The following is a 55,379-nucleotide window of genomic DNA, read 5'->3' on the forward strand; positions in this document are numbered from 1 at the left end:
GACGGCGACCTGCTCGCTGTGCAGGCCACCAAGGATGCCAAGAACGGCCAGATCGTCGTCGCGCGGCTTGGCGATGACGTCACCGTGAAGCGCTTTCGGCGTAACAAGCACCTCATCGAACTTCACGCAGAAAACCCGGATTACCCCACCATCGTGGTCGAGCCGGGAGAGCCATTTGAGATCGAAGGTCTTGCCGTCGGTCTCATCCGCAACACGATGCTGATGTAGGCCTTGCGGCCTGCAAAGGTCACCCAATTCCGGCTTGCCGCAGGTGGCGGGCGTATGACGAACGACAGTGAGTCGTCATCACCCTGCAGCGAGCCGTCCAATGTCAATCCTGCCTGTGTTCAACCCTCTTTAGTTTCAGGAGAGTCGCATGGGAATGATGATGATTTCATTGGATGGTCTGCTCGCGCCGCTGCATCACCTCGCGTCGTGGTTCGCGCCTCGCCAAATGGCGACGCTCACTTCGCCGACCCGGCAGCAGGGCTTGATCCAGGCCTCGCACACGCGCCCCGCATTCCTTCGCAAACCCCGTCCCGGCATTCCGGCCCAGTGCCGACGCGCGACGCGGCCCTTGCGCGTATTTCGTGTCAGCTCCGATTCGCAAGCCGCAGTGACCGGTGCGCGAATCGCGATCTCGGGAACCATGGACGATGTGTGCGCCGAACTTGATCGGCTGGCCGCGATTGAGGCCTCCGCGCGCTAAAGAGACGGTCCCGCTTCAGGCGTTGGCGCCAACCAGGTAATCGGCCTTGCCCAGTTCGACGCCGTTGTGACGCAGGATGGCATAGGCCATCACGACATGAAAGCTCGTATTGGCCATGGCCCAATGCTTGAGGTAGGCCTCGGCCTTCATCGTGCGCGTCTTGTCGCGGCCCACTGGAAACGTGATGTCCTTGTCTTCGGTGCCGTCGAGCTTGTCGGCAGGCACTGAAGCAAGCCATGCGACGGTCTTCTGGATGCGGTCCTTCAGTTCGTCAAAGCTGGCTTCGTTGTCTTCGAACTTCGGCGCTTCAACACCTGAAATCCGCGCGATCCCGTTCTTGGCCGCGTCGCACGCAATCTGGATCTGACGCGTAAACGGCAGCATGTCGGGCGAGAGTCGATAACCCAGGATGGCGGCCGGCTCGATCTTGCGCGCTTCCACGAATGCCTGGCCCTTGCCAACGATGTGCGCGAGATTGGAGAGCGTGGTGGTCAAGACCGGAATGCTGGCGGAGTACATCGAAATCGTCATTGAAAATCCTTGGGTTGATCCTGCGAAAGGACGAATGCTAGCGGCCGCCACCCTTTCATGCTGGCAAGGCCATTGATGACCAGGCCCGGCCAAACACGTCATGAGCCGAGGCACAATGCGAAGCAATGAACATTGTCATCCTCGACGACTACCAGGACGCGGTAAGAAAGCTTGCCTGCGCCTCACGACTTGAAGCCTATCCCGCCAAGGTCTTCACCAACACGGTAAAGGGTACCGGCCAGCTGTCCGTGCGGCTGCGAGATGCGGATGTGATCGTCCTCATCCGCGAACGAACCCATCTCACCCGCCTGCTGGTCGAGAAGCTGCCGCGCCTGAAACTCATTTCGCAAACGGGCCGTGTCGGCGCGCACATCGACGTGCAGGCCTGCACCGAGCGCGGCATCGCGGTGGCTGAAGGCGTGAGTTCACCCATCGCCCCTGCCGAGCTGACCTGGGCGCTCATCATGGCGTCGATGCGCCGCCTGCCTCAATACATCAGCACGCTCAAGCATGGCGGCTGGCAGCAATCCGGCATGAAGTCTGCGTCCATGCCTCCCAATTTTGGCGTCGGCCAGGTACTGCGCGGACGCACGCTGGGTATCTGGGGTTACGGCAAGATCGGCCAACTGGTGGCCGGCTACGGCAGGGCTTTCGGAATGGAAGTGCTGGTCTGGGGCAGTGAGGCAGCGCGCGAGCGCGCCGCAGCCGATGGACTGCATGCAGCGGGCAGCCGTGAAGAGCTTTTCGCAGTGAGCGACGTGCTCAGCCTCCACTTGCGACTTTCCGAAGAAACCACGAGCATCGTCACGCTGGAGGACCTGGGCCGGATGAAGCCGACGGCGCTCATCGTCAACACGTCGCGTGCCGAACTGATCGCGCCGGACGCGCTGATCGCGGCGCTCAATCGCGGTCGTCCGGGCATGGCTGCGATCGACGTATTCGAAAGCGAGCCCATCTTGCAGGGCCATGCGCTGCTGCGGCTCGAAAACTGCATCTGCACGCCGCACATCGGCTACGTCGAGCAGGACAACTACGAGCTTCTCTTTGGCGCGGCATTCGACAACATCGTCAATTTCATTCGCGGCACGCCGACCAATATCGTCAATCCCGGCGCCCTTCAGATGCGCCGCTAGATCCTGGCATCCCAGTGAACGACAAACTGCCACGCGTGCTGTGGCCGCTCCTCCTGGGAAACTTCGTCATCGGCACCGGGGTCATGGTGGTGCCGGGCACGCTCAACGAAATCAGCTCGTCGCTCGACGTATCGGTCGCAACGGCCGGGCAGCTGATTTCCGCCGGCGCCCTCCTGATGTGCGTGGGCGCCCCGCTCTTCGCGGCCATCGTGGCCGGATGGGACAGGCGCCGCCTGCTGGCGCTCTCGCTGGCCTGGTACGCGGTGCTGCACCTGGCCTGCGCGCTCGCCCCTGGCTTTGGCATGTTGCTGCCGCTGCGCACGATCACGATGATCGCACCGGCCATCTTCACGCCGCAGGCCGCCGCCTGCGTGGGGCTGCTCGTGCGGCCCGACCAACGCGGACGCGCGATCACCTTCATCTTCCTGGGCTGGTCGGTCGCCTCGGTGCTGGGCATGCCTTTCGGGGCCCTGATCGGGGGCACTTTCGGCTGGCGTGCGGCGTTTGGCGCGGTCGCGTTCCTGAGCGTTGTCAGCGCGCTCTGGGTTTGGCGCGCCATGCCCGAGGGCATCAAGCCGCCGGCATTGTCGGCAGCGCAATGGCGCCAGACCCTGCGCTCGCCGGCGCTCATGCTCTGCGTGCTGGTCACCTTGCTTTACTCGGCCGGGCAGTTCGTGCTGTTCTCGTATTTTTCGCCGTACTACCGGCAAACGATCGGCATCACGCCGGGTGAGCTCGCCCTGCTGCTTGGCTGGTTCGGACTGTTCGGTTTCATCGGCAACGTGGTCATGTCGCGGCACATCGATCGCATCGGCGCGTCGCGTGCGGTCATGACCGGAATCTGCCTGATGGCGATCAGCCTGCTGGTCTGGCCGCTGGGCGTCACGATCTGGCTGGCTGCCCTCGTATCGATTCCGTGGGCGCTGGGGTGCTTCTCATCCAATTCGGCGCAACAGGCGCGGCTGGTCGCGATGGCACCGGGCCTGGCCTCGGCGTCGATCGCGCTCAACACCTGCGCGATGTACGCCGGACAAGCCATTGGCGCGGCGGGCGGCGGCAGGATGATTGCAATGGGCGGCATGCAATCACTGCACTGGGCGGGTCTTGCAGGCCTTGTGCTGGCAATGGCAGTGAGCGCCTGGGCGACGCGTTTTTCTTTCGCCGCCCGTTAACGCGGCGGGTTCTTGATGCGGGGGGGGACTTCCCTGGCAGTCGCCGAGTCGAAGTCATCAAAGTCGATCAGGTTGCCCTGTTCGGTGCTGCCTGCGCTCTGCTCGGGGCGTGCGGCTGCATCTTCCAGATTCACATCAACGCGCCCACCTGCCAGCAGCGTCGCGAAGAGCTTGAAATCCTCTTCCGAAGGACCCTGCATAGCGGCTGCCACCGGACCGGTGTTCGTCAACGGGAACTCATCGGACAGCGATGAGGGCGCATCCAGGTTGATCTCGTCGAGCCCGGAATCGTCCACCACCGCTTTGGCCAGGTCATGCAGCATGAGCAAGTCGTGGAAGGCGGCCAATTCGAAGTGCTGGGCGGCGTCGGCTCCCGGCTGCAGGTAGATGTACTCTTCGATCACGTCGAGCACGCGGCGCGACGGCCACAGTGCACTGATGCGCCCGATTGCATCGGCATAGCTTTCAAGGCCTGCTGTTTCATTGCGATAGGCGTCGAACTCCGGGACGATCACATTCATGCGCCGCTGGATCTGCTCGCGCAAACCGTCGTATCCCTCCTTGCGTTGCAACCGATGGTGCAGATCGAGCAGCGCCATCCACGCCAGCGCACTGGTCTGGGGGCTCGCCTGTACATGGGCCATCAACACGTTCACGGCCCTGTCGTAGTCCCCCAGGGACACGAAGAATTCGGCCTGCTCCTGCAGATCGGATAACTCCTCGGACTTCATCGCACGCCAGGCGCCCGTCTGGCTCGGCTGGAAGTCCAGGTGACCGAACGACGAAAGCGCCTCGGGCGTCTTGTGCCCGGCCGGGGACGGTCTGTCCTGCGCGAGCTGGTCGAAGTTGCTCAAGTCCAGGTCGAGCGAGGCCTCCTGGGTTTCCTGCGGCACCACCCGCTGCGTCTCCTGCATCGCAGGGTCGCTGTCCTGGACCACCGGGTCGTCTTCCGGCATGTCCTTGACGTCCTTCCACCACAGCGGATCCTGCTCCCGCTGGGCCTGGCGCCTGCGCCAGAACAGCGCCGCCAACAGGCCGGCCAGCAGCGCCAGCGAAAGCGCCGAGAAGCCCCAGATGGTGCGGGTGCGATCAAGTTCCGCCTTCTGCAACTGCGCCTGCAATGCCGCGATTTCGGCTTTGCCCGACTGGACCTGCAGGCGAAGCGATTTGAGTTCCGTGTCCAGCGTCAAAAGCTTCTGGAACTCTGCCGGGGGCATGGTCATCGCGCGCAGCGCAGCCGATGCCTCGGCGCGTTGGGCCGGGGACACTTCGATGAGCCGCTCAATCGTCTGTGTGAGCTTGAGCGTGGGATCGACCTCGATGGTCAGGTCGATCGGATCGAGCTTGAGACGACTGGCCGCATCGGTTCCGGCTGCCGCACGCTGCTGCCTCATGACAACCGACTGTCGCCGGGCGTTCGGTGGTTTTGCTGCCGGCGAGCCAGCAGGCGCAGCCACCGCAACCTGCCCCGCCTGCGCTGCACGCAAGGGTGACGGCGCGGTATCCGTGCGGCGCACCACGGACGGCTGCGGTGCGGCTTCGCGAGCGGTGCCCCGGCTTCGACGCGATGCTGGCGACGCTGTTTGCTGGGCGCCTGCCTGGGCCTGTCCAGACTGGCCTTGCTGGCCCTGCTGGAACTGGAAAAGGCCCGGGGCGCTTGCGGATGCAAGGGGAACGGGCACGCCCGGCAGGCGGATCGCCTGCTGCTGCTGGTCGGCAGGCAAGTCGGCCAGCAGCACGAAGCGTCTGGTGGTGGGCATGGTGCAACCGACATGCGCCAGGATGGTCACGACCGGTTCTTCGACGGGCCTGAACGTGCGAATCCGCAGGACAGCCTGTTGCGCCGAAAGCACTTCAAGGCGGCTCGTCACGCCGGAGGTCTGCGAGTCGCCCTGCGTCACCTCGGCGCGCGCACACAACGACGCCGTATCGGCGCCTGGATCGAGGACGACGCGAACGGACACGTCAAGCGGCCGCCCGATCAGCGGGACGCCCTCAACAGGTCCGAGGCTCGTCGCAAGGCCGGCCGGTGCGGCAACCAGAAGCACCGCATGCAGCAGCAAGCCCCGCTTGGGGGAGCGGCTTGTCATTGTGTCTAATTGTTGCACAGCCATTGGGCGTAAAAGTGGTTAGCACGCTACAACGATAATCCGAAAATGACTGTTACTTTTTCCAAGGTTGGCGTCGTGGGCGCCGGTGCGATGGGCCGGGGCATCGCCCAGATTGCAGCCCAGGCGGGCAGCGAGGTCCTCCTGTTTGACACGCAGCCCGCCGCCGTCGCAAAGGCTCTAGCCGAGGTCTTCGGCCAGTGGGATCGCCTGCATGAAAAGGGCCGCATCGACGCTGACGCCGCGCAACGCAACAAGGCCCTGCTCAAGCCTGCGGACAACCTGGCGGCGCTCGCAGACTGCGACCTGGTCATCGAAGCCATCGTCGAACGGCTGGACGTCAAGCAAGCACTCCTGGCTGAAATCGAAGGCATCGTGGCGCCTTCTGCGGTGCTCGTGACCAACACATCCTCGCTTTCAGTCACCGCCATCGCAGCCGCATTGAAGCGCCCGCAGCAGTTCGCCGGCTTCCACTTCTTCAACCCTGTGCCCCTCATGAAGGTGGTCGAGGTCATCGCAGGACTCAAGACAGCAAAGGCAGCGTGCCAGCAACTCGCAGCGTTCGCGCGCGACATGGGCCACACCCCCGTGCAGGCACAGGACACACCGGGCTTCATCGTCAACCACGCGGGCCGCGCCTACGGCACCGAAGCGCTGCGCATCGTCAGCGAAGGCATCAGCGATTTCGCCACCATCGACCGCATCCTGCGCGACCAGGTCGGCTTCAAGCTGGGCCCGTTCGAGCTGATGGACCTCACGGCGCTGGATGTGTCGCATCCAGTGATGGAGTCGATCTACCGCCAGTACTACGACGAGCCCCGCTATCGCCCCAGCGTCATCACGGCCCAGCGCCTGGCCGCAGGCGTGGTCGGGCGCAAGGTCGGCGAAGGCTTCTATTCATACATCGACGGCAAGGCGCAGGTTGCCCCCGAGCCGCCCACGCCGCAGGTCGCAGAGATGCCGCCCGTCTGGGTTTCGACGCGTGCTGCCAGGCGCTCGGAGCTGTACCAGCTGCTCAAGGACCTGGGTGCAAAGATCGAGACCGGGCAGTCGCCGTCCCCGCAAGCCCTGTCGATCGTCGCCCCGCTGGGCTTTGACATCACGACCGTGGCTGTCGTCGAGCGGCTCGACCCGTCCCGCACCGTCGGCATCGACATGCTCATCGACGACGCAGCGACCAAACGCCGCGTGCTGGCGACCAACCCGGCCACGCGTGCCGACATGCGCGACGCCGCACACGCCCTGTTCGCCCGCGACGGCAAGGCCGTGAGCGTGATTCGCGATTCAGGCGGCTTCGTCACGCAACGCGTGGTCGCATGCATCGTCAACATCGCCTCCGACATCTGCCAGCAGCAGATCTGCAGCCCGAAAGACCTGGAGACCGCCGTCACACTCGGCCTCGGTTATCCGATCGGGCCGCTGGCCATGGGTGACCGCTGGGGGCCGACCAACATCCTGGAAGTGCTGTTCAACATGCAGACGGTCTACGGCGATCCGCGTTATCGGCCCAGCCCGTGGCTCAGGCGCCGCGGCGCAATCGGTCTCTCGCTCTTGCATGAGGAAAACCAATGACAGCCGAACTCAAAAGCACCAGCCAGGGCGCGACGATGGTGCTCACGATCTGCAATCCCGAGCATCGCAATGCGTTGGGACCCGAGATGTACGCGGCGGGCGTCGAGGCGCTGAGCGTCGCCGAATCCAGCGCCGAGGTGCGCAGCGTGGTGATCGTCGGGCAAGGCACAACGTTTTCTGCCGGTGGCAATCTTCAACGCCTGCAGGCCAACCGCCAGCAGCCGCCCGAAGTGCAGGCGCAAAGCATCGAACAGCTGCACAGCTGGATCGAAGCGATCCGCACATTTCCCAAGCCGGTGATCGCAGCGGTTGAAGGGGCTGCTGCGGGTGCCGGATTTTCGCTGGCGCTGGCCTGCGACATGATCGTGGCCGCCGACGATGCGATCTTTGCCATGGCCTATAGCAGCGTGGGCCTGTCACCCGACGCTGGCGGCACCTGGAGCCTTGCGCACGCCATGCCGCGGCAACTCGCCAGCGAGCTGCTGATGAACGGCGAGCGCATCGGTGCGCAGCGCCTGTTCGAGCTGGGCATCGTCAATCGGGTTGTGTCGGCCGGGCAGGCGATGACCCAGGCACTGGCTATCGCCGAGAAACTCAATGATCGCGCGCCTAACGCGATTGCCAGCATCAAGGAACTGCTCAATGATGCGCCAGGCGCGATGCTCAGCCGGCACCTGGCAAGCGAACGCGACCACTTCGTGCGTAACCTGCACCACGCGAACGCGGGCATCGGGATCGAAGCATTCCTGACCCGGTCCAAGCCGCGCTACGAATAGCGCCCGGCTAGAAACGAGTACGGGCGGCGAGTCGCCTAGGGGATCATCCCCCGTTGTTTCACCACGTCCCGCACGCGACAATGCACGGCACCAGCAGTCGCTGACAAGACAGGCCATGGACGACCCCATTCTTACCATCGAAGAACGTGAAGCGATCAACTCGGGTCGCTGGTTCTCATCCCTTTCACCTTCACTCAGGCACGACATCCTGCGATGCGCTTACGTCAAACGCTACAAGGACGGCGAACTCATCTGCGCGCGCGGCGATGCGGCGGACGAGTGGAGCGCTGTGTCCAAAGGCGCGGTACGGGTGAGCTCCACCTCGATCTCGGGCAAGCAGGTCACGCTCACCTACGTGGAGCCGGGTGTGTGGTTTGGCGATGTGGCGATTTTCGACGGCGACCGGCGCACGCACGATGCCTATGCGCACGGCGACACCAGCATGCTCACTGTGTCGCGCGGCGACCTGCGGCGCATCCTGACCGAACACACCGAGCTGTACGAGGCGCTGCTTCGGCTGCACGCACGCCGCATTCGGCAGCTGTTCGGCCTGGTGGAAGACTTGAACACCCTGCCCTTGCGCGCGCGGCTGGCCAAGCAGCTCACGCACCTGGCCCGCAGCTACGGTGTGCCGTCGCTCTCAGACGCGCGCGAAGTGCGTATCGGCTTGCAGCTGGCCCAGGAAGAACTGGCGCAGTTGCTGGGCGCATCACGCCAGCGCGTGAACCAGGAACTCAAGGCGATGGAGCGCGAGGACGTGATCCGCATCGAACCGGGCGGGCTGGTTGTGCGCAATCGCGAAGCGCTCATGAAAATCATCGACGCTGAACTTTGACAAGAACAATTCGATGACCAACTACGACCACTTTATCGGCACGCGCGCTGTCTCCGACAAGCACGCCTTCGACACCGGCGCACTCACCGCCTGGCTCGAAAAAAACCTGGACGGTTTCAGCGGCCCGCTCACCGTCGAAATGTTCAAGGGCGGCCAGTCCAACCCGACCTACAAGCTCGTCACACCCGGCAAGAGCTATGTGATGCGCGCCAAGCCCGGCCCGGTAGCCAAACTGCTCCCCTCGGCCCACGCAGTCGAGCGCGAGTTCGCCGTGATGAGCGGCCTGGGCGGCACCGATGTGCCCGTGCCCCACATGTACTGCCTGTGCGAAGACGAATCCGTCATCGGCCGCGCGTTCTACATCATGGAGTTCATGCAGGGCCGCGTGCTGTGGGACCAGGCCCTGCCCGACATGACACCCGCGCAGCGCGCCGAAATCTACGACGAGATGAACCGCGTGATCGCGGCGCTGCACACGGTTGACTTCGCATCGCGTGGCCTCGCGGGCTACGGCAAGCCCGGCAACTACTTCGACCGCCAGATCGGCCGATGGAGCAAGCAGTACAAGGCATCGGCCGATGGTGCGGGTCCGATGAGCCAGCCGATTGCCGAGATGGAGCAGCTGGTGGAGTGGCTGCCGAAAAACCTACCGGCCGCTGCGCGCGACGAAGCCAGGGTGTCCATCGTGCACGGCGACTTTCGCCTGGACAACCTGATGTTCCACGCCACTGAGCCGCGCATCATCGCGGTGCTCGACTGGGAGCTGTCCACGCTGGGGCATCCGATGGCCGACTTCAGTTATCACTGCATGGCCTGGCACATTCCGCACAGCGCATCGCGCGGCATCGGCGGGCTCGACCTTCAGGCACTGGGCATTCCCTCCGAAGAGCAATACATCCAGCGCTATTGCGAACGCACGGGCCTGGCCACGCCGCAAGAGCTCAAGGGCGACTGGAATTTCTATCTCGCCTACAACATGTTCCGCATCGCCGCGATCCTGCAAGGCATTGCCAAGCGGGTCGAGACCGGCACGGCGTCCAGCGCGCAGGCCGCAGCGTCGGGCGCAGGCGCCAGGCCGATGGCCCAACTCGCCTGGCAGTTCGCGCAAAAAGCCTGAACTGCCGCACCGCATAACGCCACAAGCACTTACCCAAGGAAGACACACATGGACTTCGAGTACTCACCCAAGACCCGTGAACTGCAGGCCAAGCTGCTCAAGTTCATGGACGACCACATCTATCCGAACGAGAAGGCGTACCACGAGGAGCTCGAAGCCAACACCAAGGCAGGCAAGCGCTGGTCGGCCCTGAACACCATCGAGAACCTCAAACCCAAGGCACGCGCTGCGGGCCTGTGGAACCTGTTCCTGCCGGTCGATAGCGCATCGGCATCGGGCTACGAGGGCGCGGGCCTGACCAACCAGGAATACGCACCGCTGGCCGAAATCATGGGCCGGGTGCAGTGGTCCAGCGAGGTCTTCAACTGCTCGGCTCCCGACACGGGCAACATGGAAACGATCGCGCGTTACGGCTCGGAGGCGATCAAGGCGCGTTGGCTCAAGCCCTTGCTCGAAGGCCAGATCCGCTCGGCCTTTGCCATGACCGAGCCCGACGTCGCTTCGTCGGACGCAACCAACATCGCCACCCGCATCGAGCGCGATGGCGGCGACTACGTCATCAACGGACGCAAGTGGTGGATCTCCGGTGCGGCCGATCCGCGCTGCGCCGTCTTCATCACGATGGGCAAGACCGACCCGGAAGCGCCCCGCCATTCGCAGCAAAGCATGATCATCGTGCCGGCCGATGCCAAAGGCATCCGCATCGTGCGACCGCTCACCGTGTTCGGCTACGACGACGCGCCACACGGCCACGTCGAGATGTTTTTCGAGAACGTGCGAGTGCCCGCGGACAACATCCTGCTGGGCGAAGGACGTGGCTTCGAGATTGCACAAGGCCGCCTGGGCCCCGGACGCATCCACCACTGCATGCGCCTGATCGGCCTGGCCGAGCGCGCACTCGAATTGATGTGCCGCCGTGCCCTCTCGCGTGTGGCATTTGGCAAGACCGTGGCGCAGCAGACGGTGACGCAAGAGCGCATCGCCGAAGCCCGCTGCAAGATCGACATGGCTCGCCTGCTCACCTTGCGCGCGGCCTGGCTGATGGACATCGCCGGCAACAAGGTTGCCAAGAACGACATCGCGATGATCAAGGTGGTGGCGCCTAACATGGCGCTGCAGGTGATCGACTGGGCCATGCAGGTTCATGGCGGCGGCGGCGTGAGCGGCGATTTCCCGCTGGCGTCTGCCTGGGCAGGCGCACGCACGCTGCGGTTTGCGGACGGCCCGGATGAGGTGCACCGCAATGCGATTGCCAAGTGGGAACTGGGCAAGTACGGCGCTTACGGCAAGGATGCCGAAGTGCCGATCACACGCGGAAGCTGAACTCCAGCAAAGTGGCTGTCATTGCGGACTAGCTCCGCAAGCCACCGCAAATCGGCAGCGGTGCCTGATCCATCGCTGCATGGATGCCGGATCCAGTCCGGCATGACATCCGCAGGCCTGCTGTCATTGCGGACTTGATCCGCAATCCATGACTTCTGCCGCCGCTTGCGCATCGCGGTAGCCGACGGATCAGGTGCGGCATGACATCCGCGTCAGCCCCTGGGCTCCGGTCCCAGGTTGACCAGGGCCGAATCACAGCACGTCTGGAAGATCAGTGAAGCATGCCGCAGGGTCGGCATGCCCGCCGGTGAATATTCCATGCGCAGATAGGCCTTGCCGCGCAGGATGAGGATCATGAACGGAACCTCGACCGAGGGCGCCGGTTCGGGCCAGTCCGTCATCATCATTGCAAGCTGCGGCTCTATCCAGGCCATCGCATTTTCGCGGCGGTCGGTCAGCACGCTGTACCGTTCCCAGAACTCCTGAGACGGCCCTTCCCAGCCGACCTCCTCGAACATGGCAAGCCAGCGCATCTCTTCGGGCAGGCTCGGATCGATCTGCGTCTGCAGCGGATCGGTGAACATGGAATACGCCTTCTTTTCCAGCGCCTCCTTCAGCGGCTTGTTCATGACGAGCACTGCCACCTCATCACGCACGGCCAGCTCGGCACGGGCGCGGAGTTCTTCCCCCAGGATGTAGTTGCGTGTGGGACGCCCGATCTGCATGCGCCAGGGCTTGCCGTTGATATTTCCCTGGAGCGCGACTTCGTGCCCGCTGCCGTCGATGGAAAAACCAAAGCCCTGGGTCGCGGCCCATTCAGACATGGGGCCATACGAGTGCTGGGAGGCTGGGCCCTCTGCCGGCGACGCTTGTTTCGCGCCTCTGGAAAGAGCCTTTTTGATGCGATCAAACATGCGCTGGACGTTTCCCCTAGAGTCGCATTATTCATGAACCCATGCCGGAGCAACAAATGATCGAGGTATTTTCGTGGGCAACGCCCAACGGGCACAAGGTCCACATCATGCTGGAGGAATGCGGCCTGCCCTACCAGGTGACGGCGGTGAACATCGGCACCGGCGACCAGTTCAAGCCCGAGTTCCTCAAGATCAGCCCGAACAACAAGATCCCGGCAATCATTGACCCGCAAGGCCCCGACGGCAAACCGATCCACCTGTTCGAGTCGGGCGCCATCCTCATCTACCTGGCGGCCAAAACCGGGCGCTTCATGCCTGCAACCGATCGCGAAAAATACGACGTGCTGCAGTGGCTGATGTTCCAGATGGGCGGCGTCGGCCCGATGCTGGGCCAGGCGCACCACTTTCGCCTGTACGCACCCGAGAAGGTGGAGTACGCAGTCAATCGCTACTCCAACGAGGCCAAGCGGCTCTATGGCGTCATCGAGCGACGCCTCCAGGAAAGCAAATGGCTGGGCGGAAAAGAATATTCCATCGCCGATATCGCCACGTTCCCGTGGATTCGCAGCTGGGAAAAGCAGGGACTGGCGCTTTCCGACTACCCCGCTGTGGAGCAATGGGTTCGCAAGATCGAAGAGCGACCCGCGGTGCAACGCGGCGTCAAGGTGCTGGCGGACCTTCGCAAGCCCATCACGGACGACAAGGCGCGGGAAATACTGTTCGGCAAGACCCAGTACGAGAGGCGCTAATACTCCGCGCCCCCTGCCCCAACCTCAGTTGCTTCCAGCCTCGCTGGTCGGGCCCTTGACGGTCTGGAAGCCGAAAACATCGCGAAGCGGCTTCGTCTCGGGCAGCACATACACAACGCCGTAAGTCCCCTTGAACATCGGGCTCACGACCTCGTCGTAGAAAGGCACAGGCACGTTGATGCATCCGTAGGTGATGCGCTTGTCCGCGACAGATGCAGATGCAAGCCGCTCTGCACGCCGCTCTTTGGGTGTGCCCTTCACGACGCGGTGCAGGGACAGGGCCGATTCGTAGTCCACCCACAGCACCTCGATGCCATGAATGTCCTTTGCGAGCGACGCCATGAAGCGGCCCGCAGGGGTTGTGCGTTCTTCCGGCTTGATGGCGGAGAGCTTTTTCTGTCCGATGCCGGGAACGGTGTGGTCGCCAATCGCGACGCCCAAAAGCGCGGTGGTCGTTCCCCGAAGCTTGCCATCGGGCTGGAATACAAAGACGCGCGCCTGAAGTTTGTCGATCACCATGAAAGGCAGGTTCTTGTGGTCGCCCGACTGGAGCACCCAGTCGGCCACTTCACGGGCCTGGCTCGACGGCGTCGTGGGTCCGAAATCGGCCCTGCGCGGTGGTTCAACAAGGCCCTGCTGAAGGCTGATGGCAGGTTCTACGGGAACCGGAACCTTGAATGCCGCTGGCTGGTCGGCCGCGATGGCCGCAAATCCCCCGAGACACAAAGTCAGGATGACTGCGCATCCTCGAATCCGTCCGGCAAAACCCATCATGTCCTTGAACCCCAAATGAAACATCCGAAACATTCGCCGTTGCTGGAAGGCCCGGGAACGGCTGACCTGCGCCGAGTCTAAACCGCGATCGGCTCGCGTGGGTGCGTGTTACACGCACCCAAAGAAAAAGCACGGCGAAGATGCGATCTTCGCCGTGCTTTGCGTTTCTAGCGCTTAGTTACGCCCTTGCTTCGGCGGCGGCTCTGGCGGCGGAGGCGGGGGAGGAGGAGGCGGCGGCGGTGGTGGCGGTGGCGGCACAACGCGCGGAGGCGGTGGTGGCGGCGGTGGCGGTGCTACGTAGACCGGAGCGGGCTGGACGACCGGAACCACGCGCGGCACGGAGCCGAAGTAGTACACCAGGCCGACCGAAGCCATGTCGATGTGCGACTTGTTGCGCACAGCATCGTTGAAGCGATAGCGCTCCAGTTCTGCACGAACCGACAGGCGATCGGTGAACGCGTATTGCGCACCAATGCCGAACTTCGCGCGGACATGCATGTCACCATGATTGCCGGTGACTGCAGGGCCGCCCGTACGGAAGAACTCCGTGCGTTCGTCCATGTACGCAGCGCCGACCTTGCCGAAGACCGAGAAACGCTCGCCGAATGGGATGATGCCCACCAGGTCGAGGTTCAGGCCCTTCGGGTTGACCGAGCCACCGAACGTGCCGATGGGGCTCGTGGTGTAGTCGTAGTTGAACTTGCCGAGGTTGAAATATCCACCTTCCAGGGCAAAGTTGCGGCTCATGCGGTAGCCGCCGTAGACCTTGTAGCCGTTGCTGCTGTCGCTGTCGCGATAGGTCAGTACGCCATAGCCGGGGCCGGCGAACGGGGTGATGTTGTTGGCGCGCTCGAAGTCGCCGCTGGTCGAGCCGATACTGGCACCGGCATACCAGCCGTTAGGCTCGGCAGCAAGCGCGGAAGTACAAGCCATTACGGCAGCAGTCACAAGACTTAACTTGTGAATGGCCGGCAAATGCCTTCGTAGGTTCATGATGGTTCCTGTAAGTTGTTCACGTTCCTGTGAGGAACTGGCGCTAGCATCGTGCAGCGCAGCACCCCACCCTGTAGGACAAGACCGTCTGATCCGTTAACGTGGCCGCAGGGCAACTCAACAGTCATCCAGCTGTTTCCAATTGTGAGGAACCCCGCACGCGCACTGCGTTAGCACCATAATCGCCGCCCTTTTTTTCATGGGCCGCAAGAACCGCTGAGAGCGCCTGGGTGGTTGGCGAAAAAATGCGCAAAGGGGGGTGCAAACGCAAAGAGGCGTGCAAAGACAGGTGGGAAATGAGGTACGGGAGCGGCGCCGATTGGCCTGCCCGGAGGGAATCGAACCCCCGACAACTTGCTTAGAAGGCAAGTGCTCTATCCAACTGAGCTACGGGCAGTCAGGATGGAAAAAAGCCGTTGGGTTAGCAACGGCTTTAACAACGGCTGAAATGGTCGGGGCGACAGGATTCGAACTTGCGACTTCTGCGTCCCAAACGCAGCGCTCTACCAGACTGAGCTACACCCCGAAGTCACGGATTGTACCTGCCCCAGCAGTCGATTCTGCGAGGCAGGTGCAATTAGAGCTTCACGTATTCATATTCGACCGGCTGCGCATTGATGCCGCGGTCAGGCGGAGCGATCCAGCCGGCCATCTTTCCGGGGTCGGTCACGCGGTGCATCAGGCTCTTGACGAAGGCGATGTCTGCGTCAGACGGCAGCCAATCGGCCTTCTTCGCATCGAACTCGGCCTGCGTGATCGGCTGGCCCAGCGGATCGGTCGGGATGTTGGACCAAACGCCCACCTGGCGGCGAAAACGCGTCGAGGGCAGCTTCAATTCGAATGCGATGCCCGCACGCTTGATGGCCATGTTCCAGCGCGTCACGCCGACATTGCAGTCCTTCACATACTCCAGGCGCGTGATCTCGTTCATGCCGTTGCGGGTAGAGACGGACTGGTTCATCAGCCCGCCCTTGCCATCGGGCACCTGTATGGTCATCTCGGTATCGGACTCCACGTGGTCCGCGAACTTGGCCTCATCGGGACGGCCCTTGATGCCGTTGCTGAAATAGTTGGCCGCATTCGATGACGACTCCGACCCGAACAGGTCCAGCGAACTGGTGAACCAGAAATTCATGAAGCGCTGGATCGTCGGCAAATCAATCACGCCGGCCTTGCGCAGCGTGGCGACGTCGTCGGTATCAAGCTCCTTCATCACCTCCAGCGTGCGCTTGATGACGCGGCCCACACCCGTCTCGCCGACAAACATGTGATGCGCTTCTTCGGTCAGCATGAAGCGAGTCGTGCGCGCGAGCGGATCGAACGCGCTCTCGGCAAAACTCTTGAGCTGGAACTTGCCATCACGGTCTGTGAAATACGTGAACATGAAAAACGACAGCCAGTTGTCCATCGGCTCGTTGAACGTCCCCAGGATGCGTGGCTTGTCCGGATCGCCGCTGTGGCGCTCGAGGAGTTCTTCGGCCTCTTCGCGGCCGTCGCGGCCGAAGTGCGCGTGCAACAGGTAAACCATCGCCCACAGGTGCCGGCCTTCTTCCACGTTCACCTGGAACAGATTGCGCAGGTCGTACAGCGATGGCGCCGTGTGGCCGAGCAGGCGTTGCTGCTCAACCGATGCGGGCTCGGTATCGCCTTGCGTCACGATGAGACGACGAAACGTCGAGCGGTACTCGCCGGGCACGTCCTGCCACACGTCCTGCCCCATGAAGTCGCCGAAGCCGATCTTGCGGCCCTCTTCCTTGTCGGCCAGGAAGATGCCCCAGCGGTACTCGGGCATCGGTGTGTAGCCGTAGCTGGCCCAGCCTTGCGCATCAACGCCGACAGCAGTGCGCAGGAATACTTCCTTGGCCTTGAAGTCGCTGGGGCCCATCTCGTCCCACCAGTTCAGGAACGCGGGCTGCCAGTGTTCCAGCGCGCGCTGCAACTGGCGGTTTTCGCCGAGGTGGACATTGTTGGGAATGAGGGCCTGAAGATCGATATTGCTCATAGGGTTCTCTCGTAGTGATCACATGTTGCTGCCGGCTGTCATTGCGGGTTTGACTTCGTGCCGGATGTCATTGCGGACTTGATCCGCAATCCATGCCTTCAACCGCCGTCGAAATGCATGGATGCCGGATCGAGTCCGGCATGACAGCCTCAAAGGTCAGATCCGTTTCCAGTCGAATTTCGCTTTCTTTCCGGTACCGAAGAGCTTGAGTGCGCCCTCTTCGCCCACTGCGTTGGGCCGGATGAAAATCCAGTTTTGCCAGGCGGACAAACGTCCGAAAACACGCGTCTCCATCGTTTCCTTGCCGGGGAAACGCAGCGACGCTTCCATGCCCGTGAGCGCATCCGGCGACAGCGACGCGCGCTCCTCCAGCATGATGCGAATCTCGTCGTCCCAGTCGATGTCATCGGGGGTCAGCGTGACCAGGCCCAGGGCCAGTGCCTGGTCCGCACGCAGCGGGCTGTCCTGCAATGCCTGCAACTGGGCGATGGTCTGTTCGTCTTCGCAGAACCGGGTCTGCAAGCGTGTGAGCGCGTTGACTTCAGGGTACCTGCCGAAGTTGGCCGCGTTCAACTGCAGCGAAGGCGCAGCGTCCGGCGAATCGGGCAGGTCCAGCATGTAGATGCGGTCGCAGGCGAGCGCCAGTTCAAAGAACGTCCCGGCGAAGCACGAACCCGCGTCAACCAGGGCGATCAGCGAGCGGCTCGTCACGTCGAGCCTTGCCAGCGTGCGCCGCAGTGCACCGGTGGTCTCGCGTACGAGCCAGTGGTCCTTGTGCTGCTCCAGCACTGCATCGGCCTGCATCACATGATGCGCATCGCCGCGTGTCTTGATGACCCAGGTGCCGATCTCCAGTTCGTTGGTGCGCAGGTTCAGGATCAGGTCGTCGAGCTCGCGCGCCAACTGAAGCGGCCACCAGTTCGCGCCGGCTGCCTCGATGGCTTCAGGCTTGCTTTCAATCGCTGCCCTGGGCGCGCTCACGGTGATGGTCGCGATGCGCGTTGCTCGGTCGATCTCGGCGCTGACCGTTGCGTAGTAGTAGCCGCCGTCTTCAATTCGAGGTGCAAGCGGCGTGAGCTCAATGCCCTGGGTCCCGCTGCGGTTGGATTGCTTGCGAAGTGCTTCCACTTCGGCCGCGACCAGCTGCGCAAACTGCTGCGGCTTCGCGTGCCCGTCGATCAGTTTCCAGTCGCGGGCGCGGTCTGCGCGAACACCCTCGCTGGTCGTGCAAAAAATGTCAGCGAGATCGCGGCGCACCTTGCGCTTGTCCGTCACACGGGTCAGTCCGCCGGTGCCGGGCAACACGCCAAGCAGCGGCACCTCGGGCAGGCTCACCGTGCTGGCACGGTCGTCGATCATGACGATGCGGTCACAAGCCAGCGCCAGCTCATAACCACCGCCTGCACATGCGCCCGTCACAGCCGCAAGCGACTTCAGTCCGTCATTGCGCGACGAATCCTCCAGCCCGTTGCGCGTCTCATTCGTGAACTTGCAGAAGTTCACTTTCCAGGCGTGGGTGGAAAGGCCCAGCATGTAGATGTTGGCGCCCGAGCACCAGATCTTTTCCTTGCCGCTTTCAAACACCACCACCTTGACTTGCGGATGCTCGAAACGCACACGGTTGATCGCATCGTGCAGCTCGATGTCAACGCCCAGGTCGTAGCTATTGAGCTTGAGCTTGTAGCCCGGCTTGATGCCGCCGTCTTCATTGATATCGAGCTTCAGGCGAGCGACATCGCCATCGACTGTCAGCGTCCAGTGCTGGTACCTGGACGGGTGCGTCGCGAAGCTCACCATTTCGCGGTCGCCCTGCTTGAACAGGAGTGGTTCGGTCATTGCGTTCATGTGTGTCCTCGGGTCAGGTTGTGCGTTTCAGGGAACAGCGCGTTCCAGGTCTTTGAGCGATTGCTTGACGGTGCGGGCTGCCGTATCGACGACGGCATCAGCGCGCGCATAGAGCGCCTCGCGGCTGGCAAGGATCCGGCGGATGTCTTCCATCGCCTCCACCGTGGCGCCGCTGGTGGAATCAAACGGGCGCATATCGCCCTGCGCCACCACGCGGCTCATGTGTTCTTCGGGGTTGGCCTTGAGCCAGACGCAATAGAAGCGGCTTTGCAGCAGGTCGAATGTTTCGCGCTCGCTCACGATGCTGCCGCCGGTTGTCATCACGACGCCATCGGCGTGGTCTTCGGCGATGCGAAAAAGCGCGCGCCGCTCATAGCGGCGGTAGCCGCCCTGCCCGTGCAGCAGCAGGATCTCATTCATGCTGGTGCCGGCTTCGCGCTCGATCTCCCGATCCAGTTCGATGAAGGGCACGCCGCGCGCGGCAGCCAGTTGCGCGCCAAGCGTCGTCTTGCCCGCACCGCGAAGGCCGATCAACGCGACACGCTTTTCGCGACCTTCGGCGTCACCGATTCCGAAGGTTGTCGCGAGCAGCGAATGCGCCTGGTCGAGCTGCGCATCTTCCAGTCGACCCAGCAATGAATAGAGACGGCTGAGCGCGGGACGCGGCGCATCCTGCAGCAATTCAAGAATCGTGATGTTCAGTGCGCGAGCAGCCGCTTCCAGCGAGTTGATGGAGACATTGCCCTTGCCGCTTTCCACGTCAGCGAGAAAGCGCTCGGACAAACCCGAGTCGGCGGCGAGCTGCTTGCGCGTCATGCCGCGCCGGGCCCGCCACGCACGCACACGAGCACCCAGTTCAGCCAGGGTGGCCTTGCTTTCGTGCTCGGTTGTTGCTTGCATGTCAGGTTTTTCTGCGTGGGACTTGCGCTAGATCAAGATTGCAGTATACTTCCTATCAATCGCATGTCAAGCAGTTTACTGCATGCAACCCAAGGATGAACAGATATATGAAGCTCAAGATCCTCGTTGGCACCATGACCAGCACCGCCGACTATGTTGCGCAAGCGATCCAGATGGATTGCGCCGACCTTGTCGAAGACATCGAAGTGCTGCTGATGGACGGCCTCGATATCAGTGCATTCGATGAAGCAGATGCACTTTATCTCATCTGCTCGTCCACTTATGGGTCGGGCGACGTGCCGGACAACGCCCGCATGCTCTACGACTCCCTCGACTCGCAACCGAAATTCCTGGGGCATGTTCGCTATGGCGTGATCGCACTCGGCGACCGCACGTATCTCAACACCTTCTGCTTTGGCGGCAAGAAATTCGACGAGCGTCTGCAGGGCCTGGGCGCGCAGCGTGTTGGCGAGGTCTGGTGCCACGACGCGAGTGCCGGCACGCTGCCAGAAGAGCTCGGCGCAGTGTGGTGCCGGGAGTGGCTTGCACAGGCACTGACGCTTGCTCCCGTCGCCGCCTGAACGCGAACCCGTCCCATGCGAGCGAGCCGCGCCGACCATTCCCATACGCCGCCGCGGATTGAAATCCCCCGGGATTACAACGCGGCCCACGACCTCCTCAGCCGCAATGCGGCACGCCCGGACAAGGTCGCTTTCATTGATGCCGCCTCAGGTGCACAGCTGACCTACGGCGAACTCGCCGACCAGGCCTACCGGCTGGCGAACGCGTTGCGCGCACGCGGCTTCGCGCCCGAAACACGCGTGATGGTCGCCATGCTCGACACGCTGGAATGGCCTGTCGTTTTTCTCGGATGCATCCTGGCCGGCGTGATCCCGGTCGCAGCGAACACACTGCTCACGAGCAAAGATTTCGACTTCATGCTGCGCGATTCGCGCGCCCAGGCTCTCTTCGTTTCGAAGCCGCTCCTGCCTGCGTTCGAGCCGCTCATCGCAAACATTTCCTCATTGCGCAGCGTCATCGTTGCCGGCACCGATGGCGACAACTCGGTGGCAGCGCTGGTGGCCTCGGGCGATGCCTCGCACACCGTCACCGAGACCTGTGCAGACGACGCGTGTTTCTGGCTGTATTCCAGCGGCTCCACCGGCACACCCAAGGGCACGGTGCATCTTCACAGCCACCTGGTCCAGACGGCTGAGCTTTACGGGCGTGGCGTGCTGGGCATTCGACAAGACGACGTCGTTTATTCGGCGGCCAAGTTCTTCTTCGCGTATGGACTGGGCAACAGCCTCACGTTTCCGATCAGCGTCGGTGCGACCACGGTGCTGCTGCCCACGCGTCCCACACCGGCCGATGTTTTCAATGTCCTGAAGAAATTCAGACCGACGATTTTTTACGGCGTTCCCACGCTTTACGCCGCGCTGCTGGCAGACCCTGCAAAGCCATCACGCAGCGAGTTGCGCCTGCGCGTTTGCACCAGCGCGGGGGAAGCCCTGCCCGCCGAGATCGGCAAGCGCTGGACCGAGACCTACGCCTGCGAAATTCTCGATGGCATCGGCTCGACCGAGATGCTGCACATCTTCCTGTCCAATCGCCCCGGCGAGGTCCGCTATGGCACGACGGGCAAGGCCGTGCCGGGGTACGAGCTGAGAATCGTCGGCGACGACGGACGTGAATGCGGCCCCGATGAAATCGGCGAGTTGCAGATCAAGGGTCCGAGCGCAGCGATCATGTACTGGAACAGCCGCGAAAAAACCAAGTCCACATTCGCCGGCGAGTGGACACGAAGCGGCGATAAATACACCTGCAGCGACGACGGCTTCTACACCTACGGCGGCCGCACCGACGACATGCTCAAGGTCGGCGGCATCTACGTATCGCCCTTCGAAGTCGAAGCCTGCCTGATGACACACGCCAGCGTGCTCGAAGCGGCTGTGGTGGGTATTGCGGACTCGGACGATCTGGTCAAGCCCAAGGCTTTTGTTGTGCTCAAGGCAGGCCAGCCCGCCTCGGCCAGCGACCTGCAAATGCATGTGAAGAGCCTGCTCGCTCCCTACAAATACCCGCGCTGGATCGAGTTCGTCTCCGAGCTGCCCAAGACCGCAACCGGCAAGATCCAGCGCTTCAAGCTGAGGTCGGCGTCTGCACCGTCGTCACCGTCAAACTCCGGGTAAGCCACAGTACGATCGTCCTCGCAGCGGACAGAAAATGCTTTAGGCTTCAATTAATTCACAGAGGAAGAAACCCATGACCACTCGCCGTCTCGTGCTGACCCGTAGCGCCGCCATCGTGGGCGCAGCGTCCACTGGTTTGCTGCTGCCGCAGATCACCCGCGCCCAGGGCAACAAGGTGCGCGTGGGCCTGATGCTGCCGTACACCGGCACGTTCGCGCAGTTGGGCGTTGCGATCGAAAACGGCGTTCGCATGGCCATCAACGAAAAGGGCGGCAAGCTCGGCGGTCGCGACATCGAGTGGTTCAAGGTCGACGACGAATCCGAGCCGTCCAAGGGCGTCGAAAACGCCACCAAGCTGGTGCAGCGCGACAAGGTCGATGTGCTCATCGGCACGGTTCACTCGGGCGTGCAGATGGGCATCCAGCGCGTGGTCCGCGACAGCGGCACGCTCTGCCTGATTCCCAACGCAGGCGTTCACGCGGCAACGCGCGCCCTGTGCGCACCCAATGTGTTCCGCACCTCGTTCACCAACTCGCAGCCCACGCTCGCGCTCGGCAAGGCGATGGTGGACAAGGGCCACAAGAAGGCCGTGTGGATCACCTGGAAGTACGCCGCGGGCGACGAAGCCTACGAAGGCTTCAAGGAAAGCTACACCGCAGCAGGCGGCACCATCGTCAAGGAACTGGGCCTGCCCTTCCCCAACGTCGAGTTCCAGGCGCTGCTCACCGAGATCGCATCGATCAAGCCCGACGCAGTGGCCTGCTTCTTCGCAGGCGGCGGCGCAGCCAAGTTCATCCGCGACTACGCGGCTGCCGGCCTCAAGGGTCGCATTCCGCTGTACGGCTCGGGCTTCCTGACTGAAGGCGTGCTCGACGCTGCCGGTCCCGCAGCCGACGGCATCATCACCACGATGCACTACAGCGACTCGCTCGACACGCCGCGCAACAAGCAGTTCCGCAGCGCCTACGCATCGCAGTTCAAGATGCAGCCGGACGTGTATGCGGTGCAAGGCTACGACACGGGCTTGCTGCTGTCGCAGGGCGCTGCCGCCGTCAAGGGCGACCTGGCCAACAAGCAGGCGCTCTACAAGGCCATGGAGTCCGCCACCATCGACAGCCCACGCGGCAAGTGGACGATGAGCAAGTCGCACAACCCGGTGCAGGACATGTACCTGCGCGTGGTCGAGAACAAGGAAAACAAGGTGATCGGCGTGGCCGCCAAGGCGCTGGCCGATTCGGGCGCCGGCTGCAAGATGGGCTGAGCCGAATGGCTGTCATGCCGGATTTGATCCGGCATCCAACGCGAAGCGGCGACTGCGCTCGATCCACGATGGATTGCGGATCAAGTCCGCAATGACAGCCACTAACATTTGTCATGCCGGACTTGATCCGGCATCCACCGCGAAGCGGCGACTGCGCTCATTCCACGATGGATTGCGGATCGAGTCCGCAATGACAGCCAACTGAAGCAATGACCCTCACCACCTACCTCCTCTACGTCGCCGCCGTCCTGCTCTTGATCGTGACCCCGGGTCCGACCATGCTGATGTGCATGACGAACTCGGTCAATCACGGGCCGCGCCATGCGATGACGTCGGTCGCCGGCGCGGTGACTGCGGTGCTCGCGGTCATGGCACTGTCCGCGATGGGTCTCGGCGCGTTGCTGGCGACTTCAGAGACGGCCTTCACGGTTGCGAAGGTGGTCGGCGCGGCCTATCTCATCTGGCTGGGCGTCAAGACCTTTCGCAGCAAGTCCATGCTGATGGTCGAAGGTGACGCGCTGCCCCGTCGCCGCTCGTTCTACCTGCAAGGCTTCATGGTGGGCGCGAGCAACCCCAAGGCGGTGTTGTTCTTTGCGGCTTTCTTTCCGCAGTTCCTCAATCCTGCAGAGCCCATCGCTCCCCAGTTCGCGATCCTCGCCCTCACCTTCATGGCATTCGAGTTCGCAGTCCTGACCGCATGCGCGCTCGGCGTGGCAAAGCTCGTGCCCCTGCTTCGCACCAGCGGTATCGTGCGCTGGATCAACCGCGTGTGCGGCGGTCTCTTCACTGTCATGGGCGGCCTGCTGCTGCTGACACGCCGCAACGCCTGAGCGCTTGACCGACTGATTGCCTGAACGCCTGTGGATCTCGCCAACTTCCTGATTCAACTCCTGAACAGCGTGCAGTACGGACTGCTGCTGTTCATGCTGGCAGCCGGCCTGACGCTGATCTTCGGGATCATGGGCGTGGTGAACCTGGCGCATGGCAGCTTCTACATGCTGGGTGCCTACCTCGCGTGGTCGCTCTCCAGCATGACCGGCAGCTTCACGATTGCCATCATCGGCGGCGCGGTGCTGTCGGTGATCTTCGGCCTGATACTGGAGCGGCTGCTATTTCGCCACTTCTACGAGCGCGACCACCTCGACCAGGTGCTGCTCACCTTCGGCCTGATCTACATCTTTGAAGAAGTGCGCTCCATCCTGTGGGGTGACGATGTTCATGGCGTCACGATTCCGCAGTTGCTGTCGGCTTCGATTCCCCTCACCGACAACCTTTCTTATCCGGTGTATCGCCTGTTCATGTCGGGCGTGTGCATTGCGCTGGCGATCGGGCTCTACCTGCTGATCTCCAGGACGCGCCTGGGCATGAAGATTCGAGCCGGCGCATTCAACCGCGACATGACCGAGTCGCTGGGCGTCAACATCAAGCTGATTCATGCCGTGGTGTTCGCCATCGGTGTTGCGCTTGCCACCATCGCCGGCATGATCGCGTCGCCGATCTCCAGCGTGTACCCCAACATGGGCTCGCAAGTCCTCATCATGTGCTTTGTGGTCGTGGTGATTGGTGGCATCGGGTCGGTGCGAGGCGCCTTGATTTCTGCGCTGCTCGTCGGCCTGGTCGACACCTTCGGCAAGGTGCTGCTGCCGCAAGTCGCGGGAATGCTCGTTTACATGCTGATGGCAGCCGTGCTGCTGTGGAAACCCGAAGGGCTGTTCAAGCAATGAAGGCCAATCTCGAAACGCTTCCACGCAGCTTGCAGGTCGTCGTCGGGCTGGGGCTCGTTGCGCTGGTCGTGTTCCCATTCGTGGGAACCGAGTTCTACGCGCAGATGGTCGCGCGAATGATGATCCTGGGCATCTTTGCGATGAGCCTGGACTTGCTGCTCGGCGTGACCGGCCTGGTGTCGCTGGGTCACGCGGCATTCTTCGGCCTGGCAGGTTATGCGCTGGCATTCCTCACACCTGCGGGCGAAGCAGTGAGCCTGTGGTGGACGCTGCCCGCCGCTGTGGCTGCATCGGGCCTTGCCGCACTGGTGATCGGGTTCTTCGTGGTTCGCACGCACGGCATCTACTTCATCATGGTGACGATGGCGTTTGCGCAGATGGTGTTCTTCCTGTTCTTCGACAACAAGGCGCTCGGTGGATCGGACGGCATCTACGTCAACTTCAAGCCGTCTGCAGCGCTGTTCGACCTGGAAAACAAGAAGGCGTTTTATTACTTCACGCTGGCCATGATGGTGCTGGTGTACGCCTTCCTGCGCCGCCTGTTGTGGTCGCCGTTTGGACGCGTGCTGGCCGGCATCCGCATCAACGAGCACCGCATGCGCGCGATGGGCTATGGCACCTTCGGCTACAAGCTCGCCGCATTCACGTTGTCGGGTGCGCTGGCCGGACTGGCCGGCTACCTGTGGGCGGCGCAGACCGGATTTGTGAACCCTGAGCTGATGGGTTTCCACATGAGCGCGCACGCCATCATGATGGTGATCCTGGGCGGCATGGGCAACTTCGCAGGCGCGATCATCGGCTCGTTCGCATTCGAATACCTGCTGCATGTGTTCAAGGATTTGCCGCAGGTGGGCAGCGTGAACCTGGGCAAGCACTGGCAGTTGTGGATGGGCATCTTCATCGTGCTCGTCGTGGCATTTGCGCCGCGCGGATTGCTCGGCCTGGCCGAACGCCTCTCGCGTCGCAAGGAGGCTGGCGATGTCTGAGCCGCTTCGGTCCGAGCCGCTCCTTGTGGCCCGCAAGCTGACCAAGCGGTTCGGCGGGCTGGCCGCCGTGAACGACGTGTCGCTCGACGTGCATCAGGGTGCGATCCATGCGGTGATCGGGCCGAACGGAGCGGGTAAATCGACGCTGACCAATCTGCTCTCGGGCGATCTGCCTTCGACTTCGGGCTCGATCTCGTTGCTCGGGAAAGACATCACCGGCTGGTCGCCGGAACGCATCTCGCGCGCGGGTCTGGGCCGCAGTTACCAGAAGACCAATATCTTCCAGCCGTTCACCGTGTGGGAGAACGTGCGGCTCGCCGCGCAGTCGCGCGAGCCCCATGCAGCGCGTTGGCTCAAGCTGGCGAGCGGCTTCGGCGCCACCAACGAACGCGCAACCCACGCGCTGGAAATGGCCGGCCTCACATCACGTCGTGACGCGATTGCGGCAACCATCAGTCATGGCGAACAGCGCCAGCTTGAAATTGCAATGACACTGGCCACGGGGCCGCGCGTGCTGCTGCTCGACGAGCCGCTCGCGGGCATGGGCACGGCGGAAGCAGAGCGCATGGTGCAGTTGCTGCTCAGGCTCAAGCCGCAGCACGCGATCATGCTGGTCGAGCACGACATGGACGCAGTCTTCGCTCTGGCCGACAAGCTCACCGTGATGGTCAACGGCCAGGTGATCGCGAGCGGCACGCCTGCGCAAGTGCGCGCCGATGCGAATGTGCAGTCGGCCTACCTGGGCGAGGAGCACTGATGGCAAGCGACCAGGCGCTCATCGAAGCCCGCGGGCTGCAGACTTACTACGGCGCGAGCCACATCCTGCGCGGCATCGACTTCACGGTCGGCCGAGGCGAGACGATCGGGCTCATGGGCCGCAACGGCATGGGCAAGAGCACCTTGCTCAAGTCGCTGATGGGCCTGGTCAAACCACGCGCCGGCAGCGTGAAGATCATGGGCCGCGAGATGATGGGCCGTCCGCCGTATGAAATCGCACAACTCGGGATTGCTTATGTACCCGAAGGCCGCGGCATCTTCGGCAACCTGAGCGTGGTCGAAAACCTGGTCATGGCCGCGCGCCCCGGCACGCGCGGACAGCGTGACTGGACGTACGACCGCGTGCTCGAAACATTTCCGAGATTGAAAGAGCGCCTGGGCCACGGCGGCCAGCAACTCTCGGGCGGCGAGCAGCAGATGCTCACCATCGGCCGGGCGCTGATGACCAACCCCGATGTGCTGATCCTCGATGAGGCGACCGAAGGCCTCGCGCCCCTGATTGCGCGCGAGATCTGGCGCATCTGCGGCGTGATTCGCGAGACGGGTATCTCCAGCGTGATCGTGGACAAGAACTGGAAGCACGTCACGCAGGTCACCGATCGCAATGTGATCCTGGTCAAGGGTGAGGTCGTATTTGCCGGGACGTCCGATGAACTCCGTGCACAGCCGCAATTGCTGGATCAATACCTGGGCGTCTAGCGATACTGCCCCGCCGTGATGAACTGCGAAAACGATTCGCACCAGATCACCACGGTGTTGTAACGATTGAGATCGACGCCAGCCGGCAATGGCACGATGAAGTTCTCGAACGTCTTGATGTCGCCGATTGCAAGCGATTGCGCTTTCACCCGCTTGAAATCCGCCTCGGTCTCGACGAACTCCGGCACCAGGTAGAGCTTGTACGCAGGCCCTGGAGCAATCCTGCCCATGAGCGCAACGCCCGCCGCCCCGAGCGTGACGGCGCCCTCGCCCCAATGCAATGCATCGCTGCCTTTGAGCCCGCGCTTGAACTGCGTCGTGAATTGAGGAGCAGCAGAGAACGCTCTCACCTCTTGCGCCGTCGGCCCCGGTGGCGCGGTGAGGATGGGCAGCAGGTAAATTCCGAGCGCAAAGCCAAGGGCCAGCACAACCAGGTGCGAGACAGTCAACGCGAGGATTCTTTTCATGCTTGCCTTGTGTCGTTGCAAAACGATCGTTCTTACCCAATCCATCGAATTAATTGGAATCTGACCCCAATTAACAATTGGGGTCAGATTCCAATTATTTGGGGCATTCAAGCCCCTCGCTGCTCACGTGTTCGCCCAGGTGGTCCAGGAAGCGGCGCACGGCTGGCACGAGACCGCGACGCGACGGGAAGACGGCGTGCATCACCCCGGGACGCGGCGCCCAACCCGAGATGACCTGCTCCAACGCGCCTGATCGCAGCTCGTTCGTGCACATGTAGTCCGGGATGATGCATATGCCGGTGCCCTGCAGCGCGGCGCACTTCAGCGTGAGGATGTCGTCCGCGGTGTAGACGGGCTTGTGTACCAGTTCGAACGATCGGCCGGCAGGCCCGGTCAATATCCAGGTCGCCCGGCCATCGGCGGCGGACATCGCAACCGTCGGGAGCTTCTGCAAGTCCTCGACCGCCTGCGGCCTGCCCTCGCGGTCCAGCAACCTGGGGCTTGCCACCAGCAGCCCGTAGGTGTTGCCCAGGTTCTTCACCACCAGGCTGCCGCTGTCTTCGAGCGTGGGCCGCACACGCAGCGCCACGTCAATGCCCTCCTGCACGAGGTCCACCACACGGTTGGTGACCTGCATGTCGATTCGCACATGTGGATGCCGCTCCAGGAACATCGGGATCAGCGGACCTATCGTCGATTGCGCCAGCGTCACAGGACACGTCACCCGGATGGTTCCGCGCGGCTCGGTCTGCACGACCAGCACGGCCTCTTCGGCGGCCTCGGCCTCTTCGCGCATGGCGACGCAGTGCCGGTGGTAGATCTCGCCCGCTTCGGTCAGTGACAGCTTGCGCGTCGTGCGCTGGAGCAGCCGCACACCCAGGCGCGCCTCCAGTTCGGCAACGCGGCGGGAGAGCTTGGATTTGGGCACGCCCAGCGCTCGCCCTGCGGCGGCAAATCCGCCCTGGTCGACCACTTCCGCGAAGTACAGCATGTCATTGAGGTCTTGCATTTCTGATCCTTATCGTCCTGCTGACAGGACAATCTAACCCGAATTTGCCAACTTATCAATTGATCGATGCGCCCGCACAATTATTCCCATGCCAATCGGCACCATACACAGGACAACGAAAGGTCAATCATGAAGCTGCTCCACATCGACTCCAGCCCCCTCAACGCCAACTCGGTCTCGCGCCAGCTGACCGAGCGCATGGTCGCCCAGTGGCAGGCCACGCACCCCGGCACCGTGGTCGAGCATCTCGACCTGGCCGTCAATGCGCCCACGCATCTGTCGCTCGACTCGCTCGGCTTTCGCACCGCGCCCGGCACACCTGGCCTGACCGAAGTCCAGCAACGCGAAAACGAGATTTCCGAGCGTCTGGTGAGCCAGTTCCTGGCCGCCGATGTGGTGGTGATCGGCGCGCCGATGTACAACTTCTCGATCCCCAGCCAGCTCAAGGCCTGGATCGATCGCGTTGCACAGGCGGGCCGCACCTTCAAGTACACCGAGAAGGGTCCTCAGGGCCTGGCCGGTGGCAAGACCGTGATCGTTGCTTCGAGCCGCGGCGGCGTGTATTCGACCAACCCGGCGCTGGCCGGCCTCGATCACCAGGAAAGCTATCTGCGCACGGTATTCGGATTCTTCGGCGTGACCGACATTCGCTTTGTTCGCGCCGAAGGCGTTGCAATGGGTGAAGCCGCCAAGGCCCAGGCCCTGTCGGCTGCCGATGTGACGATCAAGGCACTGACGGTTGACGCTGCGAACCAGCCGGAAGCTGCACTGGCCGCCTGATTGCGTCTTCTCCTTCCCCCTCTGGGGGAAGGAGAAATGCCCAAGACCAGCGTCAGATCACTTGCGCGTATAGATCTGGTCGAAGCTGGCGCCGTCGGCAAAGTGGGTCTTGTCGGCCTTGCCCCAGCCGCCGAAGGCCTGTTCGATGGTGAAGGTGTTGAGCTTGGGGAACTGCTTTGCGTACTTGGCCTGCGCCTTCGCCGAAACTGCCGGGCGATAAAAGTTCTTGCCAGCAATGTCCTGGCCTTCTTCTGAATACAGGTACTTCAGGTATTCCTCGGCAACCGCGCGCGTCTTCTTGCGATCCACGTTCCTGTCGAGAACCGCAACTGCGGGCTCTGCCAGGATAGAGAGCGACGGATACACCACGTCGACCTTGTTGCCGAATTCCTTTTCCAGAAGGTAGGCCTCGTTTTCCCACGAGATGAACACATCGCCCTGGCCGCGCTGCGCGAAGGTGATCGACGAGCCGCGAGCGCCGGTGTCGAGCACCGGCACATTGCCGTACAGCCTGGCGATGAAATCCTTTGCCTGCGCATCGCCACCGTACTTGCGCTTGGCGAACTCCCACGCTGCCAGGTAGTTCCAGCGAGCGCCACCTGAGGTCTTCGGGTTGGGCGTGATCACGCTGATGCCCGGCTTGACCAGGTCATCCCAGTCCTTGATGCCCTTCGGATTGCCCTGGCGCACCACCAGCACGATGGTGGATGTGTAGGGCGATGCGTTGTGCGGCAGCTTCTTTTGCCAGTCGGGCGCGAGCCATCCACCGTTTTTGGCGAGTGCATCGGTATCGCCTGCGAGGGCGAGCGTGGCAACGTCTGCATCCAGGCCGTCGATGATCGAGCGGGCCTGCTTGCCCGAGCCGCCGTGCGACTGCTTGATCGTCACGTCCTGGCCGGTCTTGCCCTTCCAGTATCTGGCGAAAGCCTGGTTGAACTCCACGTACAGTTCGCGCGTCGGGTCATACGAAACATTGAGCAGCGTGACCGCCTGCTGCGCCGCGGTCGGCACTGCTGCAAGGGACAAGGCACCTGCGATGCCGAGCGCCAGGGGAATCTTGATAAAGTCGCGGCGAAGGTTCATGGTTGTCTTTCGGGCAAATGCGTTATTCGATGAGTCGGATTCTGTAAGCGCCCATCCGAAACCGGAACGACTGTCTTTTCACATGTTTATGCGCGAATGCTTATTCGCATGCGCAGATAAGGAAGCCCCATGGCACGAATGGTTCAATGCGTGAAGCTCGGCAAGGAAGCCGAAGGCCTCGACCGCCCGCCCTACCCCGGCGAACTCGGCAAGCGCCTCTACGAGCAGGTCAGCAAGGAGGCATGGGCCGGCTGGATCAAGCACCAGACCATGCTGGTCAATGAGAACCGCCTCAATCTCGCAGACGCGCGCGCACGCCAATACCTCGCGCGCCAGATGGAGAACCATTTCTTTGGCGGCGGCGCAGACGTCGCCCAGGGCTACGTGCCGCCTGCCAACTGACGCAGTCGATCACCCGCATGGCCGGGCTTGAACAGACCGGCGCGGATTTGATGCAAGCGTGCGGCCTCCCCGCCGCCTGGGCGGGCAAGGCGCAGTGGCGCGTGCTGGCATCAGGCGCTGGTGCGCCGATGAATTTCCTGGCCGCCTGGCACGCGTGGAAGGCCGATCCGCATCGGCCCCGAATGCTGCACTTCCTCTTGATCGAACCGCTGCCCGTATCGGCAGACGAGCTTGTTCGCGCCGCGAGCAGTCACCCGGAACTCGCCGCACTGGCCGATGAACTTGCGGCGCAATGGTTCGGCCTGATGCCGGGCTCACACAGGCTGGCCTTCGAGCAAGGCCGCGTGTTGCTGACGGTGCATGTGAACGAGTTGTCACCCGTGCTGCGCCGCGAGAGCTTTGTCGCCGACTCGGTGTTGCTGGGAGCCGTCGATGCCACGAGCGTCAAGGCGCTTTCGCGGCATTGCGAACGCGGCGCGAGGTTCGCTGCATTGACGGCGTCGCAAGAGGCGCTGCGAGAGCTGGGTCGGTGCGGGTTTGCAGTGCCCGCCTCAGCACAGCCGAACCCGGTCGTTGCGGGCGAATTTCTTCCTGCGTGGGAGCCGAAGCAACGTGCGCGCGTCCGCGCCGCGATGCCCTCGACCTGCATCGTGATTGGAGCCGGCCTCGCTGGCTCTGCCGTGGCCGCAAGCCTGGCCCGGAGGGGGTGGGACGTTTGCGTGCTGGACAGCGCGGCGCAACCCGCATCGGGCGCATCGGGTGCGCCGGTTGCCATGCTGGCACCTCATTTCTCACCCGATGACAGCATGCTGTCGAAACTGTCTCGCGCCGGCGTGCGAATGACCTTGCAGCAGGTGCGCGAGCATCTCGTGGAAGGCGAGGATTTCGGCGTCACGGGCGTGCTGGAGTTGCGCGAAGCGTTGCACGAAATCAGGGCGCACGAATTCAAATCAGCAGAAGAACCGTGGTGCCGTCCGGCAAGCGGTGATGATTTGAAACGTGCGGCGGCGGGAACCGACGCTCAAGGGCTCTGGCACGTCCAGGCCGCATGGATCAAGCCTGCAGCGCTCGTCTCGGCCTGGCTTGCGCAGCCAAAGGTGCAGTGGCGAGCAAATTGCCGCGTTGCCCGTTGCCAGCGCGATGGCGATACCGGTGAATGGATCGTGGCCGATGCACACGGCAATGAACTGGGTCGGGCAGCACTGGTCGTTGTCGCCGCGGCACTGGAAAGCGGCTCCCTTGCCGGCACTGAACTGCCGCTACAGCCCGTCAGGGGACAAATCTCATGGGGCACACAGCCGACTGGCGACTTGCCGCCCTTCCCTGTCAATGGCAACGGACACTTCATTCCGGCAGTGCCCGTCGCAGGCGATACGGCCTGGTTTTGCGGCTCGACGTTCGACCGCGGCGACTCGTCAATGCGGGCACGCGAAGAAGACAATGCGGCCAATCACGCCCGCCTGCGCGACCTGCTGCCGAGCGCAGCAGCAGCCGTTGAACACGAGTTCACGAATCGCAGCGTGCGCGCCTGGGCGGGTGTGCGATGTGCGTCATCCAATCGACGACCTCTGGTGGGGCAAGTGCAACCGGGTTTGTGGTTGAGTACGGCGATGGGTTCTCGCGGTCTCACGTTCTGCGTGCTCTGCGCTGAAGTGCTGGCCGCGCAGCTCCACGATGAGCCCTTGCCCATCGAGGCGCGGCTGGCCAATGCGCTCGCACCCACCACACCAAACACCCCCGCCCGCGCGGTAGCATTGGCTCGATGACGTCCGCAGCTCCCCGCCATTCCATCGCCATCGTTGGCGCAGGCTTTGCCGGCCTTTCATCGGCAGTCCTGCTGGCGCGCGCTGGTCACCGCGTCACGCTGCTGGACAAATTTGAAACCCCCGCTTCCGTCGGCGCAGGCATCCTGGTGCAGCCCAGCGGGCTGGCCGCCATGCGCGTGCTGGGCATCGAACAGGAGATGCTGGAACACGGCGCGCGGGTGGATCGCCTGCTGGGCAAGGCCTGGGGCTTCTGGCCTGTCGTCAATGTGCGCTACGACCGGTGGCAAAAAGGTTCTTTCGGCCTGGGATTGCACCGGGGCGTGTTGTTCGATGCGCTCTGGCGGCAGGCAAAGGCAGCGGGCGTTCAGGCCGTCACCGGCGAGCACGTTCGCGACCTGGCAGCCTTGCAGTCAAAGCATGACCTGGTCGTGATCGCCGATGGCTGCCGCTCATCGCTGCGCGTGCAGACCGGGCTGGCTTGCAGTGACCGCGTCTATCCCTGGGGCGCCGTCTGGGCTGTCCTGCGCGACCCCGAAGATGAATGCGGCAGCACGCTCGCGCAGTGGTTTCGCGGCGCGCGTCAGATGCTGGGGATCATGCCCACCGGACTTTCGCCCGCGGGACACAACGTCGTCAGCCTGTTCTGGAGCGTGCGGGCCGACCGGCTGGAGGCCTTGCGCGAGGCCGGGGTCGATGCATTCAAGGCATCGGTGCGAAAGCTCAATCCCCGATGTGAACCGCTCCTGGACCAGATCAGGTCGATGGATGACCTGACGTGGGCGAGGTACCACGACGTCGTCATGCCTTCGTACAACACAGATCGCTGCGTGGTGATTGGCGATGCTGCGCACGCCACCAGCCCGCAGTTGGGCCAGGGCACCAACCTCGCCTTGCTCGACGCGGTGGCGCTGGCCCAATGCCTGGAGCAAAACGTGCCAATGGCCCAGGCGCTGGACAACTACACCGCCGTGCGGCGGCAGCATCTGCATTTCTACGGCGAAGCGAGCCGCTGGCTCACGCCCCTGTTCCAGTCGGACCAATGGATGCTGCCGTTCCTGCGCACGCTGTTCATGAATGCCGGAACCTCTGCACCATTTCTCGGAACACTGACGCGGCAGACACTGGTTGGTGTGCGGCAGGGATGGAAGTCGGCCGAGCCGCTGGCTATGCCGGGCCTGCCCGCCGTGGCGAGCGTCAAAGCACCTTCTGCAGCAGCTCCTGCAGCCGGCCGGGATGCACAGGCTTATTGAAAAAGCCATCGACGCCGCTCAATCTGGCGCGAATGTGCTCGCCGATCGACGCATCGGACTTGGTCATGATGACGTGCTGTATCGCCGGGTATGACGAAGTCAGCTCCTTGAGGAATGCCCATCCGTTCACGTCCGGCAGCCCGAAGTCAACCAGCGCCACGGTGTAGGCATTGGCCCGTGCGAGCTCCAGTGCCTGGGCTCCTGTTTCTGCGTCGTCTGCCTGTGTCAGGTCGGCCAGGGCCAGCTTGGCACGCAGGTAAAGCCGCTCGTCGCGGCTTGCAGAAGCGATCAGCACCCGACGGTGGTCGCGCGCTTCGGGCTCAATGAATTCGGATGCACCATCTTCAAACCCCAGGTCGAAATCGAGCGGGTCTTTGGGCGCATAGAGCTCATCCATCGCCCCCAGCACCTCGATCCAGGAAATCGGCCTGTCGAACGCCCGAAAGGCACTGGCCGGTGCCACCGGGCCCACCCAGATGATGTCCAGCCCGGCCGTCCGGGGAGACTCGAGTTCAAGCTGCGCTTCGTAGCTCTGGCCGTCAATGAGCGCGAGCCTGGGTGCTTCCGGTGCATCGGGCATCCAGGGTGAATAGATGGTCTGGCGCTGTTCGGAAAGGCGAAACACCGAGTTGAGCGCATGCCGCTCCACATCGCTGAAACCCATCACCTTGACGAAGATTCGCTGTGCCATCTGGGGAGTGTCCGTTGCGGGCAAATTATGGGGGGCTTGGCAGAAACTGCAGAAACGGCTTTATCCGGAATTTGCTTTCGTCCCGCCGGAAACCCCCGCCAGTGCTGGTGCATAAGCTTATCCGCATAAGGCGCGAACCAAAAAGTAGTTTGGTTTCATAAAGGTGGACCCTAGAGTCGCGCCCACGATGTACCAATACACCGCCTTCGACAAAGAGTTCGTGCGCAACCGCGCCGCCCAATACCGCGACCAGCTCGAGCGTAATCTCGCCGGCACCCTGGGTGACGATGAGTTCCGCCCGCTGCGCCTGCAAAACGGCTGGTATGTGCAGCGCTACGCGCCCATGCTGCGCGTTGCTGTGCCCTATGGCGAGATCTCCAGCGCGCAGTTGCGCGTGCTGGCCAGGATCGCCCGTGAATACGACCAGCCCACCGCTGAAGTGTTCAAGGACGCCCAGCAAAAGCAGGACGCGCTCGGCCCGGTGCCGCTGCCAAACGGCGGCGAAGTCCGCTCGGTGCTGACGGTGGGCTACGGCCACTTCACCACCCGCCAGAACGTGCAGTTCAACTGGATTCCGCTGGTCAAAAGCGCCGATGTCATGGACCTGCTGGCCAGCGTGGACATGCACGGCATCCAGACCAGCGGCAACTGCATCCGCAACATCACCAGCGACGAACTCGCCGGCATTGCGGTCGATGAAATCGCCGATCCGCGTCCCTGGTGCGAAATCATGCGCCAGTGGAGCACGCTGCATCCCGAGTTCGCCTTCCTGCCGCGCAAGTTCAAGATCGCAGTCAGCGGTGCAACAGAAGACCGTGCCGCCACGTTCTGGCATGACGTGGGCCTGCACCTGGTGAAGAACGAAGCGGGTGTGCTGGGCTTTCGCGTGCTGGTCGGCGGCGGCATGGGTCGCACGCCAGTCATCGCATCCGTCATCCGCGAGTTCTTGCCCGCCACCGAAATCCTGAACTACCTCGAAGCCGTGGTGCGCGTGTACAACCGCTGGGGCCGCCGCGACAACATGTACAAGGCGCGCATCAAGATCCTGGTGAAGGCCGAAGGCCAGCGCTATATCGACGAGGTCGAAGCCGAATACCAGCAGATCATCGAGATCGACGGCGCGCCGCATACCGTCACGCAGGCAGAGATCGACCGGGTGTCGGCTTCCTTCGTGCCCCCTGCCCTGGCGCCACGCACGCCGCGCGACAACGCATCGATCGACGCGGACCCGGCATACAACCGCTGGCTGCAACAAAACGTCGCGCCGCACCAGAATCCGCAGCTGCGCGCAGTCACGCTGTCTTTCAAGCGGCTGGGACAAGCGCCCGGCGACGCCACCGGCGACCAGCTTGCCATTTCGGCAGACCTGGCCGAGCGCTTTTCTGCAGGCGAAGCCCGCGTGACGCACGACCAGAACCTGCTGCTTCCCTGGGTCCACCAGGACGACCTGCCGGAACTGTGGCAAGCCGCGCGCAAGGCGGGTCTGGCCAAGGCCAATATCGGCCTGCTCACCGACATGATCGCCTGCCCCGGTGGCGACTTTTGCGCGCTGGCCAATGCCCGCTCGCTGCCGATTGCAGAAGCGATCACCCAGCGCTATCAGGACCTCGATGAGCTGCACGACATCGGCGAGATCGACCTGCACATTTCCGGCTGCATCAACTCGTGCGGCCACCATCACAGCGGCCACATCGGCATCCTGGGCGTCGACAAGGACGGCAAGGAGTGGTACCAGGTCACCCTCGGCGGCTCCGACGGTTCGCTGCTGTCGGGCGCATCGGTTGCCGGCAAGGTGGTCGGCCCCTCGTTCTCGGCTGCCGAAGTGCCCGACGTGATCGAGGCTGTGCTCGACACCTATCGCGAACAACGTCAGAGCATCGCGGGCAAGGCAGAGACGTTTATCGCGACATTGCGCCGTGTCGGCATCGAGCCCTTCAAGGCTGCTGCCCACAGCGCCCGATTCATTGAAAAGCAGGTGGCGTGATGAGCGAATTCAATCTCCAGATTCTGGTTGCGGCCGATCACGAGGCCCAGGCCGATGCTGCCGGCGTGCTTGTGCTCACCAATGACGCCGATCCGCGCGAAGCTTCACTCGATGGCATCACGCGCATCGACCTGCACTTTCCCAAGTTCGCAGATGGCCGCGCGTTCAGCCAGGCCTTTTTGCTGCGCCGCCGCCTCGGGTTCAAGGGTGACATCCGCGCCACCGGCGAAGTGCTGCTCGACCAGCTGGTGCAGATGCAGCGCACCGGCTTTTCAAGCGCTGTGCTGCGCGCGGACCAGGACGCTGCACATGCGGCAGTCCTGTTCGCGCGTTACGCCAATTTCTACCAGGGCGATGCTGCCAATGCACAGCCCCACTTTCGCAAGGCCGCCTGATGAGCGCGATAGATCTGCACGCGCGTCCGTCCAAGGGATTCGAAGCCAAACTTGCCGCCACCGCGCTCCTTTTGCAATCAACCGCCGATACGTTGGGTCCTGTGACGCAGGCTTCCAGCCTGGGCGCGGAAGACGTGGTCATCACGCACCTGATCAACCGGCTGGAGCTGGATGTTCCGGTGTTCGTGCTTGACACAGGCATGCTGCATCCGCAGACCCTGGAGTTGCTGGAACGCACGCGAGCCGCCTCGCGCACGGCCATCAACGTCTATCGTCCGGTCAATGAATCGGTGATCCAGTTCGTCGGCCGCGAAGGCAAGGATGCGATGTTCAGGAGCGTCGATCTGCGCAAGGCCTGCTGCCACATTCGCAAGATAGAGCCGCTGGAGCGCGCGCTGTCCGGCAAGAAGGCATGGATCACCGGGCTGCGCCGCGAGCAATCCAATGCGCGCGCCGATGTGCCGATGATCGACTCGACCGACGTCGCCACGACGGGCCGCGTCAAGATCAATCCCCTGGCGGACTGGACCTGGGGCGATGTCTGGCACTACATCCAGCTCAACCAGGTTGACTACAACCCCCTGCATGACGACTTCTTCCCCAGCATCGGCTGCGCGCCCTGCACACGGGCGATCAGCCTGGGCGAAGACTTCCGTGCCGGCCGCTGGTGGTGGGAAGACGAAGCCGCCAAGGAATGCGGCCTTCATGTACGGGACGAAGCAAGCAACGAATCAAGGCACATCGAAATCAGGAACGAAGAGGAATCCGTATGAACGCCCGAGTCGAACCTCAGTTGCTGGGACAGCTGAGCAACAGCCATCTCGACGCCCTCGAAGAAGAGACCATCTTCATCCTGCGCGAAGTCGCTGCGTCTTTCGAGCGTCCGACACTGCTTTTTTCGGGCGGCAAGGATTCGCTGGTCCTGCTCAAGTGCGCTGAAAAAGCTTTCGGCGCGGGTCGCATTCCGTATCCGCTCCTGATGATCGATACCGGCCACAACTTCAAGGAAGTGACTGACTTTCGAGACCAGCGCGCCAAGGAACTCGGAGCCGAGCTGATCGTTCGCAGTGTCGAGGATTCAATGCAGCGCGGCACCGTGCGTCTGGCGCACCCCGGCGAATCGCGCAATGTGCACCAGTCGGTCACGCTGCTCGAAGCCATTGACGAATTTCGCTTCGACGCGCTGATCGGTGGTGCCCGTCGCGATGAAGAGAAGGCACGCGCCAAGGAGCGCATCTTTTCGCACCGCGACAGCTTCGGCCAATGGCAGCCCAAGGCCCAGCGCCCTGAACTGTGGACCTTGTTCAACACGCGTCTTGCGCCCGGCGAGCACTTTCGCGTGTTCCCGATTTCCAACTGGACCGAACTGGACGTGTGGCAGTACATCGCGCGCGAAAACATTGCGCTGCCTTCGATCTATTACGCGCATCGCCGCCAGATCGTTGAACGCAAGGGCCTGCTGGTGCCGGTCACCGAACTGACTCCGCCCAGGGATGGCGAAGAAGTCGTGACGCGCACCGTGCGCTTTCGCACCGTCGGCGACATCACCTGCACCTGCCCGGTCGACAGCCCGGCAGCGAACGCCACCGAAGTCGTTGCCGAAACCCTGCTGGCCGATGTCAGCGAGCGCGGCGCGACACGCATGGACGACAAGACCTCTGACGCTTCGATGGAAAAGCGCAAGAAGGATGGGTACTTCTGATGACAACGAAATCATTGACGACACGGCTCGATAACGGCATTCACACGGATCATGAAGCCCATCGCGCGGCGCTACGCTTCATCACCTGCGGCAGCGTGGACGATGGCAAGAGCACGCTGATCGGGCGCCTGCTGGTGGACAGCAAATCGGTTCTGCAGGACCAGCTGGCCGGCGTGCAGCGAGCCGGCGAGACCGACCTCGCGTTGCTGACCGATGGCCTCTCGGCCGAGCGCGAGCAGGGCATCACGATCGACGTGGCTTATCGCTACTTCAACACGCCGGGCCGCAAATTCATCATCGGCGATGCGCCTGGACATGAGCAGTACACCCGCAACATGGTCACGGCTGCATCAAGCGCCGATGCGGCTGTCGTGCTGGTCGATGCGACCAAGCTGCAATGGCAAGACCCGGATCTGGAGTTGCTGCGCCAGACACGCCGCCACTCGCTGCTGGTCAACCTGCTGCGTGTGCCTTCCATCGTCTTTGCGATCAACAAGCTCGATGCAGTGGACGACCCTACGCTGGCCTTCAACAACATTCGCGGTGCGCTGCAAGCGTTCACCACCGCCGCTGGCATCACGGCGCGCGCCGTGGTTCCGATCTCTGCGCTCAAGGGCACGAACGTCGTTACCGGATCGCCGGGATGGTGCGGCTATGCCGGTCCATCGCTGCTGGCGCTGCTGGAGACGCTGGATGCGACGACCGCTGAAACGGCAGAAGCTTTTTCCTTCCCTGTGCAATGGGTAGAGAAGTTTTCGTCGTCTTCCGACACGAGCCAGGGCCGACGTGTGTTCTGGGGCCGCGTCGCCACGGGCACGATAGCGCCCGGCCAGCAGGTCAAGGTGTTGCCGAGCGGCCAGACTGCGACCGTCGCGCAGGTGCTCAATCATGTGCGTGAGCCCCGCTCGGTCCCTGCGGGCCACAGCGCCGGCATCGTGCTCGATCGCGAAGTGGATGTGTCGCGCGGCGATTGGCTGCTCGCGCCTGGGTCGGTCGAGCCATCGCGCGAGATTTCGGCAACCGTCGCATGGATGGACGATGAGCCCCTGGTGGCAGGCCGCGTGTATTGGGCGCTTCATGGCCATCGCTGGGTCAAGGCCAAGATCAAGCGCATCGTGCACAAGCTGGACATCAACACGCTCGCTGAAGAAGACGCCGATCACCTGGAGCCCAACTCCATCGGCCACGTCGAACTCGCACTGCAGGAACCGCTCGCAACACTGCCCTACCAGCGCTCCAGAATCCTCGGTTCACTCGTGCTGGTGGACACCGCAACCCACAAGACCTCCGGGGCCGTACTGGTCCGATAACGGGCACCTGCCCCTGACGGAATAAAATGAGGGGTTTCCCGCCTTTTCCCGCCCTCCCCTTTCCACGAACTGCAAGACATGACCCACGTCGTCACCGAATCCTGTATCAAATGCAAGTACACCGACTGCGTTGACGTCTGTCCCGTGGACTGCTTCCGCGAAGGTCCGAACATGCTCGTCATCGACCCCGATGAGTGCATCGACTGTGCCGTCTGCATCCCGGAATGCCCGGTGAACGCAATCTACGCCGAGGAAGACGTGCCACCAGACCAGATGAACTTCATCAAGCTGAATGTCGAGCTGTCCCAGCAGGCCGGCTGGAAGAGCATCACCAAGCGCAAACCCGCGCTGGAAGAAGCAGAAGAGTGGAAAGACAAGACCGGCAAGCTGGAACACCTGATCCGCTGACCCATGACAGACACTGTCGAGACCGATGCTGTCATCGTCGGAGCGGGGCCGGTCGGGCTCTTCCAGGTCTTTGAGCTGGGCCTGCTCGAAATCAAGGCGCACGTCATCGACTCGCTGGACTACCCTGGCGGCCAGTGCATCGAGCTGTATCCCGACAAGCCCATCTACGACATTCCCGCCGTGCCTGTGTGCACCGGCCGTGAACTGACAGACAACCTGCTCAGGCAAATCGAACCTTTCGGCGCGACGTTTCACTACGGCCAGGAAGTGACGACTGTCCAGCAGCAGGAAGACGGTCGCTTTCTGCTTGTCACTTCGAAGGCCAAACGATTTCTGGCGCGCACCATCTTCATCGCTGCAGGAGTCGGCGCATTCCAGCCGCGCAAGGTGATGGTGGAGGGCGCCGAGCGTTTTGAGGGCGACCAGCTTTTCTACGCCGTCAAGGAGCCTGCGAAGTTCGCGGGCAAAGACCTCGTGGTGCTCGGCGGCGGCGATTCGGCGCTCGACTGGGCGCTGCTGTTCGCGCAACCCGGACCCAACCGCGCGAAGAGCCTGACGCTCGTTCACAGGCGAAACGGGTTCCAGGCAGCGCCTTCGTCGGTCGCAAAGATGCGCGAGCTGTGCGCCGCGCAGCAAATGAATTTTGTCGTCGGACAGGTCACTGCGTTTGATGAGCGTGACGGGCGGCTCACAGGTGTTCAGGTGACTGGAAGCGATGCGCAGACCCAAGTGCTGCCGCTGGATGCGCTGCTGGCTTTCTACGGCCTGTCACCCAAGCTCGGCCCCATTGCAGACTGGGGGCTCGACATCGAGCGCAAGCAGCTGAAGGTGGATACCGAGAAGTTCTCCACCAGCATCCCCGGCATCTTCGCGGTGGGCGACATCAACACCTACCCCGGCAAGAAGAAGCTGATTCTTTCGGGCTTCCACGAATGCGCCCTCGCCGCTTTCGGTGCTGCGGCCATCGTGTTTCCGGACAAGCGCATCCAGATGCAATACACCACGACGAGCACCAAGCTGCACAAGGTGCTGGGTGTTGATTCGCCGGTGTTCGAGTAGCTCGCTATCGAGCGGCTCGCCTGATCCATTAGAATCCGCCTGCGATCCGCAAGGCTCGCATCCGCTAGGGGTGTTGTCGTCTCGCAAGAGGCGGCGACTGAGAAAGTCCCTTTGAACCTGATTGAGGTAATCCTCGCGCAGGGAAGCAAGCTATCCGGCGGCGCCCAGTTCTCTCATGGGCGCGCACAGCCCAAGCAAGCCGACCTGCCATCACGTCGAAAGAACGTCATGGCAAAACACAAAACGCCAAACTTCGGATCTACATCCACGCCAATCTCGCTGGCCGTCTCTGCCTTCCTTTTCTCTTGTGGTTTCGCTCACGCGCAGCAAACCGCCCTGCCTCCGGTTGTCGTCACGGGCACCAGCCCTGCCCCCGTCGCCGATGTCACCGGTCTGGGTGACGTTCCAATCAAGGAACTGCCGGTCTCGGCCACGGTCATCAGCCGCCGGCAGATCGAAGCCAGCGGTGCCCGGCGCCTCGCGGACCTCGCGCAATTCGATTCGTCTGTCAGCGATTCGTACAACGCACCCGGCTACTGGGACTTCCTGTCGATCCGCGGCTTCACGCTCGACAACCTCTACAACTATCGCCGCGAGGGCCTGCCCATCAACGCGCAGACCGTGATCCCCCTGGACAACAAGGAGCGCATCGAAATCCTCAAGGGCACGAGCGGCATGCAGGCCGGGGTGAGTTCGCCGGGAGGCCTGGTCAACTACGTCGTGAAGCGGCCAACCGAGCTGAACCTGCGCGAAGCACGCATCGAAGCTTCGAGCCGCAGCAGCCTGCTTGCCGCCGCGGACCTGGGCGGCAGGTTCGGCGCAGACCGGGCGTTTGGCTATCGCATCAACCTTGCGCACGAGAAGCTGCGCCCGCTGATCCGCTCGCTGGACGGCGAGCGCAGCCTTGCCGCCTTCGCAGGCGACTGGCGCATCGGCCGCGATTCGGTGATCGAAGCGGAAGTCGAATGGAGCCACAAATCGCAGGCGAGCCAATCGGGTTTCAGCCTGCTGGGCAATGTGCTGCCGGACGTGCCCGATCGCCGCATCAACCTGAATAACCAGCCATGGGCGCAGCCATCAGTCTTTGATGGTGTCACGGGCACATTGCGATTCAGCCAGTCGATCGGCAAGGACTGGCGATGGTCCGCGCAGGCGGGCACACAGCGCCTGCGCACCGATGACTACACCGCGTTCCCTTTCGGCTGCGGCGCAGAAGGCAACTACGACCGCTACTGCTCGGACGGCACCTTCGACTACTACGACTTCCGCAGCGTCGGTGAGCGCCGCCGGCAGGACGCCGCCTCGGTGAACCTCAAGGGCAAGGTGATGACGGGCTCCATCAGGCACGACCTGTCGTTCGCCCTGACGACCAGCAGGGCACGCGATCGCACGCAGCCCTATGCCTACAACTATGCCGGCACGGGCACTGTCGACGGCCTGTCCATCGCACCTCCTGAGCCGACCCTGGCCTACCCGGGCTCCGCGCGCAACGAGAAGACGGTTGAGTTCTCGGCCAGCGACGCGATTGCCTGGAACGACAAGGCGACCACCTGGGTCGGGTTCCGGCACACCAAGCTCGATCGCGGCTACAGCCAGTCGATCACCACGCCGTGGATCGCCACCAGCTACAAGCTCAGCCGTGAAATCATGGCCTATGCGAGCTACGGCCAGGGCGTGGAAACCGCACGCGTGCCTGACAACGCCGCCGTCTATGCCAACCCCGGCGAAGTGTTGCCTGCGCTCAAGTCCAGGCAGTTCGAGATCGGCCTGAAGGGCGACACCGGTCCGCTCGACTGGCAGATCGCCTACTTCGACATTCGCAGGCCGATGACCAACATCGCCTTTTGCGACCGCACCTACGCAGCATGCGTCGGTCAATTCGACGGTCGCGCGGCGCATCGCGGCATCGAAGCCAACGCCCAATGGACGAGCGGCCCGTGGCGAGTCGATGGGGCAGCGACGATCCTCAATGCCCGCCGCGAAGGCAGCGTGCTGGAGCCCGCCAACAACGGCAAGAGCCCGCCCAACGTGCCTGACGCGGCGGTTCGCGCAGGTGTGACGTGGAAGGTGCCGCAAGTGCGCGGGCTTGAGCTGCGAACGCAGCTTTCCTACGAAGGCAAGCGAGCCGTGCTGGCCGATGGCTCGATCTCGCTGCCGGCCTGGACCCGCATGGATGCGTCGGTGCGATACGAGACACAGATGTCTGCAGTCAAGACGACCTGGGCGCTTGGAATCGACAACATCACCAACCGCAGCTACTGGAAAGAATCGCCCTTCCAGTTCGGCCATGTGTACCTATATCCGGGGGCGGAACGCACTGTGCGCATCTCGTTGACGGCTGCGCTCTAAAAGACCGAAAAAACCACGCTATAATTCGAGGCTGTTCCTCGATAGCTCAGTTGGTAGAGCGCCGGACTGTTAATCCGTAGGTCCCTGGTTCGAGCCCAGGTCGAGGAGCCAGATTTATCAAGGGGTTACGTGCAAACGTAACCCCTTTTCTTTTTTCCAAACTTAGATGTAGGCGCTCGTGTAGGCGCTACCTGCTTGGCAGTCGCGGCGTGCCATCAGCCGGGCACTGGGGTCAGACGGCGACGCTTCGGATTGGCGGCGCGTTGCAAACCAAAGATCGCAGCGCGGTACGGCTCAAGGTACTTAGGGCATTCGACCGAGCGAATACCCTTCACCGTCCGTCCCGTACGCGGATTGGTGACCAAGTCGGCCGACCCAAACCCCAGCGCGACTAACTGCTCACCAACAACATGAGCGATTTGATGGTCAACGCTCAGCAGCGCCCGCAAATGGTAGTCGAGGCCGTGATCGTTCTCGTTCAGTTCCAACGACCTGAGCTCGTCCTTGCTGATCAAAAATGGCATGACCCCAAGGTGCTCTCCGAAGGGTGCTCGGCCCGCATTACAGATCGAGCAGCCTTTTTGTGTGAGGAGGATGAGCGCCACTGGGAATGCTTCACTCGGCACCGGCAAATTGTCCAACACAACTTCTGGGAGCAAATACTTGTCGTCGCCGATCTCCGCCGCAAAGGCTGCGCGAAGTTCGGCCCTCAATCGCGCGTCGAGCGTCGGAACCCCGGAACTGTGTACAGCGCGTTGCAAAAAGGCCCCCGATGGCGGAGCATCAACGGCCGCTTCGACGAAACGGGTAGTGCCCTCTTCTACGCCAAGACCTTCAAACCATCTCTGAAGGCTCTCGCCCAGAACTTGTGCGACGAGGGGGCACACAGCGTTTCCAATCTGGTTGTACTGGGAAAGGTGCTTTTCCCAGCTCATCGTCGTTCGCTTGCCACAAAAAACAAAACTGTCAGGGAAGGACATCAACCGTGCAGCCTCCCTCGCGGTCAAATTTCGATTGCGCTTGGGGTGTACAAACAGGGATTGAAAGGACGCGGGGATGGTCAGGGCCGGACGCGCCCATGCGAGTCTGTAGTTGTTGTATTTGAACGGCTTAGAGTTCACCTCCCCCGAACCATTGCGAAGCTGGCCGTGTGTCTCTCCCACGTCTTTCAGTGACTGCTCCTCCTGGATTGCAGCGAACCTCTCGATCAATCGACGGGTGTGCTTCATCGCAACGTGATTGCGTACCTCAGTCTCCTGCCCCCGCATCAAGCGCTGGTAGTCATTTGAAGGCGCGCCGATGTATGGAAGCCCTTGCTCGGCCCCCTCACCAGGCCCGATGAAGGGGATATCCGAGATGGCCTCGCCAACAGTGACGTGAGGCTGAAGTCGATCGAACAAATCGAGCGCCACGCGATCATCGATCAGGCCGTGTGTTGGTGCTGGATCAGCTATGGATCGCCCGTGACGTTCGCATAGGATGAAGGCCCGCGTCCTAAGCTGAGGGACGCCAAATGCGCCTGCATTTAGGAGGGTCGACCTGACGCTATAGCCCAGAGGCCCGAGTCGCTCCAGCACGATCTGCGGAACCGTCTTGCCAAACTGGTCACGCTTTCCAAGAATTCCCGGCACGTTCTCAATAACGCAAACGGCGGGGCGGATCACTTCGACCCACTTCAAGTACCAGAGCACCAACTCATTGCGTGGATCATGTACGCCGAATTGGCTGCTACCAGCCACGGAGAAACCTTGGCAGGGGGGGCCACCAACAATAAGGTCGACGCCTCTATAGCTGCGAATGAACTCGTCCGATACATTCCGAACGTCCGAGCAGAGGACAGTGGCGGGGTCGAAGTTCGCACTCAGCGTTTCGCAAGCCCACTCGTCCTGCTCCACATGCAGCACTCCTCTGAAACCTGCACGTTCTAGGCCGCACGAAAATCCCCCACAGCCCGCGAACAAGTCAATGTATGTACGTTTCAATTTCGTCCTCAGAAATAGCCTCGATTCAGCACCGTGCCCTCGTTCAGCACACGCTCTTCTGGGAATGCATCTTGCATCATCTTGATCACCATGCGGAACGAATCAACACTCAATGGATGATTAGTTAGATGAGTCACGTAAGCTGCCCGAGCAGCCTGCCTACCCGCGTAGGAGGAGAAGTTTTCACGTACGGACGAGGACAGACGCTTTCCCTTGCGGAGCAAAATCACTCGATCAATCTCGGTGACTCTGGTGTCAATCGGGGGCATGTCAAGCCACTCGCACAGCAGAACGTAGACCGCTTCATGCACGCTGGCCTTCAACTCTCTGGCAGTCGCGGCAGCCTCTTGGAACATGGTCTTGTCCAAATTCGTCTTGATCTCGGCGACAAAGTAGCCGATGTTCAGAACCGAAGTCAGCGTAGTAGCGGCTGGAAACTCATTGCTCGTAGAGGTCCGCATGAAGAGCCTACGGCCCACGGTGAAGTCCTGATTCTTCGTCTTGATGAACACCCCTCCCTCACCTAACGTCGCTGCCAACGGGCCTATGAACAGGCCAGCAAAACACTGTTGCGGCCCAAACGTCAGGCTCTCGACTTGAGCGAGCCCGGGTACAAGCCGCACGTCCACAAGTTTAGGAAGGAACTCCTCCAACACCGTATTGTCGAGCTTGAGCTGACCCTTTTGGCGGTAGAGGAAGTCGCTGTGTGAATCAAAGATCAGGTCAAGTTCGATGAACTTTTTGTACTCGTTTGTGGCGGCGACCATCGTGCTCAAGATCGTGTCGGCATCGCCTGCCGCGCCATCAATAGTGGTGCGCCACTGCGCGTACCTTTGAAGCGCCTCTAGCACCTTTGGCCTGTCTTCAGGCGGCAACTTCGAATTCAGCAGTAGCGCGTTTAGTTTGTCCAGGTGCGGCGTCATGTTCGATTGAACCTCCACCTGATACTCTACCGTGCCCTTCTACCGACGCCCGATCACCTGCGATTTTTTTCAAGTTTGCAGATGCGAAAAACTCGCGCGTGTCGGGCTTCGTTGTGACCTTGACCCAGAAAACCTGACCATTCAAAAGTAGGGAATCCGGCATGATTTTCACCTTACGGGAAAGGGGAACGTGTCGTGAAGAAGAGCAGGTTTACCGAGGAGCAAATTGCATTTGCCCTCAAGCAGGCGGAGCTGGGCACCAAGGTCGATGAGATCTGCCGCAAGATTGGAATCAGTGATGCCACGTTTTACATGTGGCGTCAGAAGTACGGCGGCTTGGGCCCATCGGAACTGCGCCGGCTGCGTCAGTCGGAAGAGGAAAACGGCAAGCTCAAACGCCTGGTGGCCGACCTGAGTCTGGACAAGGCCATGCCGCAGGACGTGCTCGCAACAAAGCTTTGAAGCCCTCGCGCAAGCGTGAACTGGCGACCGATCTGATGCAACGATACGGAGCCAGCATGCGCAAGGCCTGCGCTGTGATTCAGCTTAGCCGCGTGGTGTACCTGTACCAGTCGGCGGCGAGAGACAACACAGCTCTGGTCATGCGAATGAAAGAAATCACGCAGACCCGCGTGCACTATGGCTACCGGCGAGTGCATGTGATGCTCAAGCGCGAGGGCTTCAAGGACAACCACAAGCGCGTCTACCGCTTGTACAAGGAGCAGGGCCTGACGCTGAGGCACAAGAGGCCCAAGCGAAACAAGGCGGCTCAACTGCGCCAGCCGAAGATGCTGGCGCTCCACATCAATCAAATCTGGAGTATGGATTTCGTCGCCGACAACCTGTTCGACGGGCGCAAGCTGCGCATGCTCACCGTGGTGGACTGTTGCTCGCGTGAAAGCCTGGCCATCCACGTCGGGCAAAGCCTCAAGGGCGAGGATGTGGTGCGCGTCTTGAACGCGATCGTGCGTGAACGCGGGCAACCGCAAACGATCAAAACCGACAACGGTAGTGAATTCATCAGCAAGGTGATGGACAAATGGGCCTATGAGCACGGTGTGGAACTGGACTTCAGCAGACCAGGCAAACCGACGGACAACGCGATGGTCGAAAGCTTCAACGGCCGGCTGCGCCAGGAGTGCTTGAACGAACATTGGTTCCTGAGCCTGGCCGACGCCCAGGACAAGATCGAGGCCTGGCGGCGCTTCTATAACGAGGCCAGACCCCACGGTGCGCTAGACTGGCGCACGCCAGCCGAGTTCGCTCGACAGACCGGGCTTAAGCCCGGTCTGTCGAGCATCCAGGAGCCGGAAATCCTAACTTCTGAGCGGTAAGGAAACTGGGTCAGGGTCAGTTGACGGACTTCTCTCGCTTGGCTTGGTACGGCTGATAGGGGGCAGGTCAGACTCAATGATTTAAACGCCGTTTCGCGCTGCTTTGATATCGAGAAGATTGATCTTACTAATCTTATCTTTATGAATCACGACTGCAAGCTTTGCAGGATATTTGAACCGCATCTCACTGATTCGAAAGGTCCACAACATTATTTTCAAAAGATCTTCATCGGTAATGCTTTTGTGACCCTTAATACGCGTAATTCCTGATCCAAAAATCGGTGTAGATACGCTTTGCTGTGCATACACTGTATTTACGCTGTCCCAGAAATTGATCAAAAACTCCAAATATTCTGGCATCGTAAGAACCGCCTTGTTCTCTGCATTGAACTTTGAAAAGGCAGTCAGAAGGAAGTCCTTATAGATGCAAATTGACCCGATCCGGTAACGCAACTTGTTACCTACCGGCCTCTCCGCGTTGCTTTCGATGATTTCTCCCCTTTCAAAGAGATAACTTTCGATATGGCGTGCTAGGTCCGCGACAGGCACATCAAGATGCTGCTTTATGAATATCCCGTTCAGCGAGCCCTCGGCAATTATTTTGTTGTCAACCTGAGTGTCGAAATATTCATTAAATGCAATTGCCTTCAGTCCCGGCTGCAGGAAGATATCGCCGACCTTGATAGTGACGGGGCTGCCTTCAACGTCAATGTGGATCTCGTTGAGATTGTTCGACCACAACCAGATAAAGAGATATGTAAGGCCCAACAGTCCAAGGAAAACCCACCCAAAGACGCTCTTGCGTGCGGCTGGTATGTCCACGAATAGCACAAACAGCGACAACGCGGCGCTTATCGTCGAAGTAATCTTGAGGAAACTCCCAACTACCCGCTTATCGAAAAAACTTACTTTTAGCACGGGGGAGGGCCTCAATTCTTGTGACACATATTCAGAGGCCGTACCGATAGATGCCAGGCTCTGTCTTTGTTGCCAACATGAGATCCTCATCGCGCAAAGACCTCTCGATAAGGCTCTTGCTCATGGGCACGTGCAGGGTCGGTACTACGTTCATTGAAGCCCTGAAAACGGGAATCCGATCCCAAAGATTCTTCACGGCCTGCTTTAGATTACCGTCGCTCAGCAGATCTTCCTTCGCGGCATACTCGGGATAAATGACAACCACAGGCAAGCCCTGGTTGTTAATTCCGTAATCTATTTCTTCTCGTAGAGCCCTGGAACTTATTGTCCTGGAGCTAATAAAGAGCACGATATTTTTTGATGCGGAGAGGCGCGCTCTGAGTCGAGGTTTTAGGGTCGCTTCCCAGTCGCTTCCGTCGCGGACGCTGTACGTCTTATCGTGAGAGTCATTAAAGGGAAACGATGCATCGGCCCCTTTCCACGCCCTCAGCATGTTGTAGAAGCAGAAGTCCCGCGTTGCATGGGCCCCCAATGCGCTGGCACTAAACGGCTCAGCAACGTAAAAGGCAGCGTAATTCCCATTCCGATAAGGCATCTTTCTCCCTCTTCCCCGTGACTTGGCTGCCGCGCCCTTCAACCTTGCCTCTGATGGGCATACTTCTAACTGGGCTTGACCATCGTATCAGCTCAACAGCTAGACAACAACGTACGGCGAACGTGACAGTGTTGGCGAAGCCGGGCGCAACGTGACGAGCGAACGCGAGCCTAAGTCATTGAAAAATAAAGACTAACACCCCTGTTAATCCGTAGGTCCCTGGTTCGAGCCCAGGTCGAGGAGCCAACAAATTGAAGGGCCTGCACGAAAGTGCAGGCCCTTTTTCCATTCTGCAGCGCCCTGCTCAATCCCCCGGGTCGGATTTCGCGCAAACAGTGCTAGACCCGGAGGGCTTTTCCAGCCGAGAATGCCAATCGTCGTTTGTTGCCATCCTTCAGGAGCAATCCATGCCCGCACACGCCATTTGCATTTCACGCGCCATCTGGACGGGGGCCGAGGCCATCGCCAGCGACGTAGCCAAAGAACTTGGCTTCCGATGCGTTGACGAGGAAATCCTGCAGGTGGCGGCCGAACGGCGCAACCTGAGCACCGCAGCCCTGGCAGACGCCGAGCTGCGCAAGTCCGTGCTTGCGCAGTTCTTGCAGGACATACGGCGTGGTGGCGTGGGAGAGGTGATCAACTTCATTCCCGGCCAGCGGGCGCTACCCGCAGCCAGCGATGACGTACGCGTGATGATCCGCGACGCCATCCTGGAAACGGTGGATGCGGGCAAGGTGGTCATCGTCGCGCACGCGGCGTCTTATGCCGTCGGCCCGCGCAAGGACGTGCTGCGCGTTCTCGTCACCGGCTCGCCGTTGGCTCGCAGCAAACGCTTTGTCACAGGCAGCAATGGCAAGGGCCCGCGCGAGGCGGCAGAAGTCATCAGCTTCAGCGACGAGGCACGTGCCAACTATGTCAAGCGCTTCTACAACGTGGAACACGAGGAGCCGCATGACTACGACCTGGTGATTTCCACTGACAAGATGAGCCCCGCACTCGTCACCGCGCTTATCGTCAATGCAGCCCGTGCCCTGGACCCCGACAACGAGGCCGTGTCCCCGCGACAATCGGGCTGGGATCTGCCGGCAACGCCGCATATGCCCAAGCACCTTGACGCTGGCTCCCTGAAGGGCCCCACCCCAGGAAACCTGAGTTAGCAACATCGCCGCTTCAATCACAACACTTGTTTTCCGTACACAAATGAAGTTTGCGCCTTACCGGTTTCTCTGCGTCGTCAGTTCGATTGTGCTTTCGGCGTTCGTCGCAGCAGGCCCGGCCCATGCACAGAGCACGATGGTCCGCCTGCATACGACCCAGGGGCCGATGGATATCAAGCTGCTGGATAGTGAGGCTCCGATCACGGTTGCGAACTTTCTGGCGTATGTTCGCGGCGGGAACTATGCAAACTCGATGGTGCACCGGAGCGCGCGCAACCTGAACGGCACTTCGTTCGTCATTCAGGGCGGCGGCTATATCTGGCCCGAAGGCCCCACCTGCTGTTCGCTCGTCACGTCGCGCGGTCAAATCCAGAATGAATTCAGTCCCAGCCGCTCCAACGTGCGGGGAACGATCGCCATGGCGAAGGTGGGTGACCAGCCCAACAGCGCGACGAGCCAGTGGTTCGTCAACATGGGCAACAACACATTCCTGGACAGCAGCAATGGCGGCTTCACCGTCTTTGGCCGCCTGACAACGCCGGGCATGGAGCTCGCAGACCGCATCGGCGCCCTGCCCCGCCTGACCTATCTCAATCCACCGTTCAACGAGTTGCCCGTGACGGTCGCCAGGACCAGCGGCGGGCCCGCCCGATCAGAAGCGATCCTCATCACCGCAGCCACCGAGGTCCCTGCCCCCGCAACCCCCAACGACAGCATCTTCAACTACATCGAAGCCAAGTACCCGACATACCTTGCTCCAGTGGCTTCGAGCTCGGGTGACTACCTCGGGTACAAATTCCGTCACTACGCACAGTTCAATGTCTATCTCGCCATCGGGGACGGACGGGTGCTGTACTACGCCCCGCTGGTCAGCGGTGACTACGTCGATATCGGTCCGGTCGATTACTGGACGTCTGTTGCAACCACCGAAGGCTACTGAACGCCCTGGGCCCCACCGACGGCTATGGGGTCTAGAAAAGCTTCGGTTCCTCAGGCTCTGACGGAGCGGGTGTCGGCTTGGGCGTTGGCTCCGGCACGCTCGCCATCAGCTCTCCTGGTGCGCATGCGCGCATGAAATCCTGCGTGGCTTCGGGCGGTGCATCCAGCCACGCGTCGTACTCGCTTTCACGCAGCAAGACGACCATGCGCTTTTCCTCTCCGGGGCGGTGGTAGTTGCACATGAACTCGTGGCCGTCTGCATTCACGGTCAACATGGTGAAACTCAGAAGCGGACCCTCGGGCGAGTTCCAGCTGTCCCACAACCCAGCCAGGCCGAGCGGCCCACCATCGGCCCGCGAGATACGCGTCGGCACATGCCTGCCGCTGCGCCAGTCGGGTTCAAAGATGGCCTCGGCAGGAATGATGCAGCGCTGGCCGCGTCTCCACGCACTGCCAAAGGTAAACGACTTCGCCGCTGTTTCGCTTCGCGCATTGAATGTTGAAAGTTTCAGTTGCTTGACTGCGTCCTTCGTTGCAAAAGGTACCAGGCCCCAGCGCCCGAGCACCGATTCCAGCGCGGGCACGGCTTCGTCGCCGGACTCCAGCTCAGGCGGTCGCCGGATGAACGCCCCCATGTACCTGGGCCACATGTCCTGGACGTAGTCATGCGCAGGCGGATACACGCCAAAGCGCCGGTAGTACAACTCGCGATTCTTGATGGCCGTGTAGTGAGAGCACATTCGCTCAATTTTGATGTGATGTGCCGGAGTTTGTGTTGATTTCCTGGGCAGACCCATGGGCGAGCCCTCCACAATGATGGCAATGAACCTTCCCTGGCTCGATCCCGGCGACCCTTTCCCTGACGTTTCGTCCGCCTGGGGACCGCTTGAACCCGCGCCGGGCCTGCTCGCGGCGGGCGGCGCGCTGGATGTGGAGACGCTGCACCGCGCCTACTCCCACGGCATCTTTCCGTGGTTCAGCGAAGGCCAGCCCACGCTATGGTGGAGCACCGACCCGCGCATGGTGCTCTATCCGGCCGAGTTCCAGCTGCATCGGTCGCTGCGCAAGACGCTGGAGCGATTTGCCATCCGGCCCGGGTGTGAGGTGCGCATCGACAGTGCCTTTGATGCGGTGATCCGTGCCTGCTCGACGAGCGAGCGTCCCGGTCAATCGGGCACATGGATCGTTGCGCCGATGGTCCAGGCGTATCAGGCGTTTCACAGCGCCGGCTTTGCGCACAGCGTAGAGACGTTCATCGACGGCCAGCTGGTGGGCGGGCTGTACTTCATCGCCATTGGCCGGGCCGTCTTCGGCGAGTCGATGTTCGCCCGGCAGACCGACGCATCGAAGATCGCGCTGGCCGCCTTGTGCGCCCTGTGCCGCCACCACGAGATCGATTTCATCGATTGTCAGCAGAACACCCGGCATCTTGCGTCGCTGGGCGCGCGCGAGATCCCCAGGCCCGAGTTTGTGGCGCAAGTCGCACAGAGGGCCCGCGAGCCCGGGCCGCAGTGGCAGTTCGACCCCGTATACTGGAATGAACTTCTGCCAGCGAAGACAAGAGCTTGACGCACCTCAAGGACCTTCCGCTCCAGACCCTGCAGTTCTATGCCACGGCTCCCTACCCGTGCAGCTACTTGCCGGGCAAGCTGGCACGCTCGCAAGTGGCCACCCCCAGCCACCTCATCAACAACGACGCGTACTCCGACCTGGTCACCACCGGGTTTCGCCGCAGCGGCATGTTCACCTATCGCCCCTACTGCGACGGCTGCCGCGCGTGTGTGCCGCTTCGGGTGCTGGCAGCCCAGTTCAAGCCCGATCGAAGCCAGCGACGTGCGCGCGCCAGGCATTCCAACCTGCAGGTGCGTGTGCTCAAGCTCTGCTTCGTGCCAGAGCACTATCAACTCTATCTTCGCTACCAGACGGGGCGTCATGCAGGCGGGGGCATGGACCACGACAGCATCGACCAGTACACCCAATTTCTCTTGCAAAGCCGTGTGAATTCGCGGCTGGTGGAGTTTCGAGAGACGATGCCCGATGGTTCTGCGGGCGCGCTTCGCATGGTCTCGATACTGGACGTGCTGAACGACGGCATTTCAGCCGTGTATACGTTCTACGAGCCGGATGCGACGGCCAACTATGGCACCTACAGTGTGCTCTGGCAGATCGACCAGGCCAAGCGGCTGAACCTTCCGCACGTGTACCTCGGCTACTGGATCGGCCAGAGCCCGAAGATGAATTACAAGGCCAGGTTCAATCCACACGAAGTGCTCGTAGACGGCCATTGGGCGCCGCCCACGCAGGAGTCTTGAATCCAAAATTTCACATGATAAAATCGGCCCTCACTGATTCTTTGGGCCTGTCATGAGAAAACGCGATAGCGGCGCACCGGCCACTCCCACCATCCAGGTGATCGAGCGAATGTTTTCGCTCATCGACGTGCTTGCCTCCCGCGAGGAAGCCGTGTCGCTCAAGGAAATCAGCGAGAAGACGGGGCTTCATCCTTCCACCACTCACCGCATCCTGAACGACCTGGCAACAGGCCGTTTCGTGGACAGGCCGGAGGCCGGAAACTACCGGCTCGGCATGCGGTTGCTGGAGTTGGGCAACCTGGTGAAGGGGCGCCTGAATGTCCGCGACGCTGCACTGACGCCGATGCGCGAGCTGCACAAACTCATCCAGCAACCGGTCAACCTGAGCATGCGGCAGGGAGACGAGATCGTCTATATCGAACGCGCGTACAGCGAGCGCTCGGGCATGCAGGTCGTGCGTGCCATCGGTGGGCGCGCGCCGCTGCACCTCACCTCAACCGGAAAGCTGTTCCTGGCGGCGGACGACACGACCCGCGTGCGCGCCTATGCAACGCGAACCGGGCTGGCCGGCCACACCCGCAACAGCATCACGCAGCTGCCCATCCTCGAACGGGAACTCGCCAAGGCGCGGCAGTACGGCATTGCGCGCGATAACGAAGAGCTGGAGCTGGGCGTGCGCTGCATGGCCGCCGGCATCTATGACGACCAGGACAGGCTGGTCGCGGGACTGTCGATTTCCGCGCCTGCCGACCGGCTGGACGAAAGCTGGCTGGGAAAGCTGCAGACGACGGCCAATGAGATCTCGTCTGCGCTAGGGCACAAGACGCCGGCTGCCGGCCACGCTTGAAGATCAGCGGCCGGAGCCGCTATGCAGCAGATGCCGTGTATGCCGGATCATGTCCGGCATGACAAGCGCTTTTAGCCGTTCACCTGCCGGATCACCGTGCTGACACCGTGACCTGCAGGCTGGGTCTCGACCCACTTGCGCACGCGTTCGGCGTCGCCGATGCGGCTCAACTTGCCCGCCGAATCCAGGAACACCATGATCAGTTTGCGGCCAGCAACCTTGGCCTGCATCACCAGGCATTGCCCCGCCTCCGAGATGTAGCCGGTCTTTTGCAGGCCGATTTCCCAGTCCGGGTTCTTCACAAGCCGGTTGGTGTTGTTGTACTGCAGCGTGCGATTGCCCACTGCCACCTGATGGCCGGGTGACGTACTCAATTCGCGCAGCACCGGATCGGTGTGGGCGGTGGACACGAGCATCACGAGGTCATGCGCGCTCGACTGGTTCTTGCTGGACAAGCCCGTCGGCTCGACATAGCGCGTGTCGTTCATGCCGATCAGTTTGGCGCGCGCATTCATGGCGGAGACAAACGCGTTGAGGCCGCCTGGATACGTGCGACCCAGCGCATGCGCTGCGCGGTTCTCGCTGGACATGAGCGCCAGGTGCATCAGCTCGCCGCGCGAAAGCA

At 62.0% G+C, this 55,379-nt stretch carries 53 protein-coding genes, 3 tRNA genes, 1 pseudogene and 1 riboswitch (2 of these 58 running past the window's edge); of the genes and pseudogenes, 37 read left to right on the top strand and 20 right to left on the bottom strand.

Annotated elements, in window-relative coordinates; genetic code table 11:
* Both lexA and AQ12_RS03930 read left to right on the top strand, forming a co-directional pair.
* Window positions 1-228, top strand: the final stretch of a protein-coding gene (gene lexA / locus AQ12_RS03925; RefSeq protein WP_048438561.1) for a transcriptional repressor LexA. The gene continues 447 nt to the left of window position 1, outside the view; the window shows 228 of its 675 coding nt (coding positions 448-675); its start codon lies beyond the left edge, outside the window; it ends in the stop codon at window positions 226-228.
* Between the two features lie 148 nt (window positions 229-376).
* On the top strand, window positions 377-709 hold the full coding sequence (locus tag AQ12_RS03930) for a hypothetical protein (protein WP_152682662.1): 333 nt from the start codon (window positions 377-379) through the stop codon (window positions 707-709).
* Window positions 710-724: 15 nt separating this feature from the next.
* Here AQ12_RS03930 and AQ12_RS03935 read toward each other — a convergent pair whose 3' ends face one another.
* Window positions 725-1,240: a DUF1993 family protein gene (locus tag AQ12_RS03935; RefSeq protein ID WP_048438563.1), complete on the bottom strand. Its 516-nt coding sequence runs from the start codon at window positions 1,238-1,240 to the stop codon at window positions 725-727.
* Window positions 1,241-1,365: 125 nt separating this feature from the next.
* Between AQ12_RS03935 and AQ12_RS03940 the strand changes: the two genes are divergently transcribed.
* Window positions 1,366-2,373 (top strand): D-2-hydroxyacid dehydrogenase family protein, encoded by a 1,008-nt coding sequence (locus tag AQ12_RS03940; protein WP_048438564.1) that lies wholly within the window; start codon window positions 1,366-1,368, stop codon window positions 2,371-2,373.
* A gap of 14 nt (window positions 2,374-2,387) precedes the next feature.
* On the top strand, window positions 2,388-3,545 hold the full coding sequence (locus AQ12_RS03945) for an MFS transporter (RefSeq protein WP_048438565.1): 1,158 nt from the start codon (window positions 2,388-2,390) through the stop codon (window positions 3,543-3,545).
* Here the strand turns inward: AQ12_RS03945 and AQ12_RS03950 are convergent.
* Window positions 3,542-5,635 (bottom strand): hypothetical protein, encoded by a 2,094-nt coding sequence (locus tag AQ12_RS03950; protein ID WP_152682663.1) that lies wholly within the window; start codon window positions 5,633-5,635, stop codon window positions 3,542-3,544. The genes AQ12_RS03945 and AQ12_RS03950 overlap by 4 nt on opposite strands.
* Window positions 5,636-5,701: 66 nt before the next feature.
* Between AQ12_RS03950 and AQ12_RS03955 the strand changes: the two genes are divergently transcribed.
* From AQ12_RS03955 to AQ12_RS03975, 5 genes are all read left to right on the top strand, one after another.
* A complete protein-coding gene (locus tag AQ12_RS03955) occupies window positions 5,702-7,225 on the top strand; it encodes a 3-hydroxyacyl-CoA dehydrogenase (protein ID WP_048438567.1) in 1,524 nt (507 codons plus the stop codon).
* Complete coding sequence (locus AQ12_RS03960; protein WP_048438568.1) at window positions 7,222-8,001, top strand: oxepin-CoA hydrolase, alternative type; 780 nt, start codon at window positions 7,222-7,224, stop codon at window positions 7,999-8,001. The genes AQ12_RS03955 and AQ12_RS03960 overlap by 4 nt, the downstream gene beginning before the upstream one ends.
* A 115-nt stretch (window positions 8,002-8,116) precedes the next feature.
* Window positions 8,117-8,836: a Crp/Fnr family transcriptional regulator gene (locus AQ12_RS03965; RefSeq protein WP_048438569.1), complete on the top strand. Its 720-nt coding sequence runs from the start codon at window positions 8,117-8,119 to the stop codon at window positions 8,834-8,836.
* A 13-nt stretch (window positions 8,837-8,849) separates the two neighbouring features.
* Window positions 8,850-9,953: a phosphotransferase gene (locus AQ12_RS03970; RefSeq protein WP_048438570.1), complete on the top strand. Its 1,104-nt coding sequence runs from the start codon at window positions 8,850-8,852 to the stop codon at window positions 9,951-9,953.
* 48 nt (window positions 9,954-10,001) lie between these two features.
* Entirely contained in the window at window positions 10,002-11,276 is a 1,275-nt protein-coding gene (locus AQ12_RS03975; protein WP_048438571.1) for an acyl-CoA dehydrogenase family protein, read from the top strand.
* 212 nt (window positions 11,277-11,488) lie between these two features.
* Here AQ12_RS03975 and AQ12_RS03980 read toward each other — a convergent pair whose 3' ends face one another.
* The gene (locus AQ12_RS03980; protein WP_238587643.1) at window positions 11,489-12,100 is read right to left on the bottom strand and encodes a hypothetical protein; all 612 of its coding nucleotides are present in this window, start codon (window positions 12,098-12,100) and stop codon (window positions 11,489-11,491) included.
* Between the two features lie 146 nt (window positions 12,101-12,246).
* Between AQ12_RS03980 and AQ12_RS03985 the strand changes: the two genes are divergently transcribed.
* Window positions 12,247-12,939, top strand: coding sequence for a glutathione binding-like protein (locus tag AQ12_RS03985; RefSeq protein WP_082151399.1), 693 nt, complete (start codon window positions 12,247-12,249; stop codon window positions 12,937-12,939).
* A gap of 24 nt (window positions 12,940-12,963) precedes the next feature.
* Here the strand turns inward: AQ12_RS03985 and AQ12_RS23105 are convergent, their stop codons facing one another.
* From AQ12_RS23105 to AQ12_RS04020, 7 genes and pseudogenes are all read right to left on the bottom strand, one after another.
* Window positions 12,964-13,737 carry a hypothetical protein gene (locus tag AQ12_RS23105; protein ID WP_193387956.1) on the bottom strand — a complete coding sequence of 258 codons (774 nt, stop codon included), beginning with the start codon at window positions 13,735-13,737 and terminating at the stop codon, window positions 12,964-12,966.
* A gap of 150 nt (window positions 13,738-13,887) precedes the next feature.
* Window positions 13,888-14,706: an outer membrane beta-barrel protein gene (locus tag AQ12_RS03995; RefSeq protein WP_082151400.1), complete on the bottom strand. Its 819-nt coding sequence runs from the start codon at window positions 14,704-14,706 to the stop codon at window positions 13,888-13,890.
* A 320-nt stretch (window positions 14,707-15,026) separates the two neighbouring features.
* Window positions 15,027-15,103 (bottom strand) — tRNA-Arg (locus AQ12_RS04000).
* Window positions 15,104-15,155: 52 nt separating this feature from the next.
* A tRNA-Pro gene (locus AQ12_RS04005) sits at window positions 15,156-15,232 on the bottom strand.
* Between the two features lie 51 nt (window positions 15,233-15,283).
* Entirely contained in the window at window positions 15,284-16,708 is a 1,425-nt protein-coding gene (gene boxB, locus AQ12_RS04010) for a benzoyl-CoA 2,3-epoxidase subunit BoxB (RefSeq protein WP_048438574.1), read from the bottom strand.
* Window positions 16,709-16,864: 156 nt separating this feature from the next.
* Entirely contained in the window at window positions 16,865-18,553 is a 1,689-nt protein-coding gene (gene boxC, locus AQ12_RS04015; RefSeq protein WP_152682664.1) for a 2,3-epoxybenzoyl-CoA dihydrolase, read from the bottom strand.
* Between the two features lie 27 nt (window positions 18,554-18,580).
* Window positions 18,581-19,456 (bottom strand): annotated as a pseudogene (locus AQ12_RS04020) (helix-turn-helix transcriptional regulator); the annotation flags it as partial.
* A gap of 104 nt (window positions 19,457-19,560) precedes the next feature.
* Here AQ12_RS04020 and AQ12_RS04025 point away from each other — a divergent pair.
* The 8 genes from AQ12_RS04025 to AQ12_RS04060 all read left to right on the top strand — a co-directional run bounded on the left by AQ12_RS04025 (window position 19,561) and on the right by AQ12_RS04060 (window position 27,092).
* The gene (locus AQ12_RS04025; protein WP_048438577.1) at window positions 19,561-20,034 is read left to right on the top strand and encodes a flavodoxin domain-containing protein; all 474 of its coding nucleotides are present in this window, start codon (window positions 19,561-19,563) and stop codon (window positions 20,032-20,034) included.
* Between the two features lie 15 nt (window positions 20,035-20,049).
* Window positions 20,050-21,645: a benzoate-CoA ligase family protein gene (locus tag AQ12_RS04030; protein WP_048438578.1), complete on the top strand. Its 1,596-nt coding sequence runs from the start codon at window positions 20,050-20,052 to the stop codon at window positions 21,643-21,645.
* 73 nt (window positions 21,646-21,718) lie between these two features.
* Window positions 21,719-22,906: an ABC transporter substrate-binding protein gene (locus tag AQ12_RS04035; protein ID WP_048438579.1), complete on the top strand. Its 1,188-nt coding sequence runs from the start codon at window positions 21,719-21,721 to the stop codon at window positions 22,904-22,906.
* A 209-nt stretch (window positions 22,907-23,115) separates the two neighbouring features.
* Window positions 23,116-23,736 (top strand): LysE family translocator, encoded by a 621-nt coding sequence (locus tag AQ12_RS04040; RefSeq protein WP_048438580.1) that lies wholly within the window; start codon window positions 23,116-23,118, stop codon window positions 23,734-23,736.
* 30 nt (window positions 23,737-23,766) lie between these two features.
* Window positions 23,767-24,630 carry a branched-chain amino acid ABC transporter permease gene (locus tag AQ12_RS04045; protein WP_048438581.1) on the top strand — a complete coding sequence of 288 codons (864 nt, stop codon included), beginning with the start codon at window positions 23,767-23,769 and terminating at the stop codon, window positions 24,628-24,630.
* Window positions 24,627-25,616: a branched-chain amino acid ABC transporter permease gene (locus AQ12_RS04050; RefSeq protein WP_048438582.1), complete on the top strand. Its 990-nt coding sequence runs from the start codon at window positions 24,627-24,629 to the stop codon at window positions 25,614-25,616. Before AQ12_RS04045 ends, AQ12_RS04050 begins: the two co-directional genes overlap by 4 nt.
* Complete coding sequence (locus AQ12_RS04055) at window positions 25,609-26,373, top strand: ABC transporter ATP-binding protein (protein ID WP_048438583.1); 765 nt, start codon at window positions 25,609-25,611, stop codon at window positions 26,371-26,373. The genes AQ12_RS04050 and AQ12_RS04055 overlap by 8 nt, the downstream gene beginning before the upstream one ends.
* Window positions 26,373-27,092 carry an ABC transporter ATP-binding protein gene (locus AQ12_RS04060; protein ID WP_048438584.1) on the top strand — a complete coding sequence of 240 codons (720 nt, stop codon included), beginning with the start codon at window positions 26,373-26,375 and terminating at the stop codon, window positions 27,090-27,092. Before AQ12_RS04055 ends, AQ12_RS04060 begins: the two co-directional genes overlap by 1 nt.
* Here the strand turns inward: AQ12_RS04060 and AQ12_RS04065 are convergent.
* Both AQ12_RS04065 and AQ12_RS04070 read right to left on the bottom strand, forming a co-directional pair.
* Window positions 27,089-27,559, bottom strand: coding sequence for a DM13 domain-containing protein (locus tag AQ12_RS04065; RefSeq protein WP_048438585.1), 471 nt, complete (start codon window positions 27,557-27,559; stop codon window positions 27,089-27,091). The genes AQ12_RS04060 and AQ12_RS04065 overlap by 4 nt on opposite strands.
* A gap of 94 nt (window positions 27,560-27,653) precedes the next feature.
* Window positions 27,654-28,568, bottom strand: coding sequence for a LysR substrate-binding domain-containing protein (locus AQ12_RS04070; protein WP_048438586.1), 915 nt, complete (start codon window positions 28,566-28,568; stop codon window positions 27,654-27,656).
* Between the two features lie 129 nt (window positions 28,569-28,697).
* Between AQ12_RS04070 and AQ12_RS04075 the strand changes: the two genes are divergently transcribed.
* On the top strand, window positions 28,698-29,348 hold the full coding sequence (locus AQ12_RS04075; protein WP_048438730.1) for an FMN-dependent NADH-azoreductase: 651 nt from the start codon (window positions 28,698-28,700) through the stop codon (window positions 29,346-29,348).
* Window positions 29,349-29,405: 57 nt separating this feature from the next.
* On the opposite strand, the gene AQ12_RS04080 is transcribed toward AQ12_RS04075, so the two are convergent.
* Window positions 29,406-30,431, bottom strand: a complete 1,026-nt coding sequence (locus AQ12_RS04080) for a sulfate ABC transporter substrate-binding protein (RefSeq protein WP_048438587.1) — start codon at window positions 30,429-30,431, stop codon at window positions 29,406-29,408.
* A 129-nt stretch (window positions 30,432-30,560) separates the two neighbouring features.
* Between AQ12_RS04080 and AQ12_RS04085 the strand changes: the two genes are divergently transcribed.
* Genes AQ12_RS04085 through AQ12_RS04095 form a run of 3 tightly spaced genes read left to right on the top strand, consistent with a single transcriptional unit; the run spans window position 30,561 to window position 33,849 of the window.
* Complete coding sequence (locus tag AQ12_RS04085) at window positions 30,561-30,833, top strand: oxidative damage protection protein (RefSeq protein ID WP_048438588.1); 273 nt, start codon at window positions 30,561-30,563, stop codon at window positions 30,831-30,833.
* Window positions 30,834-30,850: 17 nt separating this feature from the next.
* Window positions 30,851-32,599, top strand: coding sequence for an FAD-dependent 5-carboxymethylaminomethyl-2-thiouridine(34) oxidoreductase MnmC (mnmC, locus tag AQ12_RS04090; protein WP_053076547.1), 1,749 nt, complete (start codon window positions 30,851-30,853; stop codon window positions 32,597-32,599).
* The gene (locus AQ12_RS04095) at window positions 32,596-33,849 is read left to right on the top strand and encodes an NAD(P)/FAD-dependent oxidoreductase (RefSeq protein WP_053076548.1); all 1,254 of its coding nucleotides are present in this window, start codon (window positions 32,596-32,598) and stop codon (window positions 33,847-33,849) included. The genes mnmC and AQ12_RS04095 overlap by 4 nt, the downstream gene beginning before the upstream one ends.
* Here AQ12_RS04095 and AQ12_RS04100 read toward each other — a convergent pair.
* The gene (locus tag AQ12_RS04100) at window positions 33,794-34,540 is read right to left on the bottom strand and encodes a response regulator (RefSeq protein ID WP_048438590.1); all 747 of its coding nucleotides are present in this window, start codon (window positions 34,538-34,540) and stop codon (window positions 33,794-33,796) included. The two genes, AQ12_RS04095 and AQ12_RS04100, sit on opposite strands and share 56 nt — an antisense overlap.
* Before the next feature lie 187 nt (window positions 34,541-34,727).
* Between AQ12_RS04100 and AQ12_RS04105 the strand changes: the two genes are divergently transcribed.
* From AQ12_RS04105 to AQ12_RS04145, 9 genes are all read left to right on the top strand, one after another.
* Entirely contained in the window at window positions 34,728-36,524 is a 1,797-nt protein-coding gene (locus tag AQ12_RS04105) for a nitrite/sulfite reductase (RefSeq protein ID WP_048438591.1), read from the top strand.
* Complete coding sequence (locus AQ12_RS04110) at window positions 36,524-36,919, top strand: DUF934 domain-containing protein (protein WP_048438592.1); 396 nt, start codon at window positions 36,524-36,526, stop codon at window positions 36,917-36,919. The genes AQ12_RS04105 and AQ12_RS04110 overlap by 1 nt, the downstream gene beginning before the upstream one ends.
* Window positions 36,919-37,692 (top strand): phosphoadenylyl-sulfate reductase, encoded by a 774-nt coding sequence (locus AQ12_RS04115; protein ID WP_048438593.1) that lies wholly within the window; start codon window positions 36,919-36,921, stop codon window positions 37,690-37,692. Before AQ12_RS04110 ends, AQ12_RS04115 begins: the two co-directional genes overlap by 1 nt.
* Window positions 37,689-38,621 (top strand): sulfate adenylyltransferase subunit CysD, encoded by a 933-nt coding sequence (gene cysD / locus AQ12_RS04120; RefSeq protein ID WP_048438594.1) that lies wholly within the window; start codon window positions 37,689-37,691, stop codon window positions 38,619-38,621. The genes AQ12_RS04115 and cysD overlap by 4 nt, the downstream gene beginning before the upstream one ends.
* Window positions 38,621-39,931 (top strand): sulfate adenylyltransferase subunit 1, encoded by a 1,311-nt coding sequence (locus AQ12_RS04125; protein ID WP_048438595.1) that lies wholly within the window; start codon window positions 38,621-38,623, stop codon window positions 39,929-39,931. The genes cysD and AQ12_RS04125 overlap by 1 nt, the downstream gene beginning before the upstream one ends.
* A gap of 78 nt (window positions 39,932-40,009) precedes the next feature.
* The gene (gene fdxA / locus AQ12_RS04130; RefSeq protein WP_048438596.1) at window positions 40,010-40,339 is read left to right on the top strand and encodes a ferredoxin FdxA; all 330 of its coding nucleotides are present in this window, start codon (window positions 40,010-40,012) and stop codon (window positions 40,337-40,339) included.
* Window positions 40,340-40,342: 3 nt separating this feature from the next.
* A complete protein-coding gene (locus AQ12_RS04135) occupies window positions 40,343-41,398 on the top strand; it encodes an NAD(P)/FAD-dependent oxidoreductase (RefSeq protein WP_048438597.1) in 1,056 nt (351 codons plus the stop codon).
* 56 nt (window positions 41,399-41,454) lie between these two features.
* Window positions 41,455-41,559, top strand: a riboswitch (TPP riboswitch).
* 67 nt (window positions 41,560-41,626) lie between these two features.
* A complete protein-coding gene (locus AQ12_RS04140) occupies window positions 41,627-43,747 on the top strand; it encodes a TonB-dependent siderophore receptor (RefSeq protein WP_048438598.1) in 2,121 nt (706 codons plus the stop codon).
* 35 nt (window positions 43,748-43,782) lie between these two features.
* Window positions 43,783-43,858, top strand: a tRNA-Asn gene (locus tag AQ12_RS04145).
* A 104-nt stretch (window positions 43,859-43,962) separates the two neighbouring features.
* Here the strand turns inward: AQ12_RS04145 and AQ12_RS21920 are convergent.
* Both AQ12_RS21920 and AQ12_RS04155 read right to left on the bottom strand, forming a co-directional pair.
* Complete coding sequence (locus tag AQ12_RS21920; protein ID WP_161798980.1) at window positions 43,963-45,729, bottom strand: DNA cytosine methyltransferase; 1,767 nt, start codon at window positions 45,727-45,729, stop codon at window positions 43,963-43,965.
* Between the two features lie 8 nt (window positions 45,730-45,737).
* On the bottom strand, window positions 45,738-46,652 hold the full coding sequence (locus tag AQ12_RS04155) for a Bpu10I family restriction endonuclease (protein WP_048438599.1): 915 nt from the start codon (window positions 46,650-46,652) through the stop codon (window positions 45,738-45,740).
* A gap of 195 nt (window positions 46,653-46,847) precedes the next feature.
* Between AQ12_RS04155 and AQ12_RS04165 the strand changes: the two genes are divergently transcribed.
* Window positions 46,848-47,986 (top strand): IS3 family transposase gene (locus AQ12_RS04165; protein ID WP_369798958.1). Its coding sequence is split into 2 segments (ribosomal slippage): window positions 46,848-47,103 and window positions 47,103-47,986, totalling 1,140 coding nucleotides; the frame shifts between segments, so codons are not numbered across the junction.
* An 81-nt stretch (window positions 47,987-48,067) separates the two neighbouring features.
* Here the strand turns inward: AQ12_RS04165 and AQ12_RS04170 are convergent.
* Entirely contained in the window at window positions 48,068-48,808 is a 741-nt protein-coding gene (locus AQ12_RS04170) for a macro domain-containing protein (protein WP_238587644.1), read from the bottom strand.
* Between the two features lie 127 nt (window positions 48,809-48,935).
* Entirely contained in the window at window positions 48,936-49,499 is a 564-nt protein-coding gene (locus AQ12_RS04175) for a TIR domain-containing protein (RefSeq protein WP_048438602.1), read from the bottom strand.
* A gap of 407 nt (window positions 49,500-49,906) precedes the next feature.
* Here AQ12_RS04175 and AQ12_RS04180 point away from each other — a divergent pair, with 407 nt between their 5' ends.
* Together AQ12_RS04180 and AQ12_RS04185 are read left to right on the top strand one after the other, a co-directional pair.
* On the top strand, window positions 49,907-50,656 hold the full coding sequence (locus tag AQ12_RS04180; RefSeq protein ID WP_048438603.1) for an AAA family ATPase: 750 nt from the start codon (window positions 49,907-49,909) through the stop codon (window positions 50,654-50,656).
* A 43-nt stretch (window positions 50,657-50,699) separates the two neighbouring features.
* Complete coding sequence (locus tag AQ12_RS04185) at window positions 50,700-51,596, top strand: peptidylprolyl isomerase (protein ID WP_053076550.1); 897 nt, start codon at window positions 50,700-50,702, stop codon at window positions 51,594-51,596.
* A gap of 31 nt (window positions 51,597-51,627) precedes the next feature.
* Here the strand turns inward: AQ12_RS04185 and AQ12_RS04190 are convergent, their stop codons facing one another.
* The gene (locus AQ12_RS04190) at window positions 51,628-52,335 is read right to left on the bottom strand and encodes an SOS response-associated peptidase (RefSeq protein ID WP_048438604.1); all 708 of its coding nucleotides are present in this window, start codon (window positions 52,333-52,335) and stop codon (window positions 51,628-51,630) included.
* Between the two features lie 76 nt (window positions 52,336-52,411).
* Here AQ12_RS04190 and aat point away from each other — a divergent pair, with 76 nt between their 5' ends.
* The 3 genes from aat to AQ12_RS04205 are packed head-to-tail and all read left to right on the top strand — an operon-like array spanning window position 52,412 to window position 54,754.
* Window positions 52,412-53,164, top strand: a complete 753-nt coding sequence (aat, locus tag AQ12_RS04195; RefSeq protein ID WP_048438735.1) for a leucyl/phenylalanyl-tRNA--protein transferase — start codon at window positions 52,412-52,414, stop codon at window positions 53,162-53,164.
* Entirely contained in the window at window positions 53,161-53,907 is a 747-nt protein-coding gene (locus AQ12_RS04200) for an arginyltransferase (protein WP_048438605.1), read from the top strand. The genes aat and AQ12_RS04200 overlap by 4 nt, the downstream gene beginning before the upstream one ends.
* A gap of 52 nt (window positions 53,908-53,959) precedes the next feature.
* Window positions 53,960-54,754, top strand: coding sequence for an IclR family transcriptional regulator (locus tag AQ12_RS04205; RefSeq protein ID WP_048438606.1), 795 nt, complete (start codon window positions 53,960-53,962; stop codon window positions 54,752-54,754).
* Between the two features lie 71 nt (window positions 54,755-54,825).
* On the opposite strand, the gene pbpG is transcribed toward AQ12_RS04205, so the two are convergent.
* Window positions 54,826-55,379: the 3' portion of a D-alanyl-D-alanine endopeptidase gene (gene pbpG, locus AQ12_RS04210; protein ID WP_369798959.1), read on the bottom strand. 490 nt of this gene lie beyond the right edge of the window; 554 of the gene's 1,044 nt are visible here — the last part of the coding sequence; the start codon falls outside the window, past its right edge — the gene reads right to left on this strand; its stop codon occupies window positions 54,826-54,828.

The organism is Caenimonas sp. SL110, from assembly GCF_001044395.1.
Classification (GTDB): domain Bacteria; phylum Pseudomonadota; class Gammaproteobacteria; order Burkholderiales; family Burkholderiaceae_C; genus Ramlibacter.

Excerpts from the sequence above, each read along its gene's own strand:
- AQ12_RS04050 (WP_048438582.1), top strand. The coding sequence starts at position 24,627 with ATGAAGGCCAATCTCGAAACGCTTCCACGCAGCTTGCAGGTCGTCGTC.
- AQ12_RS04035 (WP_048438579.1), top strand. The coding sequence starts at position 21,719 with ATGACCACTCGCCGTCTCGTGCTGACCCGTAGCGCCGCCATCGTGGGC.
- AQ12_RS04115 (WP_048438593.1), top strand. The coding sequence starts at position 36,919 with ATGAGCGCGATAGATCTGCACGCGCGTCCGTCCAAGGGATTCGAAGCC.
- AQ12_RS04095 (WP_053076548.1), top strand. The coding sequence starts at position 32,596 with ATGACGTCCGCAGCTCCCCGCCATTCCATCGCCATCGTTGGCGCAGGC.
- AQ12_RS04040 (WP_048438580.1), top strand. The coding sequence starts at position 23,116 with ATGACCCTCACCACCTACCTCCTCTACGTCGCCGCCGTCCTGCTCTTG.
- AQ12_RS03940 (WP_048438564.1), top strand. The coding sequence starts at position 1,366 with ATGAACATTGTCATCCTCGACGACTACCAGGACGCGGTAAGAAAGCTT.
- AQ12_RS03995 (WP_082151400.1), bottom strand. The coding sequence starts at position 14,706 with ATGAACCTACGAAGGCATTTGCCGGCCATTCACAAGTTAAGTCTTGTG.
- aat (WP_048438735.1), top strand. The coding sequence starts at position 52,412 with ATGGCAATGAACCTTCCCTGGCTCGATCCCGGCGACCCTTTCCCTGAC.
- AQ12_RS04025 (WP_048438577.1), top strand. The coding sequence starts at position 19,561 with ATGAAGCTCAAGATCCTCGTTGGCACCATGACCAGCACCGCCGACTAT.
- AQ12_RS04125 (WP_048438595.1), top strand. The coding sequence starts at position 38,621 with ATGACAACGAAATCATTGACGACACGGCTCGATAACGGCATTCACACG.
- AQ12_RS04060 (WP_048438584.1), top strand. The coding sequence starts at position 26,373 with ATGGCAAGCGACCAGGCGCTCATCGAAGCCCGCGGGCTGCAGACTTAC.
- AQ12_RS03970 (WP_048438570.1), top strand. The coding sequence starts at position 8,850 with ATGACCAACTACGACCACTTTATCGGCACGCGCGCTGTCTCCGACAAG.
- AQ12_RS03930 (WP_152682662.1), top strand. The coding sequence starts at position 377 with ATGGGAATGATGATGATTTCATTGGATGGTCTGCTCGCGCCGCTGCAT.
- AQ12_RS03955 (WP_048438567.1), top strand. The coding sequence starts at position 5,702 with ATGACTGTTACTTTTTCCAAGGTTGGCGTCGTGGGCGCCGGTGCGATG.
- AQ12_RS04135 (WP_048438597.1), top strand. The coding sequence starts at position 40,343 with ATGACAGACACTGTCGAGACCGATGCTGTCATCGTCGGAGCGGGGCCG.
- AQ12_RS04175 (WP_048438602.1), bottom strand. The coding sequence starts at position 49,499 with ATGCCTTATCGGAATGGGAATTACGCTGCCTTTTACGTTGCTGAGCCG.
- boxC (WP_152682664.1), bottom strand. The coding sequence starts at position 18,553 with ATGAACGCAATGACCGAACCACTCCTGTTCAAGCAGGGCGACCGCGAA.
- AQ12_RS04105 (WP_048438591.1), top strand. The coding sequence starts at position 34,728 with ATGTACCAATACACCGCCTTCGACAAAGAGTTCGTGCGCAACCGCGCC.
- AQ12_RS04055 (WP_048438583.1), top strand. The coding sequence starts at position 25,609 with ATGTCTGAGCCGCTTCGGTCCGAGCCGCTCCTTGTGGCCCGCAAGCTG.
- AQ12_RS04155 (WP_048438599.1), bottom strand. The coding sequence starts at position 46,652 with ATGACGCCGCACCTGGACAAACTAAACGCGCTACTGCTGAATTCGAAG.
- AQ12_RS04140 (WP_048438598.1), top strand. The coding sequence starts at position 41,627 with ATGGCAAAACACAAAACGCCAAACTTCGGATCTACATCCACGCCAATC.
- fdxA (WP_048438596.1), top strand. The coding sequence starts at position 40,010 with ATGACCCACGTCGTCACCGAATCCTGTATCAAATGCAAGTACACCGAC.
- AQ12_RS03980 (WP_238587643.1), bottom strand. The coding sequence starts at position 12,100 with ATGTCTGAATGGGCCGCGACCCAGGGCTTTGGTTTTTCCATCGACGGC.
- AQ12_RS04190 (WP_048438604.1), bottom strand. The coding sequence starts at position 52,335 with ATGTGCTCTCACTACACGGCCATCAAGAATCGCGAGTTGTACTACCGG.
- AQ12_RS03985 (WP_082151399.1), top strand. The coding sequence starts at position 12,247 with ATGATCGAGGTATTTTCGTGGGCAACGCCCAACGGGCACAAGGTCCAC.
- AQ12_RS04085 (WP_048438588.1), top strand. The coding sequence starts at position 30,561 with ATGGCACGAATGGTTCAATGCGTGAAGCTCGGCAAGGAAGCCGAAGGC.
- AQ12_RS04110 (WP_048438592.1), top strand. The coding sequence starts at position 36,524 with ATGAGCGAATTCAATCTCCAGATTCTGGTTGCGGCCGATCACGAGGCC.
- AQ12_RS04070 (WP_048438586.1), bottom strand. The coding sequence starts at position 28,568 with ATGCAAGACCTCAATGACATGCTGTACTTCGCGGAAGTGGTCGACCAG.
- AQ12_RS03975 (WP_048438571.1), top strand. The coding sequence starts at position 10,002 with ATGGACTTCGAGTACTCACCCAAGACCCGTGAACTGCAGGCCAAGCTG.
- AQ12_RS04080 (WP_048438587.1), bottom strand. The coding sequence starts at position 30,431 with ATGAACCTTCGCCGCGACTTTATCAAGATTCCCCTGGCGCTCGGCATC.
- AQ12_RS04180 (WP_048438603.1), top strand. The coding sequence starts at position 49,907 with ATGCCCGCACACGCCATTTGCATTTCACGCGCCATCTGGACGGGGGCC.
- AQ12_RS04185 (WP_053076550.1), top strand. The coding sequence starts at position 50,700 with ATGAAGTTTGCGCCTTACCGGTTTCTCTGCGTCGTCAGTTCGATTGTG.
- AQ12_RS03950 (WP_152682663.1), bottom strand. The coding sequence starts at position 5,635 with ATGACAAGCCGCTCCCCCAAGCGGGGCTTGCTGCTGCATGCGGTGCTT.
- AQ12_RS03960 (WP_048438568.1), top strand. The coding sequence starts at position 7,222 with ATGACAGCCGAACTCAAAAGCACCAGCCAGGGCGCGACGATGGTGCTC.
- AQ12_RS23105 (WP_193387956.1), bottom strand. The coding sequence starts at position 13,737 with ATGTTTCATTTGGGGTTCAAGGACATGATGGGTTTTGCCGGACGGATT.
- AQ12_RS04065 (WP_048438585.1), bottom strand. The coding sequence starts at position 27,559 with ATGAAAAGAATCCTCGCGTTGACTGTCTCGCACCTGGTTGTGCTGGCC.
- AQ12_RS04205 (WP_048438606.1), top strand. The coding sequence starts at position 53,960 with ATGAGAAAACGCGATAGCGGCGCACCGGCCACTCCCACCATCCAGGTG.
- mnmC (WP_053076547.1), top strand. The coding sequence starts at position 30,851 with ATGGCCGGGCTTGAACAGACCGGCGCGGATTTGATGCAAGCGTGCGGC.
- AQ12_RS03965 (WP_048438569.1), top strand. The coding sequence starts at position 8,117 with ATGGACGACCCCATTCTTACCATCGAAGAACGTGAAGCGATCAACTCG.
- AQ12_RS04100 (WP_048438590.1), bottom strand. The coding sequence starts at position 34,540 with ATGGCACAGCGAATCTTCGTCAAGGTGATGGGTTTCAGCGATGTGGAG.
- AQ12_RS04030 (WP_048438578.1), top strand. The coding sequence starts at position 20,050 with ATGCGAGCGAGCCGCGCCGACCATTCCCATACGCCGCCGCGGATTGAA.
- cysD (WP_048438594.1), top strand. The coding sequence starts at position 37,689 with ATGAACGCCCGAGTCGAACCTCAGTTGCTGGGACAGCTGAGCAACAGC.
- AQ12_RS03935 (WP_048438563.1), bottom strand. The coding sequence starts at position 1,240 with ATGACGATTTCGATGTACTCCGCCAGCATTCCGGTCTTGACCACCACG.
- boxB (WP_048438574.1), bottom strand. The coding sequence starts at position 16,708 with ATGAGCAATATCGATCTTCAGGCCCTCATTCCCAACAATGTCCACCTC.
- AQ12_RS04075 (WP_048438730.1), top strand. The coding sequence starts at position 28,698 with ATGAAGCTGCTCCACATCGACTCCAGCCCCCTCAACGCCAACTCGGTC.